Origin of the sequence: Streptomyces sp. ISL-12, from assembly GCF_018614415.1 — a bacterium.
Taxonomy (GTDB): Bacteria; Actinomycetota; Actinomycetes; order Streptomycetales; family Streptomycetaceae; genus Streptomyces.
Map to the genome: position 1 here is coordinate 1 of NZ_JAGGOO010000054.1, position 57472 is coordinate 57472.

A 57472-nucleotide genomic window follows, 5' to 3' on the forward strand; every position below is an offset into this window, starting at 1 on the left:
CCTGACCCGCCTGCGCACCGCCTTCGAACGCCTGCGCCCCCGTCTCGTCACCTTCCGCACCCCGGAAGGCACCGAACTCTTCGACCTCCCGGACGCCCCCCGCCCCGCCCCGGACACTCCCGCCCCACCGCGCTTCCTCCCCGAGTACGACAATCTGCTCCTCTCCCACGCCGACCGCACCCGCGTCGTCCCCGCCGCCCACCGAGGTCTGACCCGGAAGGGGAACGTGGCGTACTCCGTCCTCCTCGTCGACGGTTTCGTCGCCGGCCTGTGGCGGCTGGGGGACGACGCGCTGGTGATCGAACCCTTCGGTACGTTCACCCGGACGCGGTGGGCGGAAGTGACGGCCGAGGCGGAGCGGATGCTCGCGACGATGCACCCTGAACGCACGTACGGCATCCGCTCCGGCACGGTGCGGAGCTGATGTTCACTCCCGTTCAGGGCTGGTGCGACCAGGGCGGATGACCCGAAGATGACAGCGAGCCGCCCGGAGATGGTCCGGCACCGAGGAGGACATGATGACGACGGTGACGCAGAGCTTCCGCGAGGCCCGGGACTTCCTGCTGGAACACCGCGAGGACTACGCCACCGCCTACGCGGGCTTCGCGTGGCCCCGCCCCGAGCACTTCAACTGGGCGCTGGACTGGTTCGACGTCATCGCGGACGGCAACGACCGTACGGCGCTGCACATCGTGGAGGAGGACGGGACCGAGACCCGGCGGTCGTTCGCCGAGCTGTCCGCCCGTTCCGACCGGGCCGCGAACTGGATGCGGGAACGGGGAGTCGCGGCGGGTGACCGCATCCTGGTCATGCTGGGCAACCAGGTGGAACTGTGGGAGACGGCCCTGGCCGCGATGAAACTCCGCGCGGTCGTCATCCCGGCCACCCCGCTGCTCGGCCCCGCCGACCTGCGCGACCGGGTGGAGCGCGGCCGGGTGGCCCATGTGATCGTCCGCGCCGAGGACACCGCCAAGTTCGCCGGCGTACCCGGCGGTTACACACGCATCGCGGTCGGCGGCGCACCGGACGGCTGGCAGCCGTACGAGCACGCGGAGACCGCCCCGGACGGGTTCGCGCCGGACGGCCCGACCCGCGCCGACGCCCCCCTGATGCTCTACTTCACCTCGGGCACGACCGCCCGCCCGAAACTCGTCGAGCACACCCACGTCTCCTATCCCGTCGGGCACTTGGCGACGATGTACTGGATCGGCCTGAAGCCCGGGGACGTGCACCTGAACATCTCGTCACCCGGCTGGGCCAAGCACGCCTGGTCCAACCTGTTCGCGCCGTGGAACGCCGAGGCGACCGTCTTCCTCCACAACTACACCCGCTTCGACGCGCCCCGCCTGATGGCCGAGATGGACCGCGCCGGCGTCACCACCTTCTGCGCCCCGCCCACCGTCTGGCGCATGCTGGTCCAGGCCGACCTGACCCGCCTGGCCACCCCGCCCCGGGAGGCCGTGGCGGCCGGCGAACCCCTCAACCCCGAGGTGATCGAGCAGGTCCGCCGCACCTGGGGCGTGACCGTCCGCGACGGCTTCGGCCAGACCGAGACGGCCGTACAGGTCTCCAACAGCCCGGGGCAAGTACTCAAGACGGGCTCGATGGGCCGCCCCAGCCCCGGCTACCGCGTCGAACTCCTCGACCCCGTCACCGGAGAACCCGGCGCCACCGAGGGCGAGATCGCCCTCGACCTCTCCACCCGCCCCGTCGGCCTGATGACCGGCTACCACGGCGACCCGGACCGTACGGCCGAGGCCATGGCGGACGGCTACTACCGCACCGGCGACATCGGCTCCCGCGACGCCGACGGATACCTCACGTACGTGGGCAGGTCCGACGACGTCTTCAAGGCGTCCGACTACAAGATCAGCCCCTTCGAGCTGGAGAGCGCGCTGCTGGAACACGAGGCGGTCGCGGAGGCCGCCGTCGTCCCCGCCCCCGACGAACTCCGCCTCGCCGTACCGAAGGCGTACGTCGTCCTGGCGGCCGGCTGGCAACCCGGCCCGGACACCGCGAAGGTCCTCTTCGACCACTCCCGCCAGACCCTGGCCCCCTACAAACGCCTGCGCCGCCTGGAGTTCGGCAACCTCCCCAAGACCGTCTCCGGCAAGATCCGCCGCATCGAACTCCGCGAGGCCACGGCCGCGGGCTCGGACGCGGAGTACCGGGAGGAGGACTTCCGCTGACTTCTCCGGGTGCGGGCGCGCAGGGTTCTACCCTCGAGTCATGGCAGAGCACTTGGGAGACCGACTGGCGCGTCTGCGCAGGCTGGCCGACCGTACGCAGGAGGGGCTGGCCGAGTCGTCCGGTGTCTCCGTCGACGTGATCAAGAAGCTGGAGCAGAAGCGCAAGCACTCCGCGCGGCTGCCCACGCTGCACGCCCTCGCCGAGGGCCTCGGTGTCGAGCTGACGGCCCTGCTCGGCGATCCGCCTGGGGTGCCGAGCACCGGAGACGTCGACTCGCCCCAACTCGTCGCCCTGCGCCGGGCCGTCATGCCTCCGATGTTCGCCCCCCTTCCCGAGCCGAGCGACACCGAGCGCCTGACGGTCCCGCTCATGCGCCGGGAGCTGGCGGACGCCTGGACCATCTACCATGACGCCGACTTCGGGCAGCTCATGGCAGCCCTGCCCGGCATCGTCAACGACGCTCGCTTCCTTGCCTCCGTAGGTACGCCCGAGGACCGCTCGGCCGGTCAGGCGGCCCTCGGCAAGGCCCTCCAACTCGCCGGGCACCTCGCCATCCGGCTGGGCAAGGTGGACCTCGCCCTGTCCGCGCTGGAGCGTGCGATGCACGCCGCCGAGCAGTCTTCCGACCCCCTGCTCCCCTCGATGATCGCCAACTCGGTGGCGTGGAACTACCAGCGCCAGAACCGGCTCGACGACGCGACGAACCTTGCCGTCCACGCGGCCGACAGGGTCGAGCGTGAGCAGCAGGACACCGCCGAGAGCGTCCGGGTCTGGGGCGGCCTGGTGATGTCCGCCGCGACGTCCGCGGCCCGCTCTGGGGACTACGACACGGCCTCCGACATGATGTCCACCGCGGAGAAGGCCACCAAGCGCCTCGCGAAGCTGCCGCCGCCGGTCGACGGGAGGCTGGTCTCCGTGTTCAGCCGCTCCTCGGTCCGCATCGAACGTGTTCGGCTCGCGGTGCAGCACGCGCGGCCCGACGAGGCCCTGCGTCTCGCCAAGGGCATGCGGTTGAGTTCCGACACGCCCGTGTCGTGGCGTACGTGGCTTCTCCTGGACGTCGCGCGCGCCCACGCCGACCTCGGAGACGCCGAAGGCGCCGTACGGGCTCTTACGAAGCTGCGCGAGATCGCGCCGGCCTGGATGCGGCACCACACCCTCGCCGTCGCCATCGTCGGGGACCTCTGGGCCGGTTCCGTACGGCCTCCGGGCCTGCGGAAACTCGCCGAGTTCCTGGGCATGACGTCGTAAGCGTCCAGAAAGGGGACGTTCCGTCCCTGTGATGCCCGCCGCACTCGCGTGAGGCTGTCGTCCGACAGACGACACAAGGAGCGGGCGTCATGGCGAGCAGCGCGCGAGCGGCACTGGCCGAGGCCATCGAACTGTACGGCGTCAACGGGCGGTTGCTCGTCTTCCACGACCCCGACGACCCGTTCGGCACCACGGCCGAAGGCGCCGATCTGCCGCCGTACGGAGGTGACCCCTGGGGCCGTTCCAGACTGCGGGAGAAGGTCGCGCGGGCCAACGCGCGCAGCCGGGGCGAGATCCTGTAGCCGCCGGCCGGCGCGGACCGGGTCAGTTCGTGTCGGGGGCGTCGATCACCGTGCCGTTCTCGTCCAGCGTGTGGGTGCGCCAGTACACGTCCCACTTGTCGTCGACCTGCTCCGGCACCTTGCCCTCCGGGTAGCGCGCGTACCCCTTCGGCGGCTCCTCCCCGTCCGGCACACAGGCGGAGCCGGTGCTGCCCACGGCGAGCACCGGGTACTCGCCGCCGCCGCAGATGGCGTCCTGGAAGCCGGAGCATCCGGTGAGTGCCACCACCGCGGCGCCGCTCACGAGGGCGGCGAGGAGCAGGCGGGACCGTCCGGTCGGACGGGGGGTGGTGAGGGGCAGGCGCATCGTCGTCTCCAGTCGTTCGGTCTGCCCCTACTCTCGCCGCCGCGGACCCCCGCGCCCTGAGTCCGCGTACTCAACCCGGCCCGCGCGGGCACTCAGGGCGCGCCGTCGGCCGTCTCGGCCAGGGCCGCCGCCGGGGCGTTGGCCGGGCGGGGACCGGTGCCGGGGCCGAGGACGAACAACGGGACGTGCAGCAGGTCGGCGCGGGCACGGACGTCGGCGGGGTACGCGGCCAGCGAGAAGTGCAGGACGCGACGGGCGGAGCGGGTCATGGCCGTCAGCCACAGGCATTCCACGTCCCGCGCGGTGGCGGGGGAGCCCGTCGGGTCGATCTGGACGAGGACGCCGCGCCCGGTGAGCCCGATGCCGGGCGTGAGCCCGCGCCGGGCGCGGTGCAGGTCGTGGTGGCCGAGCGCGCCCAGGTACCGCACGACCGCCGTGACCGTGTCGAAGGGGTCGCGCACCGGCAGGCTCAGCACCGTGCCGCACGGACAGCCCAGTTCCGGCCGGGGCCACTGGCCCTCGTCACCGCAGGCGGCACAGCGCACCCCGATCCACTCCTCCTCCCAGGCCCGGTGGCGGACCTCCGCCACGGTTCCGTCCGGGTCCAGCGAGGGGGCGACCGGCACTCCGCAGGCGCACGGGTACGCCGGTGCCGTGTAGCGGTGCGCGCGCCGGCAGGACGGACAGCGCACCGTGAGGCTCTCGGTCATGCCCCTCATCGTCCTCCCTTGACGTCCCTCGGCCACCCACTTACCTTACTTTCAGTATGTAGAAGTCGCATTCCATAATGTGGAAGTACGGGAACTGCTCAGCGTGGGCGCGACGGGCGTGGTTCCGAACCAGGTTCCGACCAGCAGGAGTACTCGAATGGCTCGTATGACCGCTGCCCGCGCGGCAGTCGAGATCCTCAAGCGCGAGGGCGTCACCGACGCGTTCGGCGTGCCGGGCGCGGCGATCAACCCCTTCTACGCGGCGCTCAAGGCGTCCGGCGGCATCACCCACACCCTCGCCCGGCACGTCGAGGGCGCCTCGCACATGGCCGAGGGGTACACGCGGACCCGTCCCGGCAACATCGGGGTCTGCGTCGGCACGTCGGGCCCGGCCGGCACCGACATGATCACCGGGCTGTACTCGGCGACCGGCGACTCGATCCCGATCCTGTGCGTCACCGGCCAGGCGCCGACCGCCGTGATCCACAAGGAGGACTTCCAGGCCGTCGACATCGCCTCCATCGCCGCGCCGGTCACCAAGATGGCGGTGACCGTGCTGGAGGCCGCGCAGGTCCCCGGCGTCTTCCAGAAGGCGTTCCACCTGATGCGCTCCGGGCGTCCCGGCCCGGTCCTGATCGACCTGCCGGTCGACGTGCAGCTGACGGAGATCGAGTTCGACCCGGAGACGTACGAGCCGCTGCCCGTCTACAAGCCGGCCGCCTCCCGCGCCCAGATCGAGAAGGCGCTCGACATGCTCGGCGCCGCCGAGCGCCCGCTGATCGTCGCCGGCGGCGGCGTCATCAACGCCGACGCGGCCGGTCTGCTGGTGGAGTTCGCCGAGCTGACCGGCATCCCCGTCGTGCCGACCCTCATGGGCTGGGGCGTGCTCCCCGACGACCACGAGCTGAACGCCGGCATGGTCGGCCTCCAGACCTCCCACCGCTACGGCAACGCCACCTTCCTGGAGGCCGACTTCGTCCTCGGCATCGGCAACCGCTGGGCCAACCGCCACACCGGCCGCCTCGACGTCTACACCGCCGGACGGACGTTCGTGCACGTCGACGTCGAACCGACCCAGATCGGCAGGATCTTCGCCCCGGACTACGGCATCGCCTCCGACGCCAAGGCCGCCCTCACGCTCTTCACGGAGGCGGCCAGGGAACGGAAGGCGGCCGGGACCCTGCCCGACCGCTCCGCCTGGGCCGCGTCCGCGCAGGAGCGCAGGGCCACCCTCCAGCGCCGTACGCACTTCGACGACATCCCGATCAAGCCGCAGCGGGTCTACGAGGAGATGAACAAGGCGTTCGGGCCCGAGACCCGGTACGTCTCCACCATCGGCCTCTCCCAGATCGCCGGCGCGCAGCTGCTGCACGTCCACCGGCCCCGGCACTGGATCAACTGCGGCCAGGCCGGGCCGCTGGGCTGGACCGTCCCGGCCGCCCTCGGCGTCGCCAAGGCCGACCCCGAGGCCCAGGTCGTCGCGCTCTCCGGGGATTACGACTTCCAGTTCATGATGGAGGAGCTGGCGGTCGGCGCACAGCACAGGATCCCGTACGTGCACGTGCTGGTGAACAACTCCTACCTGGGACTGATCCGGCAGGCGCAGCGGGCCTTCGACATCGACTTCCAGGTCAAGCTGGAGTTCGAGAACATCAACTCGCCCGAACTCGGCGGCTACGGCGTGGACCACGTCAAGGTCGCCGAGGGCCTGGGCTGCAAGGCGATCCGGGTGACCGACCCCCGCGAGCTGGGCCCGGCCTTCGAACAGGCCAAGAAGCTCGCCGCGGAGCACCAGGTGCCGGTCGTCGTGGAGGCGATCCTGGAGCGGGTCACCAACATCGCCATGTCGGGGACGAACGACATCTCCGACGTGACGGAGTTCGAGGATCTGGCCACCGAGCCCGGCCACGCGCCGACCGCCATCAGGACGCTGGAGCTCTGAGCCCTCGCGGACACGGCGGAGGGCGGTCCGTTCCCCCGGGGCGGGCCGCCCTCCGCCGTGTTCAGTCGCCGCCGCCTCCTCCGCCACCGCCGCAACTGAAGCCCCCGCCGCCGGGGTCGGAACCAAGCCCGGACCCGTCGTCGTCATCGTCGGCCCGCAACCGCAGGAACCGGTCCGTCCGGCCGAACGGGAAGCGGCCCGCGTCCGCGTGGGCGCCCCGCCCGGTCAGCCGGGTGCGTTCGGTGAACCGCGGCAGCAGCGCCGTGAGCGCCGGATCGCCGTACAGGGCGACGGCCAGGGCCATGTCGTCGTGCGTGAACCCTTCGGGACCCGCGGGCAGCGGGAAGGCCGCGCGCAGCTTCCTCAACCGCCTGCGGCCGGCGCGGGTCGGGCGGCCGGTCAGCGACCCCAGCAGCCCGGCCGCCACGAGTTCCTTCCGCGCCCGGGTCACCGCCGTGCGCACCACCGAGCGCGCCAGCAACTCCTCCAGGCCGGCCGGGCGGTAGAGGCCGCCGCGCACCGCGCGCTCCAGGTCGTTGCGGTGCGGCGGGCGCTGCGCCGCGTCCGGGACCAGCGCCCGGCGCAGGGCTCCCGGCCGTCCGGCGGCCACGACGCCGCGCAGATGCAGGGCCACCACGGCGACCGTGACGGCGGCGCGTGCTCCGCCGCGCATCAGCGCGACGTGGTAGGGCTCCAGCCGGATGCCCGTGGTGCTGCCGGCTCTTTTCATACGATCACCCCCGTGTGCGGGGGATGTGCCCGCCCACGGGGGTGGTCCAAGCGTGCCGGTGCCGGTTTCAGAGGAGGACTTGAGGATGCCGTACCGCGCGTACGGCCGAGGGCGTACGCGCGGGTCGACGGGTGACCGGGACCGCGGCGGGCGCGACCGGCTCGGGCGCCCCTCCCCTCACGTCGTAGGAGGGGACGCCGGGCCGTTCGCCACCGCACTGGCCCGCGCTCGCCGCGGTCCCGGTCCGCGCGTACGGCTCCGGCCTCCCCGCCGGTGCCGTACGCGGGCTGGTGGGCCGGTGTGCGACGGCGTGCTCGTGTCGCGTCACCGGTGGTGCCGGGCGGCGCCGCACGCCTGGGCGCGACGGGACATCTGTCGACGCGCGGCGCCGCCCGGGGTCTTGGGGTGACCGTGAGGTCAGACCTGGGCGCCGGAGAGGCGTTCCACGGCCCGCAGCAGGGCGGAGTGGTCCAGGCCGCCGTCGCCCTGGGCGCGCAGGGACGCGACGAGTTGCGCGACCACGGCGCCGACCGGCAGCGCCGCGCCGACGGTGCGGGCGGCGTCGGTGACGATGCCCATGTCCTTGTGGTGCAGGTCGACGCGGAAGCCCGGCTGGAAGTCCCGGTTGAGGAAGTTGTCCTTCTTCCGGGTCAGCACGGTCGAGCCGGCCAGCCCGCCGTTGAGGACGTCCAGCGCCGCCGCCAGGTCGACGCCGGACTTCTCCAGGAAGACCACGGCCTCGGCGCACGCCTGGATGTTGACGGCGACGATCAGCTGGTTGGCGGCCTTCACCGTCTGGCCCGCGCCGTGCGGACCGCACCGCACGATCGTCCTGCCCAGCGCCTCGAAGAGCGGCTTGGCCTCGTCGAAGTCGGCCTGCTCGCCGCCGACCATGATGGACAGCACGGCCTCGATCGCCCCCGCCTCACCGCCGGAGACGGGCGCGTCCAGCACCCGGATGCCCTTGGGACGCGCGGCGTTGGCCAGGTCGATGGAGGTCTGCGGGGTGATCGAGGACATGTCGATCAGCAGGGCGCCGGAGCGGGCGTTCTCCAGGATGCCGTCGGGGCCGTAGGCGATGGCCTCCACCTGCGGTGACGCGGGCACCATGGTGATGATCACGTCGGCGTCGCGCACGGCCTCGGCGACCGAGCCGGCCGCGGTGCCGCCGGCGGCGGCCAGCCGGTCCAGCTTCTCCCGCTCCAGGGTGTGACCGGTGACCCGGTAACCCGCCTTGATCAGGTTCTCCGACATGGGGGAGCCCATGATGCCCAGGCCGATCCAAGCGATGTTCGTGCTCATGAGGGTGCCTTTCGGTGCGGGTGTCTGTCGGTGCGGGTGTCTCCCGGGGCACGAGGGCGGTCAGCGGGCCTCGCGGGGCAGCCAGTCGAAGGACTCGGCGCTCGGCCGGTCGCCGGGCTTGTACTCCAGGCCGACCCGGCCGTCGTAACCGGCCTTGCGGAGCCGGCCGAGCAGTTCCTCCAGCGGCAGCGAACCGGTGCCGGGGGCGCCGCGCCCGGGGCTGTCGGCGATCTGGACGTGACCGGTCTTCGCCGCGAACCGCTCGATCACCTCCGGCAGGTCCTCGCCGTTCATGGCCAGGTGGTAGAGGTCCATGAGGAACGTGGCGTTGCCCAGTCCGGTCGCCTCGTTGACCCGGTCGACGACGGCCACCGCGGCCGGTGCCGACACCAGCGGGTACCGCGGTGACTCGGGCTCGTTCAGGGCCTCGATCAGCAAGGCCGCGCCGATCCGGTCGGCCGCGCGGGCCGCGAGGGTCAGGTTCTCCAGCGCCAGCGCGTCCTGCTCGGCCGGGTCCACGCCCTCGACGCGGTTGCCGTAGAGCGCGTTGAGCGCCGTACAGCCCAGCGACTCGGCGAAATCGGCGGCCACGTCGATGTTGGCGCGGAACCGGTCCGACTCCTCGCCCGGCACCGACAGGGCGCCGCGGTCCGGGCCGGGGAGCCGTCCCGCGTAGAAGTTCAGGCCGGTGAGCCGGACGCCCGCGTCGTCGACCGCCCGCTTCAGGGCGTCGAGCGCGGCTCGCTCGGGCACGGGCGCGTCGGTCCACGGCCACCACAGCTCGACCGCCCCGAAGCCGGCCGCGGCGGCTGCCGCCGGGCGCTCCAGGAGCGGGAGTTCGGTGAAGAGGATCGACAGATTGACGGTGAAGCGCTGGTCCGCGAATCCCATCCGGATACCGCACCTCCTTCCATGTTTCCGCATTGCGGAACAAGCTTTCTGCTTACTGGAAGGTTGCCGTCGAGGGGTGAGGCTTGTCAAGGGTCGCCGAGAAGCCGAAAAGCGCCCCCGCCTCGGTGGCTGGGGCGCTGAGTGTTTTCGGTGGGAGGGGGCGGCTCGGTCCTAGCAGCCGGTCGCGGAGCCGTCGGCCGAGGCGGTGACGGAGACGCGGTAACCGGCTCCCGTGCCGAACTCGGGCCCGGCCTCGCTCCCTTCCGCGTCCAGGATCTCCCGGGTCAGGAAGTAGACGTCCAGCATCGCGGCGTCGTCCGCGCCGCCGCGGGTGAAGCACAGGTTCGCGGGCCGGTCCGCGTTCTTCGACGACCGCCGGGTGGCCGGGGACGGGGTCCAGCCCGCGCGCTCCGCCGCGGCCCGGTAGTGCCGGGTCACGTCGGCCTTGTCGCCGGGGAAGACGTAGGTGCGATCGGCGTACAGCTGCACGTCGCCGCTGTCCTCCCAGCAGCCGGCGTCCAGGCCCTCGAAGCCCTCGGGCTCGATCGTCCCTCGGGGCCGGGAGTCCAGGATGCCGTAGGACTTCAGCTCGTCGGCCCGGCTCCCGGTGCCCTCGCAGCCCGAGGCGGAGGCGGCCTCCGCCAGGGTCTGGCACCCGGTGAGTGCTCCCGTCGCGCACAGAGCGGCCGTCAGCAGGAGGGCGGCGCGCGGGACCGTTGCCTTGCGAGGTGACAAGCCGACTCCTGTGGGTGACCTGGCGGGGCGGCCAGTCGCATCGCCCGACACCTGTCGTGCGCGGTCGCTGACATTACCGAACTTATGTGTGCTGATGCTGAGTTGAAGCGCCGGACCGTGCCCTCGCAGTGCACGGGTCCGCGCGCTGCGCGGCATGCCCGGGCGGAACGGCCGGTCGTGGCGGGGGAGTCCGTTAAGGTCGTGCCGGAACGGCTGTGCCCTCTCGACCGAGAAGCTGGGAGGAGCCGCGGATCAGTACCGGCGCCAAGGGGACGCAGTGCGATTGAGAGTGGAGTTCACGACCGAGCCTTTCGACCTCGACGAGGCCCCCGCCCACGCGGTGGTCGCCCGCGAGGTCATCGAGGCCGCCGACCTGGACGCGGTCGATGTCGGACCGTTCGGCAACACCGCCGAGGGCGGGGCCGACGCGGTGCTCAGCGCCCTGGGCGACGTGCTCCGCCGGACCCTCGGCGCGGGCGCCACCCGGATATCGCTCCAGGTCAACGTCGTGGAAGAGGGCGAGCGGTGACCGGAAGCACGGACGAGCCGTTCATCGCGGCCGTCAAGCCCCTGGTCGACGCCATCGGCGGCGAACTGGTCCCGCCGGACGAGGCCGGCCGGGACGACGTGGTGCTCTCCTGGCAGGGGGCCGAGGTCGTCGCCGTACGCCTGCCCCAGCTCGCCGACTCCCTGGACCACATCCTGGCCGCGATGGAACGCCGGCGGGGCGTGCCGCTGGCCGAACTGGACCGCAAGGCCAAGCAGGAGGTCGTACGGAACCTGGAGGCGCGCGGCGCCTTCTCGGTGCGGCACGGGGTGGAGACCGTGGCGAGCGCGCTCGGCGTCAGCCGCTTCACCGTCTACAACTACCTGAACCGCGAAAAGGGTTCCTGACCAGCGTCGATGCCTCCGTGCCAGCAGCCGCCGCCCGGAACACCGGGCGGCGGCTTCGTTTACCGCGAATTTTCAACAAACTGTTGACGCCGTGTTTCCGGGCGCGTTAGCTATCGGCACGCCCGTTCAGCACAAGGCCACGGAGGCTCCCCGTGACGTCCACTTCCACGCCGCCGGGTCTGGCCCGGTTCAACGCCCTCGCGGAGCCCGCGGCCCTCGCCGCACTCCACGAGGTGTGCGCCTGTCCGGCCTGGGGGAAGCGGCTGACCGCCGCCCGCCCCTACGCCACCACCGAGGACCTGTACGCCACGAGCGACACCGCCACGGCCGGACTGACCGCGACGGAACTCGCGGAGGCGATGGCCGGGCACCCGCCGATCGGCCGGCCGAAGCCGGGCGACCCGGCCTCCTCCCGCGAACAGGCGGGCATGGCCGGCGCCCCGGCCGAGTTGAAGGCGGAGATGCTCGAACTGAACCTGGCCTACCAGGAGAAGTTCGGCCATGTCTTCCTCGTCTGCGCCACCGGCCGGACCGGCGAGCAGATGCGGGACGCGGTGAAGGAGCGGATCGGCAACTCGCCCGAGCGGGAACGGGAGATCGTCCGCACCGAGCTGGGAAAGATCAACCGTATCCGGCTCTCCCGGCTCGTCGACGAAGAGGATGCCCTGACGTGAGCACCAGCACCACCGCCTCCGTGTCCACCCACATCCTGGACACCAGCGCCGGCCGCCCCGCCCGGGGCGTCGCCGTCCGGCTCTCCGCCCGCGCCGGACGCGAGGGCGACTGGCGGGACCTCGGCGGCTCGGCGACCGACGCCGACGGGCGCTGCAAGGACCTCCCGGCTCTGCCGGAGGGCACGACCCACGTACGGCTCGACTTCGCGGTCGAGGCGTACTTCGAAGCAACGTCGAAGAAGCAAGCCGATGCGCAGCAGGACGCCCCCGCGAACCGGGACAGCGGTGCCGTGTTCTTCCCCGAGGTGACGGTCGCCTTCGCCGTGGACCCCGGCGAGCACTACCACGTACCGCTGCTGCTCAACCCGTTCGGCTACTCCGTATACCGAGGGAGCTAGCAGACATGCCGACGATCCTGGGACAGAACCAGTACGGCAAGGCCGAGAACCGAGTCGTGAAGATCACGCGGGACGGCGCCACCCACCACATCAAGGACCTCAACGTCTCCGTCGCCCTCTCCGGCGACATGGACGAGGTCCACTACTCCGGCTCCAACGCCAACGTGCTGCCGACCGACACCACCAAGAACACGGTGTTCGCGTTCGCCAAGGAGCACGGCATCGGGTCCGCCGAGCAGTTCGGCATCCACCTCGCCCGTCACTTCGTCACCTCGCAGCCACCGATCCACCGCGCGCGCATCCGTATCGAGGAGTACGCCTGGGAACGGATCGCCACCTCCGACACCGACACTGACGCGGACCGCGGGCACTCCTTCGTCCGCAAGGGCCAGGAGACCCGCCTCACCCAGATCACCTACGACGGCGAGCGCTGGGAAGTCGTCTCCGGTCTGAAGGACCTGACGGTGATGAACTCGACCGACTCCGAGTTCTGGGGCTACGTCAAGGACAAGTACACGACGCTCCAGGAGGCGTACGACCGCATCCTGGCGACCTCCGTCACCGCCCGCTGGCGGTTCAACTGGACCGACGACGCACAGGAGATGCCCGACTGGGAGCAGTCCTACGAGCAGGTGCGCGGTCACCTGCTCCGGGCCTTCGCCGAGACCTACTCGCTCTCGCTCCAGCAGACCCTGTACCAGATGGGCGCGCGCATCATCGAGAACCGCGGCGAGATAGACGAGGTCCGCTTCTCGCTCCCCAACAAGCACCACTTCCTCGTCGACCTGGAGCCGTTCGGGCTCAAGAACGACACCGCCGACGGTGCCGTGTACTTCGCCGCCGACCGTCCGTACGGCCTCATCGAGGGCACGGTCCTGCGGGACGGCTGCGAGGCACGGATACCGGCCGACATGACCAACCTCTGACGCGGGACGCGCGCCCCCGCCACCCGTGGGACGGGCCGGGGGCGCGCCGCACCGGAGGACCCGCGACGAGAAGAGGACGCATCATGGCAGCAGCCCAGCGCATCGTGATCGAGAACGGGGCGATCGCGACCGTCGACGACCGGGACACCGAGTACGCCACCGGGTACGTCGTCATCGCGGACCACCGCATCGAGTCGCTCGGCGCGGGAAGAGCACCCGAGGGCCTGGAGAACGTCGTCCGCCGTATCGACGCCTCCGGACACCTCGTGACCCCCGGCCTGGTCAACACCCATCACCACTTCTACCAGTGGATCACCCGGGGCCTGGCCACCGACCACAACCTCTTCGACTGGCTGACCGCGCTCTACCCGACGTGGGCCCGGATCGACGAGGCGATGGTGTACGCGGCGGCCCAGGGGTCCCTCGCGATGATGGCCCGCGGCGGTGTCACCACCGCCATGGACCACCACTACGTCTTCCCGCGCGGCACCGGCGACCTGGCCGGCGCGATCATCCGGGCCGCCCGTGAGACCGGCGTCCGCTTCACCCTCGCCCGCGGCTCGATGGACCGCGGCGAGTCGGACGGCGGCCTGCCGCCGGACTTCGCGGTGGAGTCCCTGGACGACGCGCTCGCCGCCACCGAGGAAACGGTACGGCAGCACCACGACGCCTCCTTCGGCGCGATGACACAGGTCGCCGTGGCGCCCTGCTCCCCGTTCTCGGTCTCCACCGAACTGATGCGGCAGGGAGCCGAGCTGGCCCGCCGGCTCGGCGTGCGGCTGCACACCCACGGCTCGGAGACGGTGGAGGAGGAGAAGTTCTGCCACGAGCTGTTCGGGATGGGGCCGACCGACTACTTCGAGTCCACCGGCTGGCTCGGTGCGGACGTGTGGATGGCGCACTGCGTCCACATGAACGACTCCGACATCGCGGCGTTCGCCCGCACGGGGACGGGCGTCGCCCACTGTCCGTCCTCCAACGCGAGGCTGGCGGCCGGCACGGCCCGCGTCCCCGACCTGCTCGCGGCCGGCGTCCCGGTCGGCCTCGGCGTCGACGGCACCGCGTCGAACGAGTCCGGCGAACTCCACACCGAGCTGCGCAACGCCCTCCTGGTCAACCGTCTCGGCGCCCACCGCGAGAAGGCCCTGAACGCCCGCCAGGCCCTGCGGCTGGGCACCTTCGGCGGCGCCCAGGTCCTCGGCCGGGCCGCCGAGACCGGATCGCTGGAGCCCGGCAAGCTGGCCGACCTGGTGCTGTGGCGGATGGACACCCTCGCCCACGCCTCCATCGCCGACCCGGTGACCGCCCTGGTCTTCGGCGCCGCCGCCCCGGTCACCGCCTCGTTCGCGCACGGCCGGCAGATCGTCGAGGACGGGCGGCTGCTCACCGTCGACGAGGACGCCATAGCCCGTTCGACCCGTGACGAGGCACGCCGTCTGGCCCGTATCGCGGCACAGGGCTGATCCACGCCGCCGGCCGACTCCGGCCGGGAGGGACGGCTCCCGGCCGGTGGCCGTGGACCCGCGAGGGTGCCACGGCGGCCGCACCCGGGGCGCGCACGGGGACGCGCGCGCCCCGGGTCGGCACCCCCTCCTCCCCGTCGCCGGTCCCGCACGACCACCATCACCTCCCCACCCGCACCACCTCCTTGACACCCACGTCAGAGCCGACGTGCAACCGACCGGAGGCGAGCCGCCGTGGCCGACCACCCAGTTGTCGATCACTCAGTCGTCGATCACCGAGTCGACGGCCATCCAGCCGACGATCACCCAGTCGACGATCACCCGGTCGACGAGAAACTCCCGCCCGTGAAGATGGCGACGACCGGCCTCCAGCACGTGGCCGCCATGTACGCGGGTGTCGTCGCCCCGCCCCTGATCGTCGGCGCCGCCGTCGGCCTGTCCGGCACCGAACTGACCTTCCTGACCGGCGCCTGCCTGTTCACCGCCGGTCTCGCCACCCTGCTGCAGACCCTCGGCATCTGGAAGATCGGCGCCCGGCTGCCCTTCGTCAACGGCGTCACCTTCGCCGGTGTCGCCCCCATGACCGCGATCGTCGCCTCCGCCGACGACAGGTCCGACGCGCTGCCGCTGGTCTTCGGCGCGGTCATCGTCGCCGGACTCCTCGGCTTCCTCGCCGCGCCCGTCTTCTGCAAGGCGGTCCGGTTCTTCCCGCCGGTCGTCACCGGCACCGTGATCACCCTGATCGGCATATCCCTGCTTCCGGTCGCCTTCGGCTGGGCGCAGGGGCCCGACACCACCGCGGACGACTACGGTTCACCCACCAACCTGGGCCTGGCCGCCGTCACCCTGGTCATCGTCCTGCTCCTGCGCCGCTTCACCCGCGGCTTCGTCAAGCAGATCGCCGTACTCCTCGGCCTGGTGGCCGGCACTCTCCTCGCGGTCCCGTTCGGCGTCACCGACTTCGGCCCGGTCGCCGACGCGGACCTGGTCGGCTTCCCGACGCCGTTCCACTTCGGGGCGCCCCAGTTCCAGGCCGCGGCGATCGTGTCGATGTGCGTGGTGATGGTGGTGTCGATGACCGAGTCCACGGCCGACATGCTGGCCCTCGGGGAGATCGTGGGCCGCCCGGCCGACGAGAAGACCATCGCCGCCGGCCTGCGCGCCGACACCCTCGGCTCGGCGCTCAGCCCGGTCTTCAACGGCTTCATGTGCAGCGCCTTCGCGCAGAACATCGGCCTGGTGGCGATGACCCGGGTGCGCAGCCGGTTCGTCGTCGCGGTGGGCGGCGGCTTCCTCGTCCTGCTGGGCCTGTGCCCGGCCGCCGCCTCGCTGATCGCGGTCGTACCGCGCCCGGTGCTGGGCGGCGCGGGCGTCGTCCTGTTCGGCTCGGTCGCGGCCAGCGGCATCCAGACCCTGGTGCGGGCCGGCCTCGACAAGGACAACAACGTCCTGATCGTGGCCGTCTCCCTCGCCGTCGGCATCGTCCCGATCTCCGCGCCGGAGTTCTACCACGCGTTCCCGGAGACCGCGCGGATCATCCTGGACTCCGGCATCTCGACGGGGTGCGTCGCCGCGGTCCTGCTCAACCTGGTCTTCAACCACATCGGCAAGGGGCGGCAGGCGCGGGACGTGACCCATCCGATGGAGGCGGGGGAGGAGATCACGGGCGCGTCCCGGGCGCCGGCGACGCCGTGACGCCCGGACACCGGCGGGGACCGGTTACGGCCGCTCACCACCGCGCCGCAGCACCACGGCTCCCAGCGCCAGCGCCCCCACCGCGACCAGCGTCGCCACCCGGAACGCCAGCTGGTAACCCTCGGCTGTCGCGGTCACCGGTTCCGCACCCCGGGCGAGCAACCCGTCGGTGTGCGCCGCCGCCAGTGTCGACAGCACCGCCAGCCCCAGCGACCCCCCCCACCACCTGCGTGGTGTTGAACAGCCCGGACGCCAGCCCCGAGTCCTCCTCCCGCGCACCCGCCATCGCCAGCCCGGTGAGCGCGGGCATCGCGGCGGCGAACCCGGCGGCGAGCAGCAGCATCGGCGGCAGGACGTCGGCGACGTAGGAGCCACATCGCCGAGGCACGGGCCGCCTACGACGCCGAGCGCTCCCCCGAGCCGCTCGGCGCGTAGGCCACCCGCGCGTCAGGGCGTCGCCAGTGCCTCCGTGGGTGACAGGCGCGAGGCGCGGACCGCCGGGTAGAGGCCGGCCAGCGCGCCGATGAGCAGGGTCGCCGCGACCCCTCCGGCCATCGCCCACGGCGGGGTCACCGCGGGCCAGCTCTGGGAGAGGGCGTACCCGGTGGTGACGGTCAGGCCCAGCAGGGCGCCACCGGCACCGCCGAGCGCGGACAGCAGCAGCGACTCGGCGAGGAACTGGCCGCGGATCTGGCCCCGCGTCGCGCCCAGCGAGCGGCGCAGTCCGATCTCGGCCCGGCGCTCCAGTACCGAGATCACCATCGTGTTGGCCACCCCGACCCCGCCGACCAGCAGCGCCACCGCGCCCAGGCCCAGCAGCAGCCCGGTGAACGCCTCACCCGCCGCCCGCTTGGCGGCCAGCGCGTCCGAGGGCCGCGACACCTCGGCCTCGCCCGGCGCCTCGGGGTTGGCCGTGGCGGCGAGCACACCGCGCACCGACTCCAGCTCCGGCTCCGCCGACCGCGTGTACACGGTCGTCGCGTGTCCGTCGAAGCCCAGCCCGTCCCGGGCCGCCCGCCAGCCGACCAGCGCACCCGCGTCCAGCTCGGGTGCCAGCGGCGCCGGCCGGAGGATGCCGACGACGGTGAACCAGTCGCCGTCCACCAGGACCTGCGTGTCCGGTCCCGCGTGAGCGATGCCGAGCCGCTCGGCCGCCGCCGAGCCGAGGACGACGGCCGGATAGCGGGCGGTGGCCGCGTTCAGCCACGTACCGTCGGCGAGTTCGGCACCGATCGCGGCCCGCAGGGAGGCGCGGGCGGCGTACGTCACGATGCCGTTGGTCTCCACCTCGGGGATCCGGTCGCTGCGGTACACCTTGGCCTCGGACACCCGGCCGACCGCGGACACCGACTCCACCCCCGCCACCCGGGACACCATCTCCTCGGCGGACAGCGGCAGTCGGGCCGTCTCGCCGGTGAGGGTGCTGCCGGGGGAGACGGTCAGCAGATTGGTGCCCAGGGCCGCCAGTGCCCGGTCCAGACCGGCCCGGGAGGACGCCGAGATGCCGACCACGGCCACCATGGCCGCGATGCCGATCGCGATGCCCAGCGCCGACAGGAACGCCCGCAGCGGACGCGTGCGCAGCCCCACCGCGCCGACGCGGACGACGTCGGAGGGCCCCAGCCGGGCCGGCCGCAGGGGGTCCGGCCGCGGTGGTGCGAGGGCGGTCACCGGGCCCCTCCGGTCACAGTGCCGACCGGCCCGGCGGCCGGTGCCGTGTCCGCCGTGTCCGCCGTGTCTTCTACGAGTCGCCCGTCCCGCATCCGCACCCGGCGGGGCAGTGACGCGGCGATCTCCTGATCGTGGGTGATGACGACCACGGTGGTGCCGGCCGCGTTCAGCTCGCGCAGCAGGGTCATCACCCCCGCACCGGACGCCGTGTCCAGTGCCCCGGTCGGCTCGTCCGCGAGCAGCAGTGCGGGCTCCCCGGCCACCGCGCGGGCGATCGCGACGCGCTGGCGCTCACCGCCGGAGAGCTGGTGCGGCGCGTGCCGCAGCCGGTGCCCGAGCCCCACCCGGCGCAGCGCCGCCGCGGCCCGCTCCCGCCGCCGCGCCGGACGCAGCCCGGTGTACAGCAGCCCGTCGGCCACATTGGTCAGCGCGGACGTACCGGCCGCCAGGTGGAACTGCTGGAACACGAACCCGATCCGCCGCGCCCGCAGTGCCGACAGCCGGGCGTCCGACAACGCGCCGGTGTCGTGGCCGTCGACGCGTACGCTGCCCGAGGTGGGCCGGTCCAGCGTGCCCAGCATGTGCAGCATGGTCGACTTCCCCGAGCCCGACGGGCCGACGACGGCGACCAGTTCACCGCGGGCCACGGACAGCGACACACCGGCGAGCGCGTGCACCCCGCCCGGGTACGTCTTCACCACGTCCCTCAACTCGATCATCGAGGCGTCGGTGGCCTCGTCCGCAGAGGTCATCACGGCATCCCCACCGTCATGCCCTCGGTGACCCGGTCCCCGCTGATCTCTACCCGTCCGTCGGCGAACAGCCCCGTCTCCACGGGAACGTACGACGTCGACGACCCCGTGACCGCCTCCACCGCGAAACCGCCTCCGGGCAGCGCCACCAGCGCGGCGACCGGCACGGTCAGCACATTCTCGCGCTCGCCCGCGGTGAAGGTGACGTCCACCGAGGCCAGGACATAGGGCGCGGCGGCCTCGCGGGCCTCCTTCCCGTCGAGGGCCACCTCCACCCGGCCGACGGTCGTGGTCTCTCCCTGGTCCTCGCCCTCGCCCGCGGCGATCTCGGTGGCGACCTCGGTGATCCGGCCGCCGACCTCGGTCCCGTCCGGCAGTACGACGGTCACCTCCGCGTCCTCCTCGGCCAGCCGCAGGTCGGCCGTGTCCAGTGCGACGGTGACGGACTGCGCGGTGGAGGTGTACGTCAGGACCTTCCGGCCGGGACCCGTCGACGCGCCCTCCTCGGTCCCCGGGGCGTCCACCCGGACCGCGGCCGGCGCGAAGACGACCCGGCCGGTCTTCACCACGCCGGTCTCCTCCAGCCCCTCGGCCTCCTGCCACGCGGCGACCGCCCGCGCGGTGGCGTCCGTGTACGTGTCGTCGACGGTGAAGCCGGTGTGTCCCAGCGCGTCGAGGTTGCGTTCCAACTGCTCCACGTCCTCGCCCGTCAAGCCCTCGCGCAGCGTCCGGTACGCGGGCACCGACCCGTACATGAGGACCACGGGCTGCTCGTCGACGCGGTAGAGGGCCTCACCACGGGTGACGCGCTCGCCCGTGTCGGGCAGGCGGGTGACGGTGCCGGGGAGGTGCCCGGTCAGCGTCGAGGATCTCCCGTAGCCCAGCTCCCCGTCCTCGGTCACCCCGTCCGTCAGGGTCTGCCGGGTCACCTCGGCGGTGGCCGGCGGCAGGCGCCGCTCCGCGGAGCCGTCCGGCCCGTCGTCACCGATGCCGATCCCGGCCCCGGCCGCCGCCGCGCCGCCCACCACCGCGAGCACGCCGAGCGCGGCCACGATCCGCCGGGTACGGCGGCGCCGGGGCGAGGGCGAGGGCGAAGGCGAAGGCGAGGGTGTCGGGGCCGGCGGTGGAGGCGCGGGGTCGGGGTCGGGGTCGGGGTGTGCGGGCGGCACGGTCCGGGAGACGTCCGGATCAGTCATCGCCGCCTCCGCGCGGCCGGTCGGGGGCGTACTCCTGACAGGCCTTCTCGGCCGCCTCGAAATCAGGGTCCTCCACCACGCTCCTGCCGATGCGGATGCCCTTGCCGGGCTCGGGGTCGGGGAACTCCTCGACACCGTTCTTCCGCATGCACGCCGCCTGTTCCCGCATCCGCTCCTCGGCCTCGGCGTTCGCCGTCTCGTTGCCCTGCATCGGGTTGAGGTCCCGGCACGCCTCCATCGCTTTGTCCAGCACTTCCTTCTGGGCCCGGCCGGTGATGCGCAGCCCGCCGCCCTCCCCGGGGTCCTCGACGTCCAGCCCGTTCTCCCGCAGGCACTCGGCGTACTCCACGGCCTTCTCGTCCTCGGCGTTGCGGCTGGCCGCGGCCCGCTCGACGGCCGACTCGTCGTCGGCCGAGCCGCCGCAGCCGGTCAGGGCCAGCGTCACCACCAGGGGTACCGCCGACCACAGCGCCATCCAGGCGCGTTGGTTCCGTGTCCGCACAGCGTCCTCTCCTCACCTCGCGGCGACATGGGGCGCCGCGATGGGGGACAGCGAAACGGACGGCCCGTTTCCCCGGTGTTTCCGCTGCCGGGCGGGCCAGCCGCGCACAGAGGAGGAACAGATGACGCACAGGCCGGCCTGACGAGGAGGAAACAGGCGTTGCGGCACCCTGTTCCCAGTGCCGACAGGGGAGGGCGTGGGGGAATGCGGGTCCTGGTGGTCGAGGACGAACCGATGCTGGCCGGCGCGATCGCCGAGTGGCTGCGCGGACAGACGCACGCCGTGGACCTGGCCCACGACGGCGCCGCCGCCCTCGACCGCGTCGGCGTCGTCGACTACGACGTGGTCGTCCTCGACCGCGACCTGCCCGTCGTGCACGGCGACGACGTCTGCCGCGAACTCGTCGCCGACGACCGGCCCACCCGGGTGCTGATGCTCACCGCCGCGGCCGAGATCACCGACCGCGTGCACGGCCTGGGCCTCGGCGCCGACGACTACCTCACCAAGCCCTTCGCGTTCCCCGAACTCGCGGCCCGGGTCCTGGCGCTGGGCCGCCGTTCGCGGCCCGCCGCCCCGCCGGTGCTGCGCCGGGCGGGCCTGGCCCTGGACCCGGCGCGCGGCGAGGTCTTCCGGGCCGGCCGCTACGTCCCGTTGTCGAAGAAGGAGTTCGCGGTGCTGGCCGAGCTGCTGCGGGCCGACGGCGCCGCCGTCTCCGCCGAGCAGCTCCTGGAGAAGGCGTGGGACGAGAACGCCGACCCGTTCACCGGCGCGGTCCGTCTCGCCGTACTGAAACTGCGGCGCAAGCTGGGCGATCCACCGGTGGTGGAGACGGTGACGGGAGTGGGGTACCGCATCCCGTGACGGGCCGGCCACGTCCGCGGCCCGGACGCTCGATGACGTCGCCCGTCCGGCTGACCCTGCGCGCCCGCCTTACCCTCACCTACGGCGGACTGTTCCTCCTCGGCGGCATCCTGCTGCTCGGCGTCACCTACGCGCTGCTCGGCCAGCGCCTCGGCGGCACCACCGCGAAGGTGCTGTCGCTGACACCGACCGCCACCCGGCCGGAGGCGACCGCCGCGGTGCCCTCCGCCCGGCCCGCGCCGTCTCCGCAGAACTCCACCGCACCCGGCGGCACCCAGAACCGCGCCTTCGTCGGGGGGCAGGCCACCGAGCCCCCGCCCCGGGGCGCCGACCTGGACGACTGGCTGGAGAACGAACGCGAGCGCTGGCGCGCCGAGGCCACGACGTCCCTGCTCACCCAGGGCGGCATCGCGCTCGGTGTGGTCGGCTGCGCGGCGGCCGGCCTCGGCTGGGTGGTGGCCGGCCGCGTCCTCGCCCCGCTGCACCGCGTCACCGAGACCGCGCGCCGCATCGCGAGCGCCCCGGCCGCCGACCGGGGACTGCACGAGCGCATCGCGCTCAACGGGCCCCGCGACGAGGTGAAGGACCTCGCCGACACCTTCGACACGATGGTCGAGCGCCTCGACCGCTCCTTCGACGGACAGCGCCGTTTCGTCGCCAACGCCTCGCACGAGCTGCGCACCCCGCTCACCCTGAACCGCGCCCTGGTCGAGATGGCCATGCACCGGCCGGCCGCCTCCGCGGACGTACGGCGGCTCGGCGAGGACCTGCTGGAGATCAACGCCCGGCACGAACGCCTGATCAGCGGACTCCTGCTGCTGGCGAGCTCCGAGAACGAGATCGCCGAACGCCGGCCGGTGGACCTCGCCGACCTGCTGGCCCACGTGGTGGCGCAGACCGCGCCGGAGGCCGGCCGGGCACGGGTCACGGTGACGGCCCGGGCCGACGAGGCAGTCGCCCACGGTGACGCGCTGCTGCTGGAGCGGCTGGTGTACAACCTGGTCGAGAACGGCATCCGGCACAACGCCGGCGACGACGGCTGGGTACGGGTCGTCAGCCGGGTGTACGACGAGGAGCGGGTGGAACTGGCCGTCAGCAACACCGGCCCCCCAGTCCCGGCGTTCGAGGTGCCGATGCTCTTCGAGCCGTTCCGCCGGCTCGGCACCGACCGGGTGGTCACCGGCAAGGGCGCCGGGCTCGGCCTGTCCATCGTCCGCGCCGTCGCCCGCGCCCACGGCGGAGAGGTGACGGCCCGTCCGCGCGCGGCGGGCGGCCTGACCGTACGGGTCACCCTGCCCCGTGAGCCGGACTGGCCGGCGGACACCGGCCCGGCGGCGGACGAGCGGGCGGTCACGGGCCGAACAGAGCCGGATCCCACGCCGGCGCCCTGAAGCGCTCCCGTGGGTCCGCGGCCGGCCGACGGGCCTGGAGGTTCTCAGCCCCGACGGCGCCGATCTCCGCGGTCAGGGCACTCGTGCATGCCCGTCACACCCGGCGCGGCGATGCCAGCAGATAACGGGCCCTGGTCCGCGGCTCCGTGTACTCGCCCGCCTGCCAGCCGGCCCGCTCCAGGGTGTCCGCCGCCGCCCGCAGCGCCCCGGCGTCCGGCGCGTACACGGCGACCGCGTCGGGCTGCGGGGTGGCCCGCACCCGGTAGCCGTCGGTGTCCGGGTCCGCCGGCCGGTGCCCGGCCGCCTCCAGGGCGAGCGCGGCGGCCCGCACCAGATGGGTCCGCTCCCAGCCGCAGGGCCGGTCCGTCGCGCCGTCCGGGTTGGTCATCCGGCGCAGCTCCAGCAGCCCCTGCCAGGCGCCCCGCACCTCCCGGAGCCGCTCCGGCCCGGCGGGCCCCGCCTCCGCACCGCCGACCCGCGCGGCGAAGACGCCGTCGTCGGCGGGCGGCGCCGGCTCGGTGGCGTCCGGCGCCGTACCGTCACCCTCCCGCGCGGACTCCCGTATCCGTTGGCCGGCCGGCGTGAGGAAGTGGTCGTGCGGCGGCCGCGGGTGCCGGAAGGCGAACCCCCGCTTCACCAGCCCGGCGAGCTGCGCCCGGGTCCCCTTCAGCCTCCCGGTGCCGGGATCGGCGGCGTCGATGATCCGCCGCTGCGCGGCGGTCGGCGGCCGGAGCATGGCACGCACCTTCCTCGGCATCTCTGCCGGTCCTGCGACTCCTGTGCCGAAGGGTAATGCGGGGCGCGGTACGGCTCCCGGGCGAGCGGGTGCGAACAGCCGGGCGAAGGGTTCGCGCCAGATTGCGCGGAGGCGCTTTCCGGCCGCCCCGTCGAGGGCGGAAGGGGCCCGCCGCTCCTCGCCTCCCCGCCCCGACCGGACCGCCGGTCCGGGAGGCGTGTGCCGTCGTGGCCAGGTCGCCGGGACGCCGCTGCGGCACGGGCGTCCGCCGCCGCACCCGCCGGTGCCGCCCTTCGGACGGCGGGTGCGGTGGCCGGATCTCGTCCGCGCGCGCGTCTCCGTTTCACCTCCTTTCGAGCGCGGAGGACGGCGGAATGACTCCGATGCGCCTCGCACACCCTTCCGGGCGGTGTTCCTTCGGTACGAATCAGGGCACATGGCTCCTGGCGCGGGAGGAGTCGAGTCGGTTGCCCTGCCGGACAGCCGCTGACAAGGGGTGGGAGATGGTCCGCGTTCTCGTGGTGCACGACGAGGAACTGCTGCGGTCGGCACTGGTGCAACTGCTCAGATCCGACGGCGCGCTGGAGGTGTCGTCCCTGTCCCCGCGCGCCGGCGTACCGGATCACCAGGCGCTGCCGAGGGACGTGTGCGTCGTGGACGGTGAGTGCCTGCAAGGGCCCCAAGGGTCGCAAGGGTCGCAAGGGTCGCAAGGTCTGCGGGAAGTGCCGTTCCGGGCGGAGTGCGGGGAACGGCTCGTCGTCCTGGCCACGCCCAGACGGCCGGGCGTGCTGCGCAGGGCGTTCGACGCCGGCGCGCTCGGGCTGGTCGACAAGAACGCCCCGGCCGAGCGGCTGATCACAGCGGTGCACACGGTGGCCAAGGGGGAACGTTTCCTCGACGCGACGCTCACCGTGGCCCTGCTCGAAGGCGCGGAGATGCCGCTGACCAGCCGTGAGCTGAGTGTGCTCTCCCTGGCCGCGCAGGGGGCGCCGATGGCCGAGATAGCGGCGTGTCTGCACCTGTCGCGGGGGACCATACGCAACTACATGGCCACGGCGGTCCGGAAGGTCGGCGCCCGCAACCGGGCCGACGCGATCCGCATCCTGCAGAACGCCGGCTGGACGTGACGCGCCGCCGTCAGGTCTGCCGGTGCGGTCCCGCGTTCCAGTGGCCCGTCAGGTCCCGGTAGAGCGGCGAACGGGCCAGTACCTCCGCGTGGGTGCCGCACACCGCGCCTACGCCGTCCAGGACCAGTACCCGGTCGGCCCGCACGGCGGACGACAGCCGGTGCGCCACGACCAGCAGCGTTCCCGGCCGCCGGGCGAGCGCCGCTTCGGCGTGCGCCTCGGCCGCCGGGTCGAGGTGACAGGTGGCCTCGTCGAGCAGCAGCAGGGAAGCGGGGGACAGGTACGCGCGCGCCAACGCGATCAACTGCTTCTCCCCGGCGGACAGTTCGGCGGGTCGCAGCGGGCCGTCGAGCCCGCCCAGCCGCTTCACCAGGGACCGCAGGCCGAGTGCCCCGACGGCCGCGTCGAGGTCGGCGCGGCTCGCGTCCGGACGCAGATAGGCGAGGTTGTCGCCCACGGTGCCGGAGAAGACGTACGCCTCCTGCGGCACCAGGGCCCGCGAGACGGCCAGGTCGGTGGCGGCGCGGCCGGTCACCGCCTGTCCGGCCACCCGCACCTCCCCGCGGTCCGGCGCGAGGGTCCCGGCGATCAGGCGGACCAGCGTCGACTTGCCGATGCCGCTGGGTCCCACGACGGCGAGGTGCTCGCCCGGGGCGAGGCGCAGGTCCAGCGCGTCGATGACCGGCTCGGCACGGACGCCGTAGGACAGGGAGACGGAACGCAGCTCCACGGCCGCCGCTGCCTCCGGCCGCTTGCCCTGAAACGCCGGTGACGCCGCCGTGCCGCCCGCTGTCGCACCTGTGCCGTCCGTTGCCGCGCCCGTGCCGCCCGCTGCCACCCCCGTGCCGCCCACCCCGGCGCCGCCCACCCCCGTGCCACCCGCCCTCGCCCCCGCCGGCCACGCTTCAGGACCGGTGATGCGGTCCAGGACGACCAGCAGACGCGCGCCCGCCGCGCCGAGGGCGGTCATGAGGGTGTGCAGGGCGGGCAGCAGGGACTGGACGAGATAGGTGAACGCGCCCAGCAGCGCGCCCGCCGTCACTCCCCGGCCGCGCAGCCACGGCACGGCGGCCAGCAGCGCCAGTACGGGCAGGTGCCCGGCGATGCCCAGCGCCGCCGTACGCACCGCCGCCCAGCCGGCCAGGGAACGGGCCGTCGCGGCGGCGTCGGCGACCAGGCGGGCACTGTGCCGGGCGTTGTCGGGGCCGGTCCCGCAGGCCGTGAGGTCGCGCAACGCCGCCCGGGTCCGCGCCGCGTGGTCGCCCAGCGCCTCGTCGGCCGCCAGGGCACGGCGCTGTGCCGCCGCCATGGGCCGCAGCGTCGCCAGGAACAGGGCCAGACCGCCCAGCAGCGGGGGCAGGACCACCACGAGCAGCGCCGGATGCAGCGACAGCAGGCCGAGCAGGGCCCCGGCGGCGGTGAAGACGAACGAGCGCAGCGTGAGGACGAGACCGGCGAAGCTGTCCCGGGCGATCTCGACCTGGTTGGTCAGCCGGGAGACGGCCGCCCGGTCGGTCCCGCCCGGCCCGTGCAGCGCCCGGGCCAGGGACCGGTCGACGGCCCGCCGGACCAGCCCGTCGCGCAGCGGCTCGGTCAGCCCGGCCAACCCGGCGAACACGCCTCGGGTGACCGGGGCACTGAACAGTACGGCCACCAGGGCGGCCGTGAGCCACAGCAGTCCCCGGCGGGTGTCTCCGGCGAGGAACCCCTGATCGACGGAGCGGGCGACTCCGTAACCCACCAGGAACGCCTGCCCCGCCTCCACCACCGACCACGCCGCGAGCCGCGCCAGTACCTTCTTGCGCCGGCCGAGGAACCGCCGGGCCGGCCCCCTGACCCGCCGCAGCGCCCCGGAGCCGTCCTGCGCGGCGGGTGCCTCGCCGTCCGCGACGGACACCTCCCCCTCACCCCCGACGGGCGCCCCGTCCGCCGCCACAGGCATCCCGCCGCCCCCGTCGACGGGGTTCACGGCCGTGCCCGCTCGGCTGCCGGGCGCCGTACGCGGGAAGGCCCGGCCCCCGCGCCGCCCGCGGCGAAGACCGCGCGGTAGTCAGCCGTGTGCCACAGTTCGCGGTGGGTGGCGACGGCCCGCACCCGGCCTTCCTCCAGCCAGATCACCAGATCCGCCCGGTCGGCGACCGACGGCCGGTGGGCGACGACCAGGCGGGTGCCCGGCCGCGGGGAGCGGCGCAGCGCCCGGTCCACCTCGTGCTCCGTGGCCGTGTCCAGACTGGACGTCGCGTCGTCCATGATCAGCAGTCGTCCCGCGTGCGCGAACGCCCGCGCCAGACCGAGGCGTTGGTGCTCACCCCCGGACAGGGGCGCCGACGTCAGCGGTGTGCCGTCACCGCGCGGCAGCCGGCGTACGAAGCCGTCGGCGCCCGCGGCGCCCAGCGCGGCGCGCACCCGCTCGGGCGAGGCCCGCCGCGCCCCCGCGGCGACCGCCTCGGCGACCGTCCCCTCGCCCAGCACCGGGCGCTCGAAGGCGAAGGCGACCTCGGAGCGCAACGCCTGACGGCTCAGCCGGTCCAGGGGGACACCGTCCAGCAGCACCTGCCCCTCGTCGGGGTCGGTCAGCCGCCCCGCCACGGCCACCAGCACGGACTTCCCCGCCCCGCCGCGGCCGACCACCGCCGCGGTGGCGCCGCCCGGTACCCGCAGGCCGTCGGCGCGCAGCACCTCCCGGCCGTCGCGCACCACCCGCACCCCGCGCAGTTCGAGCGCGCCCGGCCCGTCCGGCGGCAGCCGCCGCGTGCCGTACGCCAGCGCGGGCAGCCGTTCCAGTTCCAGGGTCCGGGCGCGCGCCTGGCGGCCCCGTACGACCGCGCCCAGCAACGACGCGGCCCCGCCGACGCCGGCCGCCAGCTGCGCGTACCGGCAGGCGGCGAGCAGGCCGCCCACGCTCAGGGCGCCCGCCGCCAGGCGCAGGCCCCCGACGGCGGTGGCGGCCAGTACCAGCAGGGGCACCAGGACGCCGCTGCGGCCCAGCGCCCGGCCGTGCAGTACCCACATCCGTCGCCCCAGCACGGCCAGTTCGGGCAGCGGTGCCAGCACCCGCTCCCTTTCCCGCGCCGCGGTGCCCGCCGCGGCGATCGTCGCCGCGCCGTCCAGGGCTTCGAGGAGCCGGGTGGCGATCTCCGACTGGACGCGCTGGTAGGCGGCGACCGACGCGCCGGAGTCCCGCGCGAACGCCCGCAGCACCAGTGCCAGCGCGGGCAGCCCGGCCAGGACGCACGCCGCCACCCATACGTCGACGAAGGCCAGCGCCATCAGCGCGCCGGCCGGTGTGACCAGGGAGGCCGCCAGCGCGGCCCGGGCGGCCGGGGCACCCCCCGCGGCGGCGGCGTTGAGGGTCAGCCGGGTCCCGACGTCCCCCGGGCTGAACTCCCGGGCCCGGTCGGGTACGGAGCCCAGCAGCCCGGCGAAGGCGCGGGAGCGGACCGCGGCCGTCCAGCCGGCGGTGCAGCGACCGGTGAAGAGCGAGGTGAGACTGTCCAGCAGCAGTTCGCCGAGCAGCAGCCCGGCGCTGAGGAGCAGCCAGCGGGCCGTGTCGTCGCCGCGCAGCAGAAGATCGAGGGTGCGGCCGAGCACGAAGGGCTGGGCCACCGCGGCCACCGCGGCCCCCACCGAGCACAGCAGCACCAGCAGTTCGGGTGTCCGCCCCGGCCGCGCGCCACCGGTTCCCAAGGGGCCTCCTTCCGCCGGACGTGAACCCGGCGCCCCGGGCGGGAACCCGGGGCGCCGGTGCCGAGCGGCGTCGTCAGTTACAGGTCGTGACGCTCAGGCTGCTGTCGCCGCAGAGGAGCAGGCTGGCGCGGCTGCCGGTCTCGACGTCGCCCATGGCCTCGTCCTTGGGGGTCTCCAGCGACTGCAGTTCGAACAGGTTCATGACAGCTCCTTCTGGTACGGCAACGGGTTCCGTTGTTTCATCACGACCCCTGATGAGGCCGAGTCGGGGGCCGCCGCGCGGGGGCGCGGCGGCGGGAGGAACGGCAGCCCGGCGCGCGGGCCGCCGTGCGCGGAGGCGACGGCCAGCAGACAGCCGGCCGTCCCCGTGGACAGGTCCATGGACAGCCGCATCATCTGCTCACCGGGGAAGGCGAGCCGGCCGCGGTACGACAGGGCGTGCCAGGACAGCGCGTCGAGCTGGCGCCGGACCGCCCCGGGGCCGGTGCCCGGTCCGGTGGCCGTGGTGCGCGCGAGGTGCAGCACCATCCCGGACACACCCCGGTACAGGCCCGGCTGGGCGTAGAACATGGCCTGCGCCGCGGCCACGATCTCGTCGCTCGCCCGCGCGAACTCCTCGTCGTGGCGGTGCGCCAGGTAGTCGTCGAGCACCATCCCGATGCCCACGCTGCCCGCGCCCAGGTAGGGCATGGTGCGCCACCCCTCGTCCACCTGGAGCGCGCCGCCCGCGCCCCGCACGCAGCGGGCGAGGTCCCGGAGCAGGGCGTCCCGCGCGAGGTCGAGCAGCCCGGTGTCCCCGGTGCGTTCGTACAGCCGCAGGAAGAGCAGGGCGCCGCCCGTCGCGCCGTGCAGCAGCCCCGCGCGCGGCCGGGCGGCCGAGCCGTCACGCAGCCCACGGGCCGTCAGGTCGGCACAGCGCAGGGCGGCGGACCGCAGCGCGGCGTCCCCGGTCGTGGCGGCCAGCGAGTCCAGGGCCAGGCCGAGCCCGGCGGTGCCGCCGTACAGGTCCGGGGCGAGGGCGTCGAAGGACTGGTCGAGGAGCAGTCCGGCGAGGCCGAGCGCGCGGTCGCGATGGCCCAGGTGCTCCAGCGTCCAGGCGATCCCGGCGAGTCCGTCGTGGAAACCGAGCGGCATCCCCGAGGGCGGCCGCTCGGTCCGGTCCAGGAGCCACTGCTCCTCGTCCTCGTCGCGGTCCGCGCCGCTGACGGCCAGCGCGTACAGCACCCCCGCCGCGCCGTGGCCGAACGCCAGCCCGCCGCCCGCCGTCGCGAACTGCGCGATGTCCCCGGGGAACAGCCGGTCCGTACGGGACGGGGTCGCCGACGCGTGGATCGCGGCGGCCATCGACTCCCGGCTGCGCGGCCAGTCACCCGGCGCGACGGGAACCACCGGCCCGGCCGCCCCACGGGCCGGGGACGCGCCCGCGGCACCGTCGGTGATCTCGTCGACAGCCGCGTCCAGCCACGCCCGGTCCACCGGGAACTGCTCCGCCACCAGGTCGGCCAGATGCGCCGCCTTCTGCCGGTCCAGGGCGAACAGGCTGGTGAGCGGCAGGAACAGGGCGAGGCGCAGACAGGCCAGCGCGTACCGGTCCACCGCCACGCCCCGCCGGCCCGCGGGCGCCACGAAGGCCGGGTTGGCGACGGTCTGCCGGCCGGGTTCGTCGACGTGGTGCGCGGCCTCGAAGTCGAGCAGGGCGACACCGCCGTCGTCCCGGACCATGATGTTGAACAGATGCAGGTCGTTGAAGACCACGCCCCGCGCGTGGACGTCCGCCACGGCCTTCTCCACCCGGGCGTGGACGTCGAGCGCCCAGTCGGTGTACTCGGCCAGCCGCCGTTCGCCCGGGTCGGCCTCGATGAGCGGGTGGCGGCGCGCGAAGAACGTGTTGAGCGGCTTGCCGTCCAGGTACTCCAGGACGAGGAAGTGGTGCTCGCCGACGGTGAGGTGGTCCAGCACCTCGGGCGTGCAGTCCAGGCCCGACAGCGCCTCCAGCGCCCGCCGTTCGCGGTGCAGCCGGGTCACGGCGTCGGCGCCGTCGGCCGCGAGACCGGCGTGCGGACGGGCCTCCTTGAGGACGACCCGCTCGCCGGTACGGCTGTCCCGGCCGAGGTAGACGCCGCCGCCGTTGGAGAAGTGCAGCGCCGACTCGATCGTGTACGGGAGATCCGCCACGGTCGTCGCGGCGCGGGCGTCCAGGTGCGGACGCAGGAACGCCGGTACGGTCACCCACTCGGGCACCCGGAAGACGGGCCCGCGCGGGTCGGGCACGAGCACCCCGTCGGGACCGGCCACCGCCGGGCGCAGCTCGCCGTCGGCGTCGTAGCACTCGCGCCGGGTGAAGCCGCCGTACCGGACGTGCACGGGGCCCTCGCCCAGCCGCAGGTCGCTGAGGATGTGCGGCCCCGGCTCACCGGCCAGCAGCCGCGACAGCTCACCCGCGAGCCGCTCGAACCGCTCCTCGTCGGCCGGGTACACGGTGATGAACTTGCCGCTGCCGGCCCGGTCCGCGTACTTGGCGTTGCGCTGGTGCAGCAGATAACGGCTCGGCACGAACTTGAAGGCCGTACCCCCGGCCACACAGTGCCGCCACACCCGCTCCAGGACCGACTCGGCGTTGTCCAGACAGGCCGAGACATGGATCTTCCAGCCCTGGTCGGGCAGTTCGGCGCCGGCCGGGCGCAGCGCCAGCCAGTCGCCGGACTCGTTGCTCCGCCAGCCCTCCGGGACGGGTGCCGAGGCCAGGGCGTACCGGGTCCGTCCGCCGCTGCCCGGCCGGGCGGCGACGCGGTGCGGGGCGTCGTAGAAACACGGGTCCGCGTCGCAGTACACGGCATAGCCCTTGTTCATGCCCGCTCCCTCCCATCGGCCGCTGACTGCTCCGACGGTGCCACGGGCCGCAGGGGCCTGCACAGTTGCCGCTGTCACCACTCCGCCGTGCGGAACGCACGGGTAACCTCGCGGCGCGGCACGCTACGAGGGCGACCCCGGACGCACGTTCCAGGCCGCGATCACCGGCCGCCCGTGCTCGGCGCCCAGTCGGCACAGCGTCCCCGTCGCCAGCTGGAACAGGGCCCCGTGGGAGGCGGGCAGGCCCAGGTACCGGGCGGTGAGCACCCGCAGGAAGTGCCCGTGCGCCACCAGCACCACACACCCCTCGGTGTCCGCCAGCGCGGCGTCCACCTTCCCCAGCACCCGGTCGGCCCGCGCCCCGACCTGCTCCGGCGTCTCCCCGGGGTGGTCCGGCGGCCCCGGCACGACCCCGTCCGTGAACAGGAACCAGTCCGGCCGGTCCCGCTGGATCTCCGGCGTCGTGATCCCCTCGTAGCCGCCGTAGTCCCACTCGTGCAGGTCGGGGTCGATCCGCACCCCGTGCAGTCCGATCAGCTCGGCCGTCTCCCGGGCCCGCTGGAACGGGCTCACGAACGCGGCCCCGACCCGGTGCGAGCGGATCAACGGCACCAGACTCCGCGCCTGCTCCCGGCCGCGCTCGGTCAGCGGCACGTCCGTCAGCCCGGTGTGCCGCCCGGACCGCGACCACTCGGTCTCGCCGTGCCGTACGAGGAAGAGGTCACCCATACCGCAAGGCTACGGCCGGTCTACTGCCGGTACCCGTCGAGGAACCGCCCGATCCGCCCGATCGCCGCCTCCAGGTCCTCCGCGCGCGGCAGGGTCAGGATGCGGAAGTGGTCGGGGGCCGGCCAGTTGAAGCCGGTGCCCTGGACGACCTGGATCTTCTCCCGCAGCAGCAGGTCGAGGACGAACTTCTCGTCGTCGTGGACGCGGTGCACCTTGGGATCGATGCGCGGGAAGGCGTACAGCGCCCCCTTGGGCTTCACGCACGACACACCCGGGATCTCGTTGAGCTTCTCCCACGCCACGTCCCGCTGCTCGCACAGCCGCCCGCCCGGCGCGGTCAGTTCGTGGATGGACTGCCGGCCGCCCAGCGCGGCCTGGATGGCGTACTGGGCGGGCGCGTTGGCGCACAGCCGCATGGAGGCCAGCATCGTCAGGCCCTCCAGGTAGTCGCGCGCGTGCTGCCTGGGGCCCGTCACCACCAGCCAGCCGGAGCGGAAGCCCGCCACCCGGTACGTCTTCGACAGGCCGCAGAAGGTGAGGACCACCAGGTCGGGGGCGAGGGCCGCGGTCGAGTGGTGGACCTCGCCGTCGTACAGGATGCGGTCGTAGACCTCGTCGGCGAGGACCATCAGGCCGTGCCGGCGGGCGAGGTCGAGGATGCCCTCCAGGACCTCCTGGGGGTAGACCGCGCCGGTGGGGTTGTTGGGGTTGATGACGACGACCGCCTTGGTGCGGTCGGTGATCTTCGACTCCATGTCGGCGAGGTCCGGGTACCAGTCGGCCTGCTCGTCGCACAGGTAGTGGACCGCCTTGCCGCCCGCGAGGGTCGTCACCGCCGTCCACAGGGGGAAGTCGGGGGCGGGGATCAGGACCTCGTCGCCGTCCTCCACCAGCGCCTGCACGGCCATCGACACCAGCTCGGAGACGCCGTTGCCGAGCCACACGTCGTCCACCCCGACCTCCAGGCCGAGCGTCTGGTAGCGCTGGGCGACCGCGCGGCGGGCGGAGAGGACGCCGCGCGAGTCGGTGTAGCCGTGCGCCTGCGGCAGCATCCGGATCATGTCCTGGACGATCTCCTCCGGCGCCTCGAACCCGAACAGCGCCGGGTTGCCGGTGTTCAGGCGCAGCACGCTGTGGCCCGCCTCCTCCAGCGCGTCGGCGTGCTCGATCACCGGGCCGCGGATCTCGTAGCAGACCTCGCTGAGCTTGTTCGACTGCCGGAACTCCATGCGCCGCTTCCCCTCCGGTATCTGGTGTTGCTTGGTTTTACCAAGTTCACGCTTGGAAAGTCCAACACATTGTCTACACTGCGTCGCATGTCACCTCGCCGCCGAAGCTACGACCAGTACTGCTCCGCCGCCCGCGCCCTCGACGTCGTCGGCGACCGCTGGACCCTGCTGATCGTCCGGGAACTGCTGGCCGGACCGCGCCGCTACACCGACCTGCACGCGGACCTGCCGGGCGTGAGCACGGACGTACTCGCCTCCCGGCTGAAGGACATGGAACGCGACGGACTGGCCACCCGCCGCCGCCTGCCCCCGCCCGCGGCGGCCTACGTCTACGAACTCACCGCACGCGGCCGGGAGTTGCTGCCTGTACTCCAGGCGCTGGGCGGCTGGGGCGCGGGCGAGATGGACGAACGGCGGCCCACGGACGCCCTGCGCGCCCACTGGTTCGCGCTGCCGCTGCTGAGCGCCCTGGAAGGCGAGGGCGTCGTCGAAGTCCGGCTGGAGGAAGGGGACTTCCACGACGGCGTCTTCCACCTCTACGCCGGCGCCACGGACGGCCCGGCCTACGGAGAGGGCCCCGCCCCCCGCGAACCCGACGCCCGCCTGACCCTGGACGCCGGCACCTGCGCCGCCGTCGGCCGCGGCGAGACGAGCCTGCCCGACGCGGTACGGGCCGGGCGGATCGAGGTGACGGGGGAGGGCGTACTGGCGAAGGCGCTGCGGGAGGCCGCGGCGTAGGGACGCCCGCCGGGCCCGCGGGCACTGCCCGCACGCGAGAAGGCCCGCCGGGCGGGCGGGCCTTCCTGGAAGCAGCGGTCGTCGGAGTCAGGCGCCCGGCGGGACCCCTCGCGGCCGGCCCGCGCCGCGGGTCAGGGCGTAGCCGCCGATGCCCGCCAGCGCGGCCAGCACCGCGCCCACGCCCGTCCACACCCACCGGTCGGACCACCAGCCGGAGGACCAGCCGTCCTCGGGCTCGATCGCGGACAGCACGGCGGAGTCCGACGACTCCTCCTCGTCGTCCTGGGCGGAGGTCACCGCGATCCCCGGCACCAGCGGCTCGGACAGCGAGCCGTCCACCGCCGCCGCGCCGCCCATGTCCCGCGAGTCGACCCGGACCTCCGTGCCGACCGGCAGACCGAGGTCGGACGTCGGCAGGTTCAGGGCCGTCACCCGGACGTAGTACGTGCCCGGCAGCGGATCATTGGCCCACGGCTCGGACCAGGCCCGGACCGTGCGCAGTACACAGGCCAGTTCGAGGGTGGACGTGCCCGCCGCCGCGGTGCGCGTCTGGGCACCGTACTGGCAGGCCTGCCGGCGGCGCAGCCCGTCGTACACGTCGACCTGCCAGGTCTGGGACGCGTGCGTGTCCGGCAGCTTCACGGTCGCCTTCACCGTGGGGCGCTGTCCGGCGTCCGCCGGGAACGACCAGTACAGGTAGTCGCCCGCGGAGCCGCTCGCGGTCGCCCGCTGCCCCTGGTCGATCTCCGTCGCCGTCCGGAACGACGTACCCGCCTGCGTGGGCGCGTCGTCCTCGGCCGAGGGACTCGGCGAGGAGTCCGCCACCGCGGGGCCCGCGGCCAGTCCGAGCGCCAGCAGTGCCGCGCCCACCAGTCCTGTGATCCGCATCAGTTGGTCCTCCAGACGGCGATGCGCCAGCGCGACACCCAGCCCCACACCAGTCCGGCGAGGAAGCCCACCACGATCAGCGCGCCCAGCAGCCACCAGCCGCGGCCGAGCCCGAAGGAGGCCACGTCGGACGCCTGGCTCGGTCCGTCCACGACGTCGACGGTCAGCTCCAGCGGCAGACCGGGGGTGGTCTTCACCCCCGAGGCCGCCGAGAAGGAGTGGGCCACTTCGAGACACACGGTCTCGGTGGCGTTCCCTTCCCCTTCCTCGTCCTCGTCGACCTCGGCCTTCGGGTACCGCAGCCCCGTCGAGATCACGTCCGTACGCCCGTCGCCCGCGGCCTCGCCGCGCACGATCTCCCGGCCGTGCGCGGTGACCGCCCGCAGCAGCACGCCGTACGAGGGGTGCACGGCACGGTCGGCCGACACGCTCACCGAGGCCCGCAGCTCCTGCCCCGGCTCCACGTCCACGCGGTACCAGCGCTGCTGCCCGAACTCCTCGCGGTCGGTGTACAGACCCGACTTCAGCGCCGGCGCCGCCGCGCAGCGGTCCGCGCCCTCGGTGGCGACCGGCGTCACCACCGGGTCGGCCGCCCGGTCCACCAACTGGTTGACCTTGTCGGTCAGTTCGTCGGTGTGCTCGACCGACGTGTACGTCCCGCCGGTCGCCTCCGCGATACAGCTGAGCTGCTGGCGCATCTTGGAGTTGGGAACCAGGCCGAGCGTGTCGATGGTCAGCCCGATGCCCTTGGCCGCTATCTCGCGGGCCACCTCGCACGGGTCGAGCGGCGCGCAGGTGTCCTCGCCGTCGCTGATCAGCACGATCCGCTTGGAGCCGGTGCCGTCGCCGAAGTCACCGGCCGCCGCCAGCAGCGCGGGACCGATCGGCGTCCAGCCGGTCGGCGTCAGCGTCGCCACCGCCGTCTTGGCCTCCGTGCGGTCCAGCGGGCCGACCGGATAGAGCTGGGCGGTGTCCTTGCAGCCCGTCTTCTGGTCGTCGCCCGGATAGTCCGCGCCGAGGGTCCGGATGCCGAGGCGCACCTCCTCGGGGGTCGCGTCGAGGACCTCGTTGAACGCCTGCTTCGCCGCGGCCATCCGGGTCCCGCCGTCGATGTCCTTGGTCCGCATGGAGCCGCTGACGTCGAGCACGAGGTCGACCTGGGGCGCGTCCTCACCGGTGGGTTCGCCGGCGGACGCCGGGGCCGGGAGGGCGAGCCCGGCCGTCAGCGCGGCGAGCAGGGCGCAGACACCCGCCGCCAGCCGTTTACTTGTGATCATCGGCGGATCCTATTGACCCGGGGTGCCGTGATCCAAAACGGGCGGGTGCCAACAGGTTCACATCCGGAGGGGATTGGGCAGCGCGGCCCACTGGTCGCCGGGCCGCTCCGGGGACAGCCGCATCAGCGTCAACGCCTTCGCGGGCAGCGCCTCCTCGCACAGCGCCGCGAGGTCCGGTGTGCGCGGCAGGTCCCGTACGGCCGTCTCCAGAGCCGCCCGCAGCGCCGGCCCGGAACCCGCCGTACCGGCCAGCGCGCCCGCCACCAGGGAACCGAACAGCTTGCGGCGCAGCACCGTGACGTCGTCCGTGACCATGCGGGCGGGCAGGTCCGGCATCCGGATGCCGCGCCGGGCGAGCCGCGCCGGGCTGACCCGGAGGTCGGCCAGGTCCCGGTAGACCAGCCGGAGCGGTTCGCCCGCCGGGGAGAGCACCACCAGCAGGTTCTGGCCGTGCGCCTCCAGGGCCACGCCCAGTTCCAGGGCGCGCAGCCCCACCCGCAGCGCGAGCCGGGCGAGCCGTCCCGTCCAGCCGGGCGTCCGGGGCAGCGAGGTGGTCGCCAGCGCCGCCACCGGGACGACCCGCTCCCCGGGCGCCCCGTACCGGTCCGGCGACTCCCGCAGCACGGCGGCGAGGTCGGGGGAGTGCGCGGTGGCCGCGCCCAGCGTCCGGGTGATGTGCAGCAGCCCCTCGCAGCGCGCGGCCAGCAGCTCGCCGAACGCCGACAGGGTCGCCGACGCGGCGATCGAGGCGACGGAGATGTCCCGGACCGAGGAGGTCAGCCGGGCGCTCAGCGCGGTCTTGACGTGCGGGCCGGGCGTCGTGCCGCCGGCCACGGCGAGGGTGCGCAGGGACATCAGCGGGTGCGCGTCGAGCCGGGGACCGCCCACGCCCAGCCCCTTCACCGCCCCCTCGCCCAGCCGCCCCGGCGCCTGATCGCCCAGCCCCTTCAGCACATGCGCCGCCTGCCACGGGTGCACCGGCAGCAGCAGCCGCCCCCCGTCCCGCATCCCGGCCGGCCAGTCGCCCGACACCAGGCACTCCTCCGCCGGCACCGGCACCTGCCCCAGCGACACCACCGGCCCGTGCTCGGGCGCGTAGGCGAGCTGTTCTGCCACCGAGAAACCCGGCCGGGAACGGCAGTTGGGGTGGAAGGGGTGGCCGTCGACCACCCGCTGCTCCCACTCCCAGCCGCTCCCCGGCCACCCGGGACCCGGCTCCCGTCCCGCCCGGGACAGCGCCAACGAGGCGACACTGTGCCCCAGTTCGGCGGCGAACCCCTCGGAACCGGGTACGGCGAGAGCGGTCATCAGGCGCGCCGGATCGGCGTACTCGGACTCGTCGCATCGTACGGTGGTGACATAGGCGTCGGTGCGATACGGGTCGGCGGCCGGGCCGTACAGCCGGCGGCCGTCGCGCAGGCGCAGGACGAGGCCCTCGGCGGCTGGTTCCCGGCGGGCGATCCACGGCAGCGGGTCATGGGCCAGCGCACGCCAGAGCCGGGACAGCACGGCCGCGCGGGCGCCCGGGAGTCCGGCCGTGAACCGGGGGAGGAGACCGGGGCGGACGGCGGCCAGTTCCTCGGCGATCTCGGCCTCGGCGGTGGGGGGACGGTGCACGGTCGGGCTCCTCGGGTACGAACGCGGGTGGGGACGGGTACGGACTCGGTCATGGACGCGGTTGCGAACAGCGCGTCACGGTGGAGTGACGAGGGCAGACATACTGATCCTCTCCGCCCATGACAGACCGTAGGGAACGAGTGGAACGCGTGGATGTCCTGCCCCCGCCCGCCGACGACGACGCCGTGACCCGTGACGACGTCGCGGAGCTTGCGGACGCCTGTGCGGCGGTCCCGCTGCTCAACTGCCTGCTGCGCGAGGTGGCCGAGCGCCTGCCGGGCCGTGCCCCTGGCGCAGGCTCCGGCCGCGGCACAGGCCTCGGCACAGACCCCGGCCCCGGTACGGGCCCCGTCCCGCGCCCGCGTCCCGGCGACCGGCCCACGTACCGGCTGCCGGGCACGGGCCGGCTGCTGCGGGTGCGCGGCGGCCGGCGCCCCGCCGAACCGGAGGTCCGCACGGCGGACGGCTGGCGCCGCGTCGACCACGCCGAACTGGTCAAACTCGTCGCCGAGGAACTCCTCCTCCACACCGGCCTGCCCAACCACGAACTGCCCACCGAGATGACCGACAGCCGGGACGCGGTGGCCGCCCTGCTGACCGCCCGCGCCGCCGCCGAGCCGCCCGCCGATCCGTACCTCCGCTCCGAACAGTCCCTGCTCATCGGCCACCCCCACCACCCCGCGCCCAAGGCCCGCGGCGGCGGCCCGGCCGCGGCCTGGCTGCCCTACGCCCCCGAGGCGCACGCCCGCTTCCCGCTGACCCTCCTCGCCCTGCGCGCGGACGCGGTCGTCGAGGAGGGCGACACCGGGGCCCTCGACGCCCTGGGCGAGGCCCCGCCCGGCTACCGGCTGCTGCCCGCGCACCCCTGGCAGCTCGCCCTGGTCGCCGACGCCCTCGCCCCGGCCTTCGCCGACGGCCGCCTGATCCGGCTGGGCGAGACCGCCGCCCCCGCCTGGCCCACGGCCGCGATCCGCACCCTCTACGTGCCGCGGAGCGACCTGTTCCTCAAGTTCAGCCTGGACGTGCGCATCACCAACGACATCCGCCGGCTGTGGCGCCACGACCTGCTCAAACTGCGCCGCACGGACACCGCGGCCCGCGCCGCCTTCGCCGCGCAGGCCCGCCCCGCCGCCTGGCTGGGCGACACCGGCTACCGCACCGCCGCCTTCGCCTTCGAGGAACTCGCCGTCCTGGTCCGCGACGGACTCCACGGCCATCTGCTGCCCGGCGCCACCCCGTTGCTCGCCGCCGGCCTGGCCGAGGGCTTCACGGGCAGCCCGCTCGCCGCCACCGCCGACCCGGACGCCTGGTGGGAGGCGTACCTCGCCCAGGTGGTCCCCCCGGCCCTCACGGCCTTCCACGAGCACGGCGTCGTCCTGGAGGCCCACCTCCAGAACACCCTGGTCGCGGTCGACGCCCACGGGACGCCCGTACAGGCCCTGTTCCGGGACGCCGAGGGCGTCAAGCTGCTGCCGGAGGTGTCCCGGGAGGCCGGCTGGGAGCGACTGGTGTACTGCCTGGTCGTCAATCACCTCGCCGAGATCGCCGGGGCGCTGGCCGAACGGCACCCGGGCCTCGACCCCTGGCCCGCCGTCCGCCGCGAACTGGCCCGGCACGCCCTCCCCGAGATCCCCGCCCTGCTGACCGCGCCCACCCTGCCCGGCAAGACCAACCTCCTCCTGCGCTGGACCGGCGCGGACGGCGCCGCCGCCCGCTACCTGCCGCTGCCCAACCCGCTGGCGGGATGAGGCACGCGACGGCCGCTCAGTCGGGATACGCGTGGGTCTGCGCCGCCTTCACCGTCGCCCAGACCTCCGCGCCCGGCTGGAGGTCGAGTTCGGCCGCGGCGACCGCGCTGAGGTCCGCGGCGAGCGCCAGTTCGCCGCGGAGCGCGGCCCGGATCTGGTCCCCGTGCGGTTCCATGCCCGTGACCTCGCAGTGCCACAGATTGCGGGCGCTGGAACCGGTGGGCCGCTCCCGGTGCAGGGTGACCGCGCTCGGCGGGAACGCCACGAAGACCGGCCCGGACAGCTCCTCGGTGGTGACGACGGACGGACCGGAGGCGAGCCGGACGGTGTGCCCGTCGGCCTCGCCCCGGTACAGGTTCAGGCCGACCAGCTGGGCGATGTAGTCGGTACGGGGCCGGCGGGCGATGTCGGACGGGCTGCCCTCCTGCACGACCCGCCCGTGCTCGACGACCACCAGCCGGTCCGCCAGCACCATCGCGTCCAGCGGGTCGTGCGTGACCAGCACGGCGACGGCCTCGAACTCCGCCAGATGACGCCGGAGCTGGGCCCGGACCTTCAGCCGGGTACGGGCGTCCAGCGCCGCGAGGGGTTCGTCGAGCAGCAGCAGCCGGGGCCGGGTGGCCAGCGCGCGGGCGACGGCGACGCGCTGCGCCTGCCCGCCGGAGAGCCGGCGCGGCTTGACCCCGGCGTGCTCCGCGAGCCCCAGCCGCTCCAGCCACGCGGCGGCCCGCGCCCGCGCCTCGGCCTTGCCCACGCCCTGACAGCGCGGCCCGAAGGCCACGTTGTCCAGCGCGGTCAGGTGCGGGAAGAGCAGGTAGTCCTGGAAGACGACGCCGACCGGGCGCAGTTCCGGCGGGGTGCGCTCCAGCGCCGCGCCGTCCAGCCGCAGCCGTCCGTCGGTGAGCGGGGTCAGCCCGGCGAGGGCGCGCAGGGCGGTGGTCTTCCCGGCGCCGTTCGGGCCGAGCAGGGCGACCACCTCGCCCGGCGCGACGGCCAGCTCCACGTCCAGCCGGAACGTACCGCGCTCGACGACGAGATGAGCGTCGAGACCGGTGTCGTACGTCTGCCGGCTCATCCGGCGGTCATCCATCGGTCGCGCAGCCCGGCGAGGACCGCGACGGACACGGCCAGCAGCACCAGGCTCAGGGCGGTGGCGGCCTCGGGATCGCTCTGCAGCGCCAGGTAGACGGCGAGCGGCATGGTCTGGGTGCGGCCGGGGAAGTTGCCCGCGAAGGTGATCGTCGCGCCGAACTCGCCCAGCGCCCGGGCCCAGGCCAGTACGGCGCCGGCCGCGATGCCCGGCGCGATCAGCGGCAGCGTGACCCGGCGGAACGCGGTGAAGCGGGAGGCGCCCAGGGTGGCCGCCGCCTCCTCGTAGCGCGGGTCGGCGGCGCGCAGGGTGCCCTCGACGCTGATGACCAGGAACGGCATCGCGACGAAGGCCTCCGCGATCACCACGCCGGTGGTGGTGAACGGCAGCGTGATGCCGAACCAGTCGTCCAGCCACGACCCGACGATGCCGCCCCGGCCGAGCGCCATCAGCAGGGCGACACCGCCGACGACCGGCGGCAGCACCAGCGGCAGCGTCACCAGGGCCCGCACCAGGCCGCGCCCGGGGAACTCCACCCGGGCAAGGAGCCAGGCCAGCGGCACCCCGATCACCATGCTCACCGCCGTCGCCGCCGTGGCGCACAGCAGCGACAGCCGCAGCGCCTGCCACACCTCGGCGCTGGTCAGCAGCTCGGGCAGGCCCGACCACGGCGTCCGTACGAGCAGGGCGATCAGCGGCACGATCAGGAACGCGAGCCCGATCACCGCCGGTACCAGCAGCGGCAGCGGCACGCCGCGCACCTGGGCCCGCACCCGCCGGCGCCGGGTGCGTAGGGCTTCGCCGGCCGGGGTCACGACTTCAGGAACCCGGCCGCGGCCAGCACCTTCTGCCCTTCGGCGGACCGCACCAGGTCGATGAACGCGTCGGCGCCCGCGCTGTTCGGGGCGTCCTTCAGCCGGGCGATCGGATAGTCGTTGACGGCCTCGGCGGATTCGGGGAAGTCCACGCCCTCCACTTTGTCACCCGCCGCGTGCACATCGGTCTTGTAGACGACGGCCGCGTCGGCCTCCTTCAGTTCGACCTTGGTCAGGGCGGCCTTGACGTCCTGCTCGTAGGAGACGGGCGTCAGTTCGAGACCGCTGGCGTCGAGGGCCGTCTTGGCGGCGGCGCCGCACGGCACCTCCTCGGCGCACAGCACGACCTTCAGACCGGAGGCGGTGAGGTCCTCCAGCGAGGCGATCTCGTCGGGGTTGCCCGGCAGGGTGGCGATCTCCAGCTGGTTGCGGACGAAGGTGACGGGGGTGCCCGCCGCGTCCCCGGCGTCCGTGACGATCTTCATCGTCTTGGGGCTGGCCGAGGCGAAGACGTCGGCGGGGGCGCCGCCGGTGATGCTCGCCGCGAGGGAGTCGCTGCCGCCGAAGCTGAACGTCACCTTCGTACCGGGGTGGGCCTTCTCGAACGTCTCGCCCAGCGTCGTGAAGCTCTCCTTCAGCGAGGCCGCGGCGAAGACGGTCACCGTGCCGGACAGCTGGTCCGAGGCGGAGGAGTCCGGCGTGGCCGCCGCGGAGTCGTCGGACGACGAGCAGGCACTCAGCGCGAGCAGCGCGGCGACGCCCGCTCCGGCCGCCGGCAGCGTACGGGTACGGGCACGGGCACGGGTCATCACAGGTCCACTCCCTCGAACTCCTGACAGCGGGATGTCCCGATGATAATGCTGCAGATGCCAGCCCGGAGTCTCCTGTGGGTTCGCATCAGCGTGATCTACGGACGGTGAAGTTGGCAGATGCGTGCGTCAGGGGACGTCACGCGCCGCTCACACGCCGCTCACGCGCGGTCGATATGCACGTTGGTCGACTTCACGCGGGCGGTGGCCTCCATGCCGACCTCCAGCCCCAGTTCCTCCACGGCCTCACGGGTCAGCAGCGACACCAGCCGGTGCGGACCCGCCTGGATCTCGACCTGCGCGGCGACATCGCCGAGCTTCACGGCGGTGACGATGCCGGGGAAGGCGTTGCGCACGGAGGTGTACGAGGCGTCTTCCTCGCCGCCGCCGGACTTGGCCAGCTCGACCGAGAAGGCCGCCAGGTCCCGGCCGTCGACGAGCCGCCGCCCGGTCTCGTCCCGGTGCGTGGCCACCCGGCCCGCGTCCGCCCAGCGGCGCGCGGTGTCGGGACTGACGCCGAGCAGCCGTGCCGCCTGGCCGATCGTGTAGGACTGCATGCGCGTCAAGATACGTGACCGGCCCGCAGCGGTGAGCGGGCCCGGCTGTGGGCGGGGCCGGCCACGGTGCCGACGGCCGACCGTACGACGGCGGAACCGCCGGCGTGTCCGTGCACCGGTCGCGCCGCGCGGCGAACGGGCCGCCGGGTGATGCGGCGGGCCACCTCTCGGCCGCGGAGCCGCGGCGCCCCGGCATTCGTCCGCCCCGTTGTAGGTACTGGCGGACCTGCCGGCGAGCCGCGCTCACTCCCGTACGGCCCGCTGACACCCACCGGTCCCGCGGCGGCCGACGGCAGACTGGGACGCCACCGGACCGGTCTGGCCCGCGGTGGCCGGCCGGTCAGTGGCCCGCCGGGCCGTGTGCCGGTTCCGGCCGCCCCGGCTCGGCCGCTCGTGCGGTGAACCCGTGCGGCGACTCGGCGACCGTTCCCACGCGCCGTGGAGCCGGGTCGGGGCCCGGGGACGCGGGGGCGGCGACGGCCGTCAGCGCCCTCGTCAGGGTCTCGTGGTCGAGGTCCAGGACGGTGCCCGCCGGGGAGGTCGGGTTCAGGTACAGCCGGTGGTCCGGGGGCAGCCGGGACAGCAGGTCGGGCACGGTCAGACGGACGAAGGCGAAGACTCCGGCGGCGTCGAGATGCGGGGGCGCGGTGTAGGCGGGGACCACCGGGCCGCCGTCCGCCGCCGTCGCCGCCACCGGGGAACCGTCCGGCAGGGTGAGCACCATCAGCCGGGCCTCCGTGAGGGCGTGGACCACGGCGTCGAGGGGGCCGTAGCCCGTGACCGCGAGGTGCAGCGCCGCGTCGACGGGATCGGTCGGTTCCGGCCAGCCGAGAGCCTCGGGAGAGGGACGGTAGGCGTCGTTGCCCTCCCACTCCTCGACCGTGCCGTCGAGCCCCGAGCGCCAGCGCCCGGCCACCGCCGAGGCCGGCGGCGGGCTCCCGGTGTGCCAGCCCGGGTCGACCGAGCCGATCCAGTGGTCCGGAGCGAGCCGCGCGATCTCCTCGACGTCCGCCGGCGCACCGGTCGGCGGAGGCGCCGGGGACCGGGGGAGGACGTCGGACGCGATGCCGTGGGGGGCGCTGTCGTCGTGTGTTGTGGTCATGGCGTTCGGCAGGCTAGGGGCCGCGGGTGGCGGAGAGGTTGCCGGGAGGTCGCCGTCAGTCGGCCGGTGGGAGGGCAGTGCTCGGCGGCCGGGGCGGGCGGCACGGGGAGCGCCGCCTCCGACGGCCGGCCGGGGCTACGGACCGTAGTGGACCTCGTTCCCGTCCGGCCGGACGAGCGTGAGGCCGAGCCCCAGGTCCGCGGCGGCCACGGCGGCCGCGACCTCCGTGACGGTCGCGGCACCGTCGGCCTCGCCCCACCGGCGCAGCAGCCGGTAGCGCTGGGCGGGAGTGAGCGTGACCTCCGTGACCGGCAGCCCGCCGGTCAGTGCCGCGAAGGCGCGTTGGTCCTCCGGCAGCGTCACGCCCACCGACTCCAGTTCGCCGGGCGTGAGGGTGGTGTGAGAGCCGGCCCACCCCGGGCCGGACAGCCGCGCCGGCACGCGTTCCGCGGCGTCCGGTGCGGCCAGGCGGAACTCGACCCAGCGGTGCAGCGCGTCGCCGGCGTCGGGACCTGCCAGCAGTGCGCCCAGGCCGGGCAGGTCCAGCCGGTCGGCGGCCCGGCCGCGGACCGCCGCCGCCAGCGCGTCCGGCAGCCAGTCGGCGGCGTCGGCGGGCTGGGTCAGGATCAGCGCGGTGACGGGTGCGGAAGGGGTCGCCGCCGAACCGGCCGCGGGCTCGGCGGCGACCGGCGGTGCCGCGGACTTGACCTGATCGGGGCGGACGTGGACGCCGAGCCGTTCGGTGAACAGGCCGGCCACGTTGTCCAGCCAGCCGGCGGCCGTCTCGGGAGCCACGCCCGGACGGACCGACTTGCTCATGTAGCGGCCGGACTTGTCGTTGACCGTCCAGGAGCGCAGCGCGGGGTTCCACCGGAACTCGCCGGACACCCGGCTCGCCCCCGGCCGCGTCCGGCCGTCCGCGCCGAACTCCGCGGCGACGCCGGTGTGTCCGAGGCCGTCGAGCTCCGCCCTCAGCTGCTCCGCCGTGAGACCGGGGCGCTTGGCGCGCAGGCCGGCCAGCAGGGCGTCCGCCTGGTCCTCGCTCAGTACGGCGGACGGCTCCTCGCTGCCCACCAGCACCCGGCCGTCCCGGGTGACCGTGTAGAGCCACACGGCGTCCCGGCTGCCCGTGAGGAGCAGGTCGGGGTCGATGTCGTCCAGCGGTGTCCACAGCGGATTGACGCGTACGTCGCCCTCGTCGTCCCGCTCCTCGTCCTTCACGCGCTTGGGCTGCACCGGGGTCCCGAAACCGCCGTCCCGTTCGAGGTCCCGGGTCCTCAGCCGGGCGAGCAGGGGAGCGGACAGCCCCTCGGCGAGCCGGCGCGCGTACGCCTCGCTCGCCCCGTGCCGACGGGCCAGCTCCGCCAGCCAGTCCCGGTCGGCCCGGTCGGATTCCGGTGCGGGCGGTGGCTGCGGCGGGGCCGGCACGACGGGGGCCGGCCGCGGGGGTGTGCCGTCCGGGACGAGCGACCGGTAGTGGTCCCTGCCGTTGTAGTGGACGTGGAGGGTGGGGCCGGCCGCCTCCGGGTCCAGGGAACGGGCGTCGAAGCCGCCGGTGCCGTCGGGCTGGACGACGACCAGGTCGACGCCGAGTGCGCGGGCCACCAACAGCGGTACCTCGTCGTAGAACGGCGTGTGCCACAGGTCCGGCGCGGCCAGTGCGCGGGCGACGAGGTCGTCGTGGCCGAGGGCGAGGAACTCGCCCCGGTCGTGCGGGATGCCGCGCGGGCCGACCCCGCCGAGCGGTCCGGTGCGGATGCGCTGCCACAAGGCGTCGGCGGCGGGGGCCGGACCGGCCGTGCGCAGCGTGTCCAGGAGCCGGGTACGCAACGTGTCGGCCTGCTCCCGCGCGACCAGGCGCTGTTCGAGCCGCGGGTCCACGGACGCCGTCACCTCTTCCGGGGTGAGCGCCGGCACCAGCGTGCGTACGGCGTCGCTCGGCAGGTCGGCCAGCAGACCCCGGTCGTCCCGCAGGTCCGCCAGGCCGAGCAGCCGACGGCGCTGTGCGGCGTCAGTCAATTGCGCGTCCACGCGCTCGCGTTGCCTGCGGGTGAGGTCCGGTGGGCGGGTCTCGCCCAGGACGCCCAGCAGGCTGGTGAGGTCCGGGAAGAGGTCCTGGACCAGCGTCTCCAACGGGTCCCGTGCGGCGTGCTGGGCGCGCAGCCCGGCGGCGGCCGGGTCGCCGGCGTACCAGCGCACCAGCCCGTCGCGCAGTTGACGCACCGTCAGCCCGGCCGCGGGTGAGGACGGCCGCTGCGCCGCGAGGCCGCCGAGGACCGCGTGGATCAGGCAGTCCCCGTCGGCGGGCACCTCGCGCAGCACGAACGAACGGCCGCCGGTGGTGACGAGGGGACCTGCGGGCGGGCGGTCCGTCTTCGTCTTCGCCTTCGCCTTGCCCTTGGCGCCGGTTCCGGTTCCGGTGCCGGTGACACCCGCGGCACCGGTTCTCCCGGTGAGCGGGGACGCCTTCGGCGGGGCGGGCGGGGACGCCTTCGGCGGGGCCGGCGGTGTGACGGAGGCCGGGTCGAGGGGGCGGGGCAAGGCGGCCAGATAGGTCTCCCCTTGCCGGTACAGGGTCACCTCCTGCGGTGCCGGCGTCTCGGGGCCCGCGGCGAACCGCTGGTGGGAGCCGTCCTCGTCGACCACCGTCAGGTTCACGCCGAGCGTGCGCGCGGTGGTGGACGCCGCGAGGCCGGCGGTGGTGGCGTCCCAGTGCCGGGCCTGGCGCAGCTGCAGCCGGACCAGCCGTTCCCGCTGGAACGGGGTGAGCGTGTCGCGCACGGCGTCGGGGAGGCGTCCGCCGGCAGCCTCGACGGCTTCCCGCGTCGAGGCGTTGCGCGGACCCGCGAGACCGGCCCTGAGCTCCAGTTCGCGGGAGCGGAAGGTCGCCTCGGGGTCGAGGGGCGCGTCAGCGGGCAGGGCGCGGCTCATGGAGATCCGGCTCGCCAGCCGGTCCGGCTGCCGGCCGTCACCGAGCGCGTGGGAGAGGGCGGCGTAGAAGCCGTTGCCGTCGGCGTCCGGCCGGTGCAGGTCGTAGGCGCGGGTGCGGCCGTCGGACTCGGTGGCGGTCAGGGTGCGGTGGTCGGAGGCGGCGTCGAAGGTCACGGCGGGGTGGGCGTCGCCGGGCTGCCACGGCGGCCGGGAGTGCGCCGGCCGCCCCTCCTGACCGACACCGTCGCCCTTCGGCGGCTTCTTCCCGTCGGCCTTCTTTCCGTCGTCCTTCTTCGCGTCGTCCTTTTTGCCGCCCGCCGCCTTCTCAGCCTGCTCCGCCTTCTCTGCCTTCTTCTCCCCTCCTGCGGCCGGTGGGGTGAAGGTGATCTCGGCCGGTTCCGGCGTGCTGCCGAGGATGCGACGGCCGGACTCCGTGGCGTGGAGCTGGTGCCAGCGGGTGAGCCGGTCGGCTCCCTCACGGACCCGGGCGTACTCGTCGGCGAGCGCCTCGGCGGTGGCGCGCAGGTCCGTCAGCTCCTGGCCGAAATCGTCCAGCCGCCGCTGGGCGGCGTCCCTGGCCGCGCGGGCCGCCGACACCTCCGCGGCGGCCGTGCGCAGCAGGTCGTCCAGCCGCGCCGCGGCCTTCTCCCGCTGCTCGTCCTGGAGCCGGGCCCAGCCGTCGTGCTCGGGCTCGGCGGAGGCGATCTCGTCGGTGATGCGGCGCAGGGCGGCGCGGGCCGCGGCGATCTCGGGCAGGCTGTCGACGTCACGGGCGGCGAGCGCGGCCAGGGTGCGCTCCGCCCCGGCCAGCGCGGCCTCCAGCCCGGGCCCCTCGTCACGGCGCCGGTCCCAGTACTTCTTGTCGGCGGCCGTCCACGCCTTGTCGGCCTTGGTGACCGCGTCCCACGCCCTGGCCGCCTTCGGCGGGAAACCGTGGTCGTCGATCAGGCCGAGGTCCCGGGCCACGTCCTCCCGCACCCAGGCCAGGACCGTGGTCTCGGTCTCCATCGCCTGCGGTCCCCGCTGCGGGTTGCCGAAGGGGCTGCGCACGGCCCGCGCCACCCGGCTGTCCTTGAGGTGGTGGTGCACCCCGGCGACGCTCAGCCAGGTGGTGGGCACGGCGAAGAGGAACGAACGGGTGGTGTCCGGCTTGACGTTGACCGAGCCGAGCCGGTCGCCCTGCTGGGCGAGGGTGTCGGAGTCGGTCGAGGAGTCGCCGGGGCCGTTGGCTCCCATCTGGTTGGTGCCGGTGGACTGTGACGAGACGAGAGGGCCGCCGCCCAGCGAGGACTCGGTGGTGCCGACGCGGGCGGCCGACATGCCGCCGCCCTGCGTGTCACGCTTGGGGGCCTCGTGCTTCATGCCGTCCGCGACGGCCAGCAACCGGGCCCGGGTGAGGTCGGGCTTGGAGTACATCGCCAGCTCGCCGTCGGCACCGCCGAAGAAGCCCCGGTCGGTCAGGCCCGGTACGCGGTAGCCGTCGGCGTCGAGAGTACGGTCGTAGAACGAGCTGAGGGCCCCGTTGCTCGTCCCGTCCTCCAGGTTCTGCGCCGCTCCGGTGCCGGCCCGGGTCAACGGGGTGTCCGAAGCCCGGGCCAGCAGCTCGGCACTCGGGGTGCCGCGCTCGGGCAGGTTCAGACCCGTGTCGTACGCGGACGCCAGCGCCAGCGTGTTGGCCTCGTGCAGCCGGCTCAGACCGACGATCCGGCGGACCTTGAACCCGTCCTCCGGCAAGGTGAACGGCTTCGTGCTCCCGTCGCCCGGGTGCCGTACGTCGCGCCAGCCCCCGGCACCCATGGTGCGCGGCACGGCGACCTTGCGGGGCGCGCCCGGCGGCGGCAGTTCCGGCGGCGCCAGCGGGTCCGGCGCCGTCTCGCCGCCGCCGGCCGGTCCCGGGGCGGCGGACACGGGGTCGGGGCGCATGAGGCTGAGGGGGTAGTGCTCGATCAGCTCCCCGACGTCCCCCTCGGCCTCGACGGACAGCCGGCTCCGGCCGGTGACCTTCCGCCACCACCGCCCGGTCCGCCGCCCGAGGGAGCTCCAGGGCCCGCCGCGACCGGTGCCGTCAGGTCCCTCGGGGGCGCCGGTGTCCGTGAGGTCCAGGCTCAGGCGGAGCCGGTAGCGCGTGACGTACTCGCCGTGGGCCTGGGTGGTCGTGGCGGTGGCGATCCGTACGCTGCCGTCGGAGCGGGTCTGCGACACGCTCTGCTGGGTGGTGCCGACCTCGGAGTAGTTCGGGCCGGCCGCCCGGGCCACCGGGTCGCCGGTGTGGACGGCCTCGGTGACCGTCGTGCCGACGCTCGCACCGGAGGCCCGGCCGCGGGTCTCGGCCACCGTCTCCACGGCCTGCCGGTGCTCCTCCAGTTCGACGCTGTGTCCCAGACCGGCGAACCCGGGCCCGTCACCGTCGCTGACCGTGGACCGCGGCACCTTGACGGGGATCAGCTCCGCCCGCACCCCGACCTGCCGGGCGCCGATCCACATCCGCGCCGTGCCCGAGCCCCAGCGGCCGATCTCCGCGGGCACCGACAGGCCGGAGCCGGTCATCTCCTTGCCGAGGGCGCGCACCACACGGTCGGAGACCAGCCGGTGGACGGTGTCCCGGTCGGCCTTGGACAGCCCCAGCGGACGCAGTCTGCGGTCGAAGTCCCGCAGGACGGGCGCGGTGTTGAGGGCGTTGACGGTGAAGCCGCCGAAGGGGTTGTCCAGCAGCCACGGCTGCGGCGACCAGGTGCGCCGGGTGTAGCGCGGCACGTCGCCCCAGCGGTCGCTGAGCAGCCCCAGCCGGTAGGCGCTCTTCTCCGGGATGTGCGCCGTCCAGCCGTCGTTGACCAGTACCCGCCGGCCCGCGGCACCGGCCAGCCGGCGCGGCAGGTGCCGCCAGCCGGTCGCGCTCCGGCCGACCGTGGTGGACGCCGCCGCGATCTCGTGCTGGACGTCGCCGGTCACCAGGACCTGGCGGTTGAAGTCCTTGCGGTTGATCTCGGCGAGGGCGATCCGGGATACCTGCCGCGCTCGGGAGCGGTCGAGACGGTAGGGGCTGACGACGACGCCGTAACTGCCGGTCACTCCGGGGCCGGTGGGGTGGGACTTGAGGAAGACCAGTTGACCGCCGGTGAACAGGGTGCTGGTGCGGCTGTTGCGGCCGGCCACCTGGGTGGCGCCGCCGAGGGTGGTCTCGGTGTCGATGCCGACCGGACCGGTCAGCGCGGTCAGGCTGCCGGGCACGACCCGGGTGCGGTGGGCGAGCACCGAGGAGCGGTTCAGGTAGGGCGCCTTGGCCCACAGTCCCGAGGCCCGCCAGCCGGTGGGGGCGGACGTCTGGTCGAAGTTGGCGGTGAGGTACTGGCTCTGGAAGGCGCGCATCGCGGCGTCGTGTGCGGGAGCGCCCTGCTGCGTCAGCAGCCACGACCCGCCGGACGCCTCCTTCAGCACCTGCTCCGCGGCATCGGCGAGCCCGGGGTGCGAGGTGACGGTGAGTGTCAGGAACGGGTGCTTGTGGTGGTCCGGGGTGCGACGGCGGGCCGCCTGGTCGAACAGGGTGCGCGTGGTCAGCGCCAGATCGCGGGCGGACCGGCGTGGGACGGGCAGCGGAACACCGTGCAGCGGGCCGGGGGTACGCCCGGTGCCGCGCGTGGGCACGTGTTCCATCGGGATGCTGAGCAGCACCCGTCCGACCACCGCCGCGCCGGGCGGCACCGGGGCCGGCGCGGCGGTGGCCGCAGTGGTGACGGCCGGGGCGGTGGTCGATGCGGTGACGGCCGGGGCGGTGGTCGGTGCGGCGACGGCCGGGGCGGTGCCCGGACCGCCGAGCAGGCCGGTCTCCCGCTCGCGGAAGACGAAGGGCTGGGTGCCGAGAAGGTTGAGGAAGAGGACACCGCGCAGCAGGCTGCGGAACCGCCAGAAACCGCCGCGCCGCGCGGTCAGGGTGATCCGGTAGCTGTACAGGTCGGCGCCCTTGGTGCCGATGGCCATCGCCTCGTGCGTCACGCTCGGCCCGTACACGCTGTCGGACTCGCCGCGGACGCCGTACCGCACACCGACGCTGCCCGTGCCCGCCTGGGACGGGCCGCCGATGTCGTCGGTGTGGGAGTCGCGCAGCGAGAGCAGGCCCTCCAGACCGCCGTGCAGACCGCGTCCACCGCTCTGCCGGCCGCCCAGGTTCTCGCTGCCGGGCGCGCTGAACCGCAGCCGCAGATCTTTCTGCCGGCCCTCGTAGCGCCGTCCGGTCAGCTCGGCGTCGATCCACACGTACCGCAGTCCGCGGCCGATCCGGCCGGAGTCGACCAGCTCGATCCGCAGCCCGGTGGTCATCATCGTCTCGAGGTTGCCCGCCATGCCGTGGTGGTTGAGCGTGTTCAGCACCTCCAGGGTGTTGTTCAGCACGATCTGGAAGTGGTCCGGGCCGCGCCAGCGCGAGTTGCCCGGGTCGAGTTCGGCGAGCGGGGCGACGAGGTCCGGGTAGGCGCGGGCGACCTCTGCCAGCACCTGTTCCGCGAAGTGCTCGGGGAAGCTGCGCTCCGCACCGCCGACGGTCCGGGTGAAGGCGCCGTCGTCGAAGGTGAACTCCTCCGGGCGGGCCATGCCGAGGGTCGTCGGCCGGTCCGCGGCCAGGTACGGCGGCACGGCGGGCTCGGTGTCCCGGGCGAGCCCCCGGTCCAGGCCGGCCAGCCGGCGGGCCTCGGTGCGGGTCATCCGCTCCACGGCCCAGGTGTGGAAGGTCCGGGTGCGCGGCGCCGCGCTCCCCTGCGCCGACGGGTTCCCGGGCGGCGCGGTGACGGTGACCGTCTTCTGGACGAAGTACAGACCGGTGGGGTTGCCCTTGGCCTGCCCGGCCGCCTTGACGGAACCGGTGCCGCCGGTGGAGCCGGTACGGCCGCGGGAACTGCCGTAGCGGACCTGGGCGCCGAGCAGCAACCGCAGGTCGAACTTGCCGTGGCCGGTGCCGAAGAACTGGAAGGACGGGCCGAGCGCGCCGCCGACCTCGGTGCTCGTGCTGTGGCCGACGAGACGCTCGTTGCGGACGGTGACCTGGGTGATGTCCCGCAGCTCCGCGGCGGTGGTCTCGCTGATGAGCTGCGCCTCACCGGAGCGCACCTCCACGGTGAAGACGCCGAGCGGCGCGGCACCCGAGGAGTCACGGAACAGCGGCGGGGTGGTGGTGCGGCCGGCGTTCTGCACCCGGCTCATGCGCTGGAAGCCGTCGGTGGAGAAGAAGTCGGTCAGCTGCCCGCCGGCGAGGGTGTCCGACGCGACCCCGAGCTGCTGGAGCGCCCAGTCCCGGACGTGCGCCATGGGGCCGAACGCCTCGGTGTTGACGAGCCGGTAGGCGGGCCGGCCGCCCAGGTCCATCCGCTCCGGCAGCCGGTCGGCGGGCGGCTTGTCCTGGGTGAGGCTGTCGGCGATCCGGGCCATCAGCCCCGAGCGGACCGCGAAGCCGAACGCGACGCCGTCCCGGCTGCCGGCGGGCAGGCTCCGGTCGGCCGCGTCGACGGGCCGGCCCAGCCGGTCGGTGACCTCGACGTCGTACCAGACGTCGTCGAGATGGGCGTGCGAGCCGTCGGTGGTGCGCGTCTCGTTCTGGTTCATGGTCTGGTTCTGCAGACCGTACTGGACCTGTTTGCCCCAGTTCTTACGGAAGAAGGCCCGGCCCCAGACCGTGTACTTGAGCTTGACGGGACCCAGCGGGACGGCCGGCACCAGCGAGGTGGAGGTGCTGTTGACGGCGGTACGACCGGTCGTGGCCGTGGTGCGCGCCATCGTGTCGATCTTGACCGGGTTGGCGAAGCCGAAGGTGAACCGGTCCCACCTGCCGTACGGCCGGGCCGTCACCCGGAGCACGCGGGTGCGGCCGTTCGCGGTCCGGTAGGTGAACTGCTGGCCGTCGCCGAAGAAGGCCTGCGGACGCTCCCGCAGCCGCAGCCGGACGTCCTCCTCCAGGCTCCGTCCGGTCCTGCCCCACCGCTTGTCGGGCGCACCCGGACGCGGCCCTCGCCGGCCCAGCTGCCCGGTGATCTCCGCCGCGACCTGATCGGTGCCGCGCAGCACGCTGTCGCTCTGGCCGAGCGCGTAGGACCGCCGCAGCAGTTCGGGCGGGAGCCCGGGGTACAGCGCGGCGACACCGCCCATGTACGCGGGCAGCCGGGAGCCGTCGGAGAACCGCACCGGCCCGCCGCCGTCCACCGGGGCGGGGGGCAGGTCGCGGTCGACGCGCGGCGGGCGCCGCAGGTCGAGGTCGCGGCCGACCCAGCCGGCCCGGTTCACGCCACGGGGCCGTACGGGCGGCGCCGGCGGGCCGGGCGGCGCGGGAGGGTTCGGGGGCTCGGGTGGGTTCGGCGGCGCGGGAGGGTTCGGGGGCTCGGGTGGGGGGCCGTCCTCCGGGATGGTGGCCAGCGGGTGACGGCCCGCCGGCGTGGTGACCCTCCTGCGCGCGGCGGCCGTGCCGGTCGTCCCGCGCCCGGTGACGGACGTGTCCGAGTCCGCGGCCATCGGCGTCGGGGCCGGCGTCGGCGTCGCCGAGTTGACGCCTTCGACGAGGGCCGTGGTAGGTGTCGTACTCACGTTCTGCTGCGCGGAGACGGTCGACGTCGTCGGGAGGGCGGGCGCGGGCGGCTGGGGCGAGAACAGGTCCCTGGGGTGGGTGCGGGTCCAGGCGGCACCGGACTCCGCGCCCACGGTGAGCGGCCCCGAGGTCCCGTCGCGCCCCAGACCGACCGTGCCCGCGTGCGCCCAGACGGACCGGGCGGTGGCCGAGGCGACCGCCAGCCGCAGCGGTAGCGGCTGCGCCACACCGGCCTGCGGCAACGCCGCGGCGCCCGCGTGCGGGACGGCCAGGACGACGTCGGTGTTCCACAGGTTCCGGCCGGTCAGTTCGGGATCGTGGGCGACCAGCTCGGCGAACTCGGCGTACGGCACGGCGAGCCGCCGTCCGCCGGGCAGGGTGATCCAGACCCGGCCCTGCCCGGCGTCGTCCGCCGCGACGACATAGGCGGGGCTCCGGTCGGGACCGGCCCAGGGAGCCGCCTGGCTCCCGGTACGCCGGTGCGTGCCGTCGGGCTGCGGCGCGGTGGTGCCGACGACCGAGCCGTCCAGCCGGGCGCCCGGCACCGGGGAGACCCAGTTGCGGCCGGCCGGCCGCCCGTCGGTTCCCGGCAGCAGGCTCTCCGGTGCGAAGGCGCCCAGCTCCTCCAGGTGGAAGGCGGCCAGCTCGACCGGATCGGACAGGTCACGCCCGGCGGCGACCGCCCGGGTGGCGAGCCAGCCCAGCTGGGCGCGGCGCCCGGGGTCCGGCGCGGGCAGGTGCAGCACGCGGGCGGCGGTGGCGGTGACGTCGGGCAGCCCGTTGAGCCACTCGAAGGCCTTGACCTGTGCCCAGTACAGCCGCGACACCTCCGCCTCGCCGACCGGTTCCGCGGGGTCCAGGCGGAGCACCTTGCGGACCGTCCCCGGCAGGTCGCCGAAGTTCCGCGTCTGCTGGGCCACTCCGACGAGCTGGGGCACGCGCGCGAAGCGGCTCAGCGCGGTGCCGGGGGGAGCGGTGGCCGCCCGGGTCAGCAGGTCCCGGTAGGCGGTGGCGTCCACCGGGCCCGGGCCGCCGCCGTGGTCGCGCAGGTGCGCGAAGGCCAGCCGCTGGAAGAGGTCCATGGTGAAGGGTCCGGTGCCGAGCAGGGCCGGGTCGGACTGCCGCATCGTCTCCAGCGCTCCGATGCCGCGGAGCAGATCACCGTAGGAGGCGTCGGCGTCGACACCGGGGCCCAGGGCCAGGCGCAGGGCGCGCACCAGGCGCAGGGTCCGCGCGACGGTCTCCGCGGGCACCGGGTCCGGGCCGGTGTGCAGGCCCGCGGTCCGGGCGCGGGAGGCCAGCTCGCCGTCGGACGGCTCGGGATGGAACTCCCTCACCTGACCGCCCCGCCCGCGCGCGTCGGTGTACGCCTCCAGCCAGATCTGCGACGGGTCGCCCGGGTCGTGGTGGTGGCCGGCGGGACGGTCGACCGCCCGCACCCGCTTGCCGGTGCCGTTGGCCACGGTCTGGGCGGTGGGGACCTCCGTGAGCGGGTCGGCGGCCGGCTGCGGGCGGGTGGCCAGGTCGGCGGCGGTCCCGGTCCTGCCGCGCTGGTAACTCCCGCCGGTCCAGCAGGCGTCGAGGTAGATCCAGTCCTGCTCGCGCAGGCGCCGCACGCTCGGCCGGCGGGAGAGCCAGCCGGCGAGTTCCCCGCCGGACGCGTGGTAGGTGCTGCCGTCCTCCTGAGGGACGGAGACGGTGTGCGGAGAGGCGTGCATGATCAGGTGGTAGACCTGCTCGCCGGAGCCCGCGCCCACGGTCAGCGGTGTCCGCGCGGTCGTGCCGAGCGAGCCGGGGTGCCGCCGGGCGAAGCCGGTGATCCGGTGGACGTTGCGGGCCCGGTACTCGCGCACACCGGCCAGCTCGGCCGGGTTGAAGGCCATCCGGCCGAGCTGCGGGTGGCCGTTCTCGTCGGCGACGATGGTGTGGCTGATCATGCGGCGCTCCCACTGGGGAACGTCCGCACGGTCCTCCGGCACCACCTCGCCGGGCCGGCTGAGGATCCAGTCCCCCCGGGGGACGCCGGGCCGGTCCAGGAGGGCCAGCGGAACCCGGGCGGTTCCGTCCCGGCGGCCCAGGACCGGTTGACCGCTGGTGGACCACACCTCACGCCCGAGCCGGTCGGCGAGCGCACGCGGCAGCTCCAGCTGCCGGCCGCCGGCGTAGGGCACGACCAGGAGGACGGGGACCTCGGGCGGCAGGGCGGACAACACCGGGTCCATCGCGAGCAGTTCGGCGGCAACGGCCGGCGGCGCGGAGACGCGGGCGCCGTCCTTGGTACGGACGAGGATCGCGTGGGAGTTGCCCGACGCCATGACGACGTACGGCCGCGGCCGTTCCGCCCCCGGACTCCAGGGGGCGGGGCGTGGGGTGCTCGTCTCCTCCCGTCCGTCGGGGTGGCGTACCTTCACGCTCGTCACGTCGGGGTCCACGTCCAGCCCGTGGCCGGCCCCCGGGGCACCGCTCCACACCCGGCCGTACGGGGTGCCGTCCTGCCCGGTGAGCGCGCTGGGCGTGGCCAGCCCGCCCTCGAGAGCGAGCCCGAAGGCGGCCAACGCCGCCAGCGTGGAGGCCTGTTCCATCGCCGGGTCCAGGGCGATCCGGAAGAGGTCGCCGTGGTGGTCGTGGGTGACGGGGGTGCCCGGGTCGAGCAGCAGAACCTGCCGTGCGACGGCGTCGAGATCGAGAGGCCCGGGGTCGCCTGCGGGACCATGGCCCGCCTGCCGCAGGGCGTCGAGCCGGCCGACGGCGTCCAGGAGGGAGGGGTGCAGGGGGTTGCCGGTGATGCCGGCCCCGAAGACGCGGGTGAGTTCGGCGGCGTAGGCGGGATCGGGCCCGTACTCCGGGGTGGGGACCGGCTGCTGGCCCTCGGGCTCGGGAGTGCCGAGATCCATGTCGGCGGAACCGAGGCTGCCGGTGGGCGACCCCGGGGCGGGCGGGTCCGCGAGCGGAGTCAGGGGCGGACCGGCGGGGACCGCGGACGCGGTGGCGGAGGGAGCGGGGACGTGCGGGTCGGCGGCGCCCGTGGTGGGGACGGGCCTGGGGGCCCCGGACGCCGCGGAGGACTCCTCATTCATACGGTCCGGACTCATACGGTCCGGACTCATACGGTCCGGCAGTCCCAGTTCCTGCCGCAGCCGATCGGCGAGGCCGGCCGCGGCGTCGGGTCCGGCCCCGTCCGCCAGCAGATCGGCGACCTGCCGTACGGCGTCGCGGTACGGCTCGTCCCCGTACCGGGAGTCGGCGAGCACGGGGTGCGACTCCGCCGGCAGTACGAGTCCGACCGCGGTGTCCCAATTCCGCTGGGCGCCGCCGGGTGAGTTCGCGTAGGCGTCCTGCCACAGCCGCCGGGTGGCGTTGGCGGCCACGGCGTCCAGGACCGCGGGCCAGGGACCCGGCCTGGTCATCAGTACCTTGACCTGGTCGACCACGGGGAGGTCGCTGAAGGTCAGGGACAGCGGGTTCCCGCTGAGTACGGCCTGCGCCTGCTGCTCGAAGGTGAGCGGAACGCCCGCACGGTCGAGGTCCTGGGCGGTCACCGGTGTGTCGGGGGCCGCCCCCGGCAGGTGTTCCGGTACATCGGCGGCGGTCACCTGGGCGGCGATGAACCGCCGTTGTCCGTCGTCCCGGGGCACGATGACGTTCTGTGTGTCCGGGACGTCGGTGGTGGTGCCGGTGCCGGTGCCGGTGTCGGCGGCGGTGTGCGGTAACGGCTGGGCGGCGGGAGCGGTGCGGGCGGGCGGCGGCGCCGTGGAGGTACTGGGGGCGGGGCTGCCGGTGGTTGTCGTCCCGGTCGGTCCGGAGGTGGCGGAGGGGAGTGGGGTGTCGGTGCGGCCGGGGTTCCCGGGCTGCGCGTTCGGGGTGTCGGCCGTGACGTCCGCGTCGTCCGTGTCGTCCGTGACGTTGGTGGTGTCGGTGTCGGTGTCGGTGTCGGTGTCGGTGGTGGTGTCGGTTCCGTGCGGCTGCTGTTGGACGGTGCTGACCGGTGTGGGTGTGTCGCCGGTCGTGGTCGTGGTCGGCGGGGTCTGGGTGGCCGTACCGGTGTCTGCGCCGGTGTCCGTGCCGTTGGTGGCGTCGTCGGGGGTGGTGGTGACGTCGCCGTCGGAGTCCTGCGGCGAGGTCTGCTGGGGCGTCGTGTCGACGTCCTGGGCGTCGCCC

Annotated in this window: 44 protein-coding genes and 1 pseudogene; 18 read left to right on the forward strand and 27 right to left on the reverse strand. The window is 74.3% G+C overall.

What is annotated here, in order from left to right:
- The 4 genes from J7I94_RS15155 to J7I94_RS15170 all read left to right on the forward strand — a co-directional run.
- Positions 1–424, forward strand: a 424-nt coding sequence (locus J7I94_RS15155) for a DNA glycosylase AlkZ-like family protein (protein WP_215167608.1), incomplete at its 5' end; no start/stop codon positions are given.
- A gap of 94 nt (positions 425–518) precedes the next feature.
- A complete protein-coding gene (locus tag J7I94_RS15160; RefSeq protein WP_215167609.1) occupies positions 519–2189 on the forward strand; it encodes an AMP-binding protein in 1671 nt (556 codons plus the stop codon).
- 40 nt (positions 2190–2229) lie between these two features.
- Positions 2230–3441, forward strand: a complete 1212-nt coding sequence (locus tag J7I94_RS15165; protein ID WP_215167610.1) for a helix-turn-helix domain-containing protein — start codon at positions 2230–2232, stop codon at positions 3439–3441.
- Between the two features lie 89 nt (positions 3442–3530).
- Positions 3531–3743: a hypothetical protein gene (locus J7I94_RS15170; RefSeq protein ID WP_215167611.1), complete on the forward strand. Its 213-nt coding sequence runs from the start codon at positions 3531–3533 to the stop codon at positions 3741–3743.
- A gap of 22 nt (positions 3744–3765) precedes the next feature.
- Here J7I94_RS15170 and J7I94_RS15175 read toward each other — a convergent pair whose 3' ends face one another.
- Both J7I94_RS15175 and J7I94_RS15180 read right to left on the reverse strand, forming a co-directional pair.
- Positions 3766–4089 (reverse strand): SCO0607 family lipoprotein, encoded by a 324-nt coding sequence (locus J7I94_RS15175; protein WP_215167612.1) that lies wholly within the window; start codon positions 4087–4089, stop codon positions 3766–3768.
- Between the two features lie 92 nt (positions 4090–4181).
- Entirely contained in the window at positions 4182–4799 is a 618-nt protein-coding gene (locus J7I94_RS15180; protein ID WP_374198390.1) for a hypothetical protein, read from the reverse strand.
- 157 nt (positions 4800–4956) lie between these two features.
- Here J7I94_RS15180 and gcl point away from each other — a divergent pair, with 157 nt between their 5' ends.
- Positions 4957–6741 (forward strand): glyoxylate carboligase, encoded by a 1785-nt coding sequence (gene gcl / locus J7I94_RS15185; RefSeq protein WP_215167614.1) that lies wholly within the window; start codon positions 4957–4959, stop codon positions 6739–6741.
- Positions 6742–6802: 61 nt separating this feature from the next.
- On the opposite strand, the gene J7I94_RS15190 is transcribed toward gcl, so the two are convergent.
- The 4 genes from J7I94_RS15190 to J7I94_RS15205 all read right to left on the reverse strand — a co-directional run bounded on the left by J7I94_RS15190 (position 6803) and on the right by J7I94_RS15205 (position 10399).
- Positions 6803–7471: a TIGR04222 domain-containing membrane protein gene (locus tag J7I94_RS15190; RefSeq protein WP_215167615.1), complete on the reverse strand. Its 669-nt coding sequence runs from the start codon at positions 7469–7471 to the stop codon at positions 6803–6805.
- Positions 7472–7888: 417 nt separating this feature from the next.
- Positions 7889–8773: a 2-hydroxy-3-oxopropionate reductase gene (locus J7I94_RS15195; protein ID WP_215167616.1), complete on the reverse strand. Its 885-nt coding sequence runs from the start codon at positions 8771–8773 to the stop codon at positions 7889–7891.
- Between the two features lie 60 nt (positions 8774–8833).
- Complete coding sequence (locus J7I94_RS15200) at positions 8834–9664, reverse strand: TIM barrel protein (protein WP_215167617.1); 831 nt, start codon at positions 9662–9664, stop codon at positions 8834–8836.
- A 171-nt stretch (positions 9665–9835) separates the two neighbouring features.
- Positions 9836–10399, reverse strand: coding sequence for a hypothetical protein (locus J7I94_RS15205; protein WP_251075189.1), 564 nt, complete (start codon positions 10397–10399; stop codon positions 9836–9838).
- Between the two features lie 277 nt (positions 10400–10676).
- On the opposite strand from J7I94_RS15205, the gene J7I94_RS15210 reads away from it, so the two are divergent.
- From J7I94_RS15210 to J7I94_RS15240, 7 genes are all read left to right on the forward strand, one after another.
- Positions 10677–10928: a thiamine-binding protein gene (locus J7I94_RS15210; RefSeq protein WP_215167618.1), complete on the forward strand. Its 252-nt coding sequence runs from the start codon at positions 10677–10679 to the stop codon at positions 10926–10928.
- Positions 10925–11293 carry a helix-turn-helix domain-containing protein gene (locus J7I94_RS15215; protein ID WP_215167619.1) on the forward strand — a complete coding sequence of 123 codons (369 nt, stop codon included), beginning with the start codon at positions 10925–10927 and terminating at the stop codon, positions 11291–11293. Before J7I94_RS15210 ends, J7I94_RS15215 begins: the two co-directional genes overlap by 4 nt.
- A gap of 152 nt (positions 11294–11445) precedes the next feature.
- Positions 11446–11967: a 2-oxo-4-hydroxy-4-carboxy-5-ureidoimidazoline decarboxylase gene (gene uraD / locus J7I94_RS15220; protein ID WP_215167620.1), complete on the forward strand. Its 522-nt coding sequence runs from the start codon at positions 11446–11448 to the stop codon at positions 11965–11967.
- Positions 11964–12365, forward strand: a complete 402-nt coding sequence (gene uraH / locus J7I94_RS15225) for a hydroxyisourate hydrolase (protein ID WP_215167621.1) — start codon at positions 11964–11966, stop codon at positions 12363–12365. The genes uraD and uraH overlap by 4 nt, the downstream gene beginning before the upstream one ends.
- A 5-nt stretch (positions 12366–12370) precedes the next feature.
- Positions 12371–13291, forward strand: a complete 921-nt coding sequence (pucL, locus tag J7I94_RS15230) for a factor-independent urate hydroxylase (protein ID WP_215167622.1) — start codon at positions 12371–12373, stop codon at positions 13289–13291.
- Positions 13292–13374: 83 nt separating this feature from the next.
- Positions 13375–14754, forward strand: coding sequence for an 8-oxoguanine deaminase (locus J7I94_RS15235; RefSeq protein ID WP_215167623.1), 1380 nt, complete (start codon positions 13375–13377; stop codon positions 14752–14754).
- A gap of 351 nt (positions 14755–15105) precedes the next feature.
- On the forward strand, positions 15106–16449 hold the full coding sequence (locus tag J7I94_RS15240) for a nucleobase:cation symporter-2 family protein (protein WP_215167649.1): 1344 nt from the start codon (positions 15106–15108) through the stop codon (positions 16447–16449).
- Positions 16450–16473: 24 nt separating this feature from the next.
- Here the strand turns inward: J7I94_RS15240 and J7I94_RS15245 are convergent.
- The 5 genes and pseudogenes from J7I94_RS15245 to J7I94_RS15265 all read right to left on the reverse strand — a co-directional run.
- Positions 16474–16822, reverse strand: a pseudogene (locus J7I94_RS15245) (MFS transporter); the annotation flags it as partial.
- A 74-nt stretch (positions 16823–16896) separates the two neighbouring features.
- Entirely contained in the window at positions 16897–18120 is a 1224-nt protein-coding gene (locus tag J7I94_RS15250) for an ABC transporter permease (protein ID WP_215167624.1), read from the reverse strand.
- The gene (locus J7I94_RS15255) at positions 18117–18872 is read right to left on the reverse strand and encodes an ABC transporter ATP-binding protein (protein WP_251075190.1); all 756 of its coding nucleotides are present in this window, start codon (positions 18870–18872) and stop codon (positions 18117–18119) included. The genes J7I94_RS15250 and J7I94_RS15255 overlap by 4 nt, the downstream gene beginning before the upstream one ends.
- Positions 18872–20068: a peptidoglycan-binding protein gene (locus J7I94_RS15260; RefSeq protein WP_215167625.1), complete on the reverse strand. Its 1197-nt coding sequence runs from the start codon at positions 20066–20068 to the stop codon at positions 18872–18874. Before J7I94_RS15260 ends, J7I94_RS15255 begins: the two co-directional genes overlap by 1 nt.
- A complete protein-coding gene (locus J7I94_RS15265) occupies positions 20061–20570 on the reverse strand; it encodes a hypothetical protein (RefSeq protein WP_308114578.1) in 510 nt (169 codons plus the stop codon). The genes J7I94_RS15260 and J7I94_RS15265 overlap by 8 nt, the downstream gene beginning before the upstream one ends.
- Before the next feature lie 204 nt (positions 20571–20774).
- Here J7I94_RS15265 and J7I94_RS15270 point away from each other — a divergent pair, with 204 nt between their 5' ends.
- Positions 20775–21431: a response regulator transcription factor gene (locus J7I94_RS15270; protein WP_215167626.1), complete on the forward strand. Its 657-nt coding sequence runs from the start codon at positions 20775–20777 to the stop codon at positions 21429–21431.
- Between the two features lie 32 nt (positions 21432–21463).
- The gene (locus tag J7I94_RS15275) at positions 21464–22822 is read left to right on the forward strand and encodes a HAMP domain-containing sensor histidine kinase (protein ID WP_215167627.1); all 1359 of its coding nucleotides are present in this window, start codon (positions 21464–21466) and stop codon (positions 22820–22822) included.
- A 94-nt stretch (positions 22823–22916) separates the two neighbouring features.
- Here the strand turns inward: J7I94_RS15275 and J7I94_RS15280 are convergent, their stop codons facing one another.
- Entirely contained in the window at positions 22917–23558 is a 642-nt protein-coding gene (locus tag J7I94_RS15280; RefSeq protein ID WP_215167628.1) for a hypothetical protein, read from the reverse strand.
- Between the two features lie 503 nt (positions 23559–24061).
- Between J7I94_RS15280 and J7I94_RS15285 the strand changes: the two genes are divergently transcribed.
- Entirely contained in the window at positions 24062–24685 is a 624-nt protein-coding gene (locus tag J7I94_RS15285; RefSeq protein ID WP_215167629.1) for a response regulator transcription factor, read from the forward strand.
- Positions 24686–24695: 10 nt separating this feature from the next.
- Here J7I94_RS15285 and J7I94_RS15290 read toward each other — a convergent pair whose 3' ends face one another.
- From J7I94_RS15290 to J7I94_RS15315, 6 genes are all read right to left on the reverse strand, one after another.
- On the reverse strand, positions 24696–26582 hold the full coding sequence (locus tag J7I94_RS15290; protein ID WP_374198391.1) for an ATP-binding cassette domain-containing protein: 1887 nt from the start codon (positions 26580–26582) through the stop codon (positions 24696–24698).
- Between the two features lie 68 nt (positions 26583–26650).
- Positions 26651–28372, reverse strand: a complete 1722-nt coding sequence (locus J7I94_RS15295) for an ABC transporter ATP-binding protein (protein WP_215167631.1) — start codon at positions 28370–28372, stop codon at positions 26651–26653.
- 73 nt (positions 28373–28445) lie between these two features.
- Complete coding sequence (locus J7I94_RS15300) at positions 28446–28574, reverse strand: SapB/AmfS family lanthipeptide (protein ID WP_215167632.1); 129 nt, start codon at positions 28572–28574, stop codon at positions 28446–28448.
- A complete protein-coding gene (lanKC, locus tag J7I94_RS15305) occupies positions 28571–31222 on the reverse strand; it encodes a class III lanthionine synthetase LanKC (protein ID WP_215167633.1) in 2652 nt (883 codons plus the stop codon). The genes J7I94_RS15300 and lanKC overlap by 4 nt, the downstream gene beginning before the upstream one ends.
- Before the next feature lie 123 nt (positions 31223–31345).
- The gene (locus tag J7I94_RS15310; protein ID WP_215167634.1) at positions 31346–31951 is read right to left on the reverse strand and encodes a histidine phosphatase family protein; all 606 of its coding nucleotides are present in this window, start codon (positions 31949–31951) and stop codon (positions 31346–31348) included.
- Between the two features lie 20 nt (positions 31952–31971).
- A complete protein-coding gene (locus J7I94_RS15315) occupies positions 31972–33180 on the reverse strand; it encodes a pyridoxal phosphate-dependent aminotransferase (RefSeq protein ID WP_215167635.1) in 1209 nt (402 codons plus the stop codon).
- Positions 33181–33267: 87 nt separating this feature from the next.
- Here J7I94_RS15315 and J7I94_RS15320 point away from each other — a divergent pair, with 87 nt between their 5' ends.
- Positions 33268–33918 (forward strand): winged helix-turn-helix transcriptional regulator, encoded by a 651-nt coding sequence (locus J7I94_RS15320; RefSeq protein ID WP_215167636.1) that lies wholly within the window; start codon positions 33268–33270, stop codon positions 33916–33918.
- A gap of 87 nt (positions 33919–34005) precedes the next feature.
- Here the strand turns inward: J7I94_RS15320 and J7I94_RS15325 are convergent, their stop codons facing one another.
- Genes J7I94_RS15325 through J7I94_RS15335 form a run of 3 tightly spaced genes read right to left on the reverse strand, consistent with a single transcriptional unit; the run spans position 34006 to position 37700 of the window.
- Positions 34006–34806 (reverse strand): hypothetical protein, encoded by an 801-nt coding sequence (locus J7I94_RS15325; protein WP_215167637.1) that lies wholly within the window; start codon positions 34804–34806, stop codon positions 34006–34008.
- Positions 34806–36083 (reverse strand): VWA domain-containing protein, encoded by a 1278-nt coding sequence (locus tag J7I94_RS15330; RefSeq protein WP_215167638.1) that lies wholly within the window; start codon positions 36081–36083, stop codon positions 34806–34808. The genes J7I94_RS15325 and J7I94_RS15330 overlap by 1 nt, the downstream gene beginning before the upstream one ends.
- 57 nt (positions 36084–36140) lie before the next feature.
- Positions 36141–37700: an IucA/IucC family siderophore biosynthesis protein gene (locus J7I94_RS15335; protein WP_215167639.1), complete on the reverse strand. Its 1560-nt coding sequence runs from the start codon at positions 37698–37700 to the stop codon at positions 36141–36143.
- Positions 37701–37840: 140 nt separating this feature from the next.
- Between J7I94_RS15335 and J7I94_RS15340 the strand changes: the two genes are divergently transcribed.
- Positions 37841–39448, forward strand: a complete 1608-nt coding sequence (locus J7I94_RS15340) for an IucA/IucC family protein (RefSeq protein ID WP_374198392.1) — start codon at positions 37841–37843, stop codon at positions 39446–39448.
- A 16-nt stretch (positions 39449–39464) separates the two neighbouring features.
- Here J7I94_RS15340 and J7I94_RS15345 read toward each other — a convergent pair whose 3' ends face one another.
- The 6 genes from J7I94_RS15345 to J7I94_RS15370 all read right to left on the reverse strand — a co-directional run bounded on the left by J7I94_RS15345 (position 39465) and on the right by J7I94_RS15370 (position 56949).
- Positions 39465–40523, reverse strand: coding sequence for an ABC transporter ATP-binding protein (locus tag J7I94_RS15345; protein ID WP_251075191.1), 1059 nt, complete (start codon positions 40521–40523; stop codon positions 39465–39467).
- On the reverse strand, positions 40520–41353 hold the full coding sequence (gene modB / locus J7I94_RS15350) for a molybdate ABC transporter permease subunit (RefSeq protein ID WP_215167642.1): 834 nt from the start codon (positions 41351–41353) through the stop codon (positions 40520–40522). Before modB ends, J7I94_RS15345 begins: the two co-directional genes overlap by 4 nt.
- On the reverse strand, positions 41350–42162 hold the full coding sequence (gene modA / locus J7I94_RS15355; RefSeq protein ID WP_215167643.1) for a molybdate ABC transporter substrate-binding protein: 813 nt from the start codon (positions 42160–42162) through the stop codon (positions 41350–41352). The genes modB and modA overlap by 4 nt, the downstream gene beginning before the upstream one ends.
- A 161-nt stretch (positions 42163–42323) precedes the next feature.
- Positions 42324–42719 (reverse strand): molybdopterin-binding protein, encoded by a 396-nt coding sequence (locus J7I94_RS15360; RefSeq protein WP_215167644.1) that lies wholly within the window; start codon positions 42717–42719, stop codon positions 42324–42326.
- A gap of 340 nt (positions 42720–43059) precedes the next feature.
- Entirely contained in the window at positions 43060–43821 is a 762-nt protein-coding gene (locus J7I94_RS15365) for a type VII secretion system-associated protein (RefSeq protein WP_215167645.1), read from the reverse strand.
- A 135-nt stretch (positions 43822–43956) separates the two neighbouring features.
- Positions 43957–56949: a lonely Cys domain-containing protein gene (locus J7I94_RS15370; RefSeq protein ID WP_215167646.1), complete on the reverse strand. Its 12993-nt coding sequence runs from the start codon at positions 56947–56949 to the stop codon at positions 43957–43959.
- Positions 56950–56962: 13 nt separating this feature from the next.
- Here J7I94_RS15370 and J7I94_RS15375 point away from each other — a divergent pair.
- On the forward strand, positions 56963–57472 hold a 510-nt coding region (locus J7I94_RS15375; protein WP_215167647.1), incomplete at its 3' end, for a hypothetical protein.

What these genes read in the sequence shown, in the direction of transcription:
- J7I94_RS15160 (WP_215167609.1), top strand. Translation starts at nt 519, where the DNA reads ATGACGACGGTGACGCAGAGCTTCCGCGAGGCCCGGGACTTCCTGCTG.
- J7I94_RS15165 (WP_215167610.1), top strand. Translation starts at nt 2,230, where the DNA reads ATGGCAGAGCACTTGGGAGACCGACTGGCGCGTCTGCGCAGGCTGGCC.
- J7I94_RS15170 (WP_215167611.1), top strand. Translation starts at nt 3,531, where the DNA reads ATGGCGAGCAGCGCGCGAGCGGCACTGGCCGAGGCCATCGAACTGTAC.
- J7I94_RS15175 (WP_215167612.1), bottom strand. Translation starts at nt 4,089, where the DNA reads ATGCGCCTGCCCCTCACCACCCCCCGTCCGACCGGACGGTCCCGCCTG.
- J7I94_RS15180 (WP_374198390.1), bottom strand. Translation starts at nt 4,799, where the DNA reads ATGACCGAGAGCCTCACGGTGCGCTGTCCGTCCTGCCGGCGCGCGCAC.
- gcl (WP_215167614.1), top strand. Translation starts at nt 4,957, where the DNA reads ATGGCTCGTATGACCGCTGCCCGCGCGGCAGTCGAGATCCTCAAGCGC.
- J7I94_RS15190 (WP_215167615.1), bottom strand. Translation starts at nt 7,471, where the DNA reads ATGAAAAGAGCCGGCAGCACCACGGGCATCCGGCTGGAGCCCTACCAC.
- J7I94_RS15195 (WP_215167616.1), bottom strand. Translation starts at nt 8,773, where the DNA reads ATGAGCACGAACATCGCTTGGATCGGCCTGGGCATCATGGGCTCCCCC.
- J7I94_RS15200 (WP_215167617.1), bottom strand. Translation starts at nt 9,664, where the DNA reads ATGGGATTCGCGGACCAGCGCTTCACCGTCAATCTGTCGATCCTCTTC.
- pucL (WP_215167622.1), top strand. Translation starts at nt 12,371, where the DNA reads ATGCCGACGATCCTGGGACAGAACCAGTACGGCAAGGCCGAGAACCGA.
- J7I94_RS15235 (WP_215167623.1), top strand. Translation starts at nt 13,375, where the DNA reads ATGGCAGCAGCCCAGCGCATCGTGATCGAGAACGGGGCGATCGCGACC.
- J7I94_RS15240 (WP_215167649.1), top strand. Translation starts at nt 15,106, where the DNA reads ATGGCGACGACCGGCCTCCAGCACGTGGCCGCCATGTACGCGGGTGTC.
- J7I94_RS15255 (WP_251075190.1), bottom strand. Translation starts at nt 18,872, where the DNA reads ATGACCTCTGCGGACGAGGCCACCGACGCCTCGATGATCGAGTTGAGG.
- J7I94_RS15260 (WP_215167625.1), bottom strand. Translation starts at nt 20,068, where the DNA reads ATGACTGATCCGGACGTCTCCCGGACCGTGCCGCCCGCACACCCCGAC.
- J7I94_RS15270 (WP_215167626.1), top strand. Translation starts at nt 20,775, where the DNA reads ATGCGGGTCCTGGTGGTCGAGGACGAACCGATGCTGGCCGGCGCGATC.
- J7I94_RS15275 (WP_215167627.1), top strand. Translation starts at nt 21,464, where the DNA reads ATGACGTCGCCCGTCCGGCTGACCCTGCGCGCCCGCCTTACCCTCACC.
- J7I94_RS15280 (WP_215167628.1), bottom strand. Translation starts at nt 23,558, where the DNA reads ATGCTCCGGCCGCCGACCGCCGCGCAGCGGCGGATCATCGACGCCGCC.
- J7I94_RS15285 (WP_215167629.1), top strand. Translation starts at nt 24,062, where the DNA reads ATGGTCCGCGTTCTCGTGGTGCACGACGAGGAACTGCTGCGGTCGGCA.
- J7I94_RS15300 (WP_215167632.1), bottom strand. Translation starts at nt 28,574, where the DNA reads ATGAACCTGTTCGAACTGCAGTCGCTGGAGACCCCCAAGGACGAGGCC.
- lanKC (WP_215167633.1), bottom strand. Translation starts at nt 31,222, where the DNA reads ATGAACAAGGGCTATGCCGTGTACTGCGACGCGGACCCGTGTTTCTAC.
- J7I94_RS15310 (WP_215167634.1), bottom strand. Translation starts at nt 31,951, where the DNA reads ATGGGTGACCTCTTCCTCGTACGGCACGGCGAGACCGAGTGGTCGCGG.
- J7I94_RS15315 (WP_215167635.1), bottom strand. Translation starts at nt 33,180, where the DNA reads ATGGAGTTCCGGCAGTCGAACAAGCTCAGCGAGGTCTGCTACGAGATC.
- J7I94_RS15320 (WP_215167636.1), top strand. Translation starts at nt 33,268, where the DNA reads ATGTCACCTCGCCGCCGAAGCTACGACCAGTACTGCTCCGCCGCCCGC.
- J7I94_RS15325 (WP_215167637.1), bottom strand. Translation starts at nt 34,806, where the DNA reads ATGCGGATCACAGGACTGGTGGGCGCGGCACTGCTGGCGCTCGGACTG.
- J7I94_RS15330 (WP_215167638.1), bottom strand. Translation starts at nt 36,083, where the DNA reads ATGATCACAAGTAAACGGCTGGCGGCGGGTGTCTGCGCCCTGCTCGCC.
- J7I94_RS15345 (WP_251075191.1), bottom strand. Translation starts at nt 40,523, where the DNA reads ATGAGCCGGCAGACGTACGACACCGGTCTCGACGCTCATCTCGTCGTC.
- modA (WP_215167643.1), bottom strand. Translation starts at nt 42,162, where the DNA reads ATGACCCGTGCCCGTGCCCGTACCCGTACGCTGCCGGCGGCCGGAGCG.
- J7I94_RS15360 (WP_215167644.1), bottom strand. Translation starts at nt 42,719, where the DNA reads ATGCAGTCCTACACGATCGGCCAGGCGGCACGGCTGCTCGGCGTCAGT.
- J7I94_RS15365 (WP_215167645.1), bottom strand. Translation starts at nt 43,821, where the DNA reads ATGACCACAACACACGACGACAGCGCCCCCCACGGCATCGCGTCCGAC.